The 57,671-nt window shown below is 52.9% G+C and carries 51 protein-coding genes and 1 pseudogene (1 of these 52 only partly in view); 32 read left to right on the top strand and 20 right to left on the bottom strand.

What is annotated here, in order from left to right; translation table 11 throughout:
- The first annotated feature begins 104 nt into the window (after positions 1-104).
- The 6 genes and pseudogenes from AMM48_RS19195 to AMM48_RS19170 all read left to right on the top strand — a co-directional run bounded on the left by AMM48_RS19195 (position 105) and on the right by AMM48_RS19170 (position 6,875).
- Positions 105-716 carry a 2-hydroxychromene-2-carboxylate isomerase gene (locus AMM48_RS19195; protein ID WP_022730297.1) on the top strand — a complete coding sequence of 204 codons (612 nt, stop codon included), beginning with the start codon at positions 105-107 and terminating at the stop codon, positions 714-716.
- 285 nt (positions 717-1,001) lie between these two features.
- The gene (locus tag AMM48_RS19190) at positions 1,002-2,612 is read left to right on the top strand and encodes a carboxyl transferase domain-containing protein (RefSeq protein WP_102785384.1); all 1,611 of its coding nucleotides are present in this window, start codon (positions 1,002-1,004) and stop codon (positions 2,610-2,612) included.
- 7 nt (positions 2,613-2,619) lie between these two features.
- Positions 2,620-3,432, top strand: a complete 813-nt coding sequence (locus AMM48_RS19185) for an enoyl-CoA hydratase/isomerase family protein (RefSeq protein WP_102785383.1) — start codon at positions 2,620-2,622, stop codon at positions 3,430-3,432.
- A gap of 1 nt (position 3,433) precedes the next feature.
- Positions 3,434-5,436 (top strand): annotated as a pseudogene (locus AMM48_RS19180) (acetyl/propionyl/methylcrotonyl-CoA carboxylase subunit alpha).
- Positions 5,436-6,365 (top strand): hydroxymethylglutaryl-CoA lyase, encoded by a 930-nt coding sequence (locus AMM48_RS19175; RefSeq protein ID WP_102785382.1) that lies wholly within the window; start codon positions 5,436-5,438, stop codon positions 6,363-6,365. The pseudogene AMM48_RS19180 and the gene AMM48_RS19175 overlap by 1 nt, the downstream one beginning before the upstream one ends.
- A 3-nt stretch (positions 6,366-6,368) precedes the next feature.
- On the top strand, positions 6,369-6,875 hold the full coding sequence (locus AMM48_RS19170) for a GNAT family N-acetyltransferase (RefSeq protein ID WP_102785381.1): 507 nt from the start codon (positions 6,369-6,371) through the stop codon (positions 6,873-6,875).
- A gap of 11 nt (positions 6,876-6,886) precedes the next feature.
- On the opposite strand, the gene AMM48_RS19165 is transcribed toward AMM48_RS19170, so the two are convergent.
- The 6 genes from AMM48_RS19165 to AMM48_RS19140 form a co-directional block, all read right to left on the bottom strand.
- Complete coding sequence (locus tag AMM48_RS19165) at positions 6,887-8,557, bottom strand: methyl-accepting chemotaxis protein (protein ID WP_102785380.1); 1,671 nt, start codon at positions 8,555-8,557, stop codon at positions 6,887-6,889.
- A gap of 108 nt (positions 8,558-8,665) precedes the next feature.
- The gene (locus AMM48_RS19160) at positions 8,666-10,039 is read right to left on the bottom strand and encodes an MATE family efflux transporter (protein WP_102785379.1); all 1,374 of its coding nucleotides are present in this window, start codon (positions 10,037-10,039) and stop codon (positions 8,666-8,668) included.
- 74 nt (positions 10,040-10,113) lie between these two features.
- A complete protein-coding gene (locus AMM48_RS19155; protein ID WP_102785378.1) occupies positions 10,114-11,466 on the bottom strand; it encodes a hypothetical protein in 1,353 nt (450 codons plus the stop codon).
- 402 nt (positions 11,467-11,868) lie between these two features.
- The gene (locus AMM48_RS19150; RefSeq protein WP_102785377.1) at positions 11,869-12,384 is read right to left on the bottom strand and encodes a DUF934 domain-containing protein; all 516 of its coding nucleotides are present in this window, start codon (positions 12,382-12,384) and stop codon (positions 11,869-11,871) included.
- Positions 12,371-14,026, bottom strand: coding sequence for a nitrite/sulfite reductase (locus AMM48_RS19145; RefSeq protein WP_102785376.1), 1,656 nt, complete (start codon positions 14,024-14,026; stop codon positions 12,371-12,373). The genes AMM48_RS19150 and AMM48_RS19145 overlap by 14 nt, the downstream gene beginning before the upstream one ends.
- A gap of 11 nt (positions 14,027-14,037) precedes the next feature.
- Positions 14,038-14,331, bottom strand: coding sequence for a DUF2849 domain-containing protein (locus tag AMM48_RS19140; protein WP_022730287.1), 294 nt, complete (start codon positions 14,329-14,331; stop codon positions 14,038-14,040).
- 219 nt (positions 14,332-14,550) lie between these two features.
- On the opposite strand from AMM48_RS19140, the gene AMM48_RS19135 reads away from it, so the two are divergent.
- On the top strand, positions 14,551-14,967 hold the full coding sequence (locus tag AMM48_RS19135) for a DUF1489 domain-containing protein (protein ID WP_022730286.1): 417 nt from the start codon (positions 14,551-14,553) through the stop codon (positions 14,965-14,967).
- Positions 14,968-14,987: 20 nt separating this feature from the next.
- Here the strand turns inward: AMM48_RS19135 and gcvA are convergent, their stop codons facing one another.
- Positions 14,988-15,929, bottom strand: coding sequence for a transcriptional regulator GcvA (gene gcvA / locus AMM48_RS19130; protein ID WP_102785375.1), 942 nt, complete (start codon positions 15,927-15,929; stop codon positions 14,988-14,990).
- Positions 15,930-16,068: 139 nt separating this feature from the next.
- Between gcvA and AMM48_RS19125 the strand changes: the two genes are divergently transcribed.
- The 3 genes from AMM48_RS19125 to AMM48_RS19115 all read left to right on the top strand — a co-directional run bounded on the left by AMM48_RS19125 (position 16,069) and on the right by AMM48_RS19115 (position 18,396).
- Positions 16,069-16,326, top strand: a complete 258-nt coding sequence (locus AMM48_RS19125) for a DUF1127 domain-containing protein (protein WP_102785374.1) — start codon at positions 16,069-16,071, stop codon at positions 16,324-16,326.
- Between the two features lie 187 nt (positions 16,327-16,513).
- Positions 16,514-17,392 carry a polyphosphate kinase 2 gene (gene ppk2 / locus AMM48_RS19120; RefSeq protein WP_244271312.1) on the top strand — a complete coding sequence of 293 codons (879 nt, stop codon included), beginning with the start codon at positions 16,514-16,516 and terminating at the stop codon, positions 17,390-17,392.
- Positions 17,393-17,496: 104 nt separating this feature from the next.
- A complete protein-coding gene (locus AMM48_RS19115) occupies positions 17,497-18,396 on the top strand; it encodes an NAD(P)-dependent oxidoreductase (protein WP_279627501.1) in 900 nt (299 codons plus the stop codon).
- 79 nt (positions 18,397-18,475) lie between these two features.
- On the opposite strand, the gene AMM48_RS19110 is transcribed toward AMM48_RS19115, so the two are convergent.
- Positions 18,476-19,984, bottom strand: a complete 1,509-nt coding sequence (locus tag AMM48_RS19110) for a S41 family peptidase (protein ID WP_244271311.1) — start codon at positions 19,982-19,984, stop codon at positions 18,476-18,478.
- A 335-nt stretch (positions 19,985-20,319) separates the two neighbouring features.
- On the opposite strand from AMM48_RS19110, the gene AMM48_RS19105 reads away from it, so the two are divergent.
- From AMM48_RS19105 to rsmA, 7 genes are all read left to right on the top strand, one after another.
- Positions 20,320-22,101, top strand: a complete 1,782-nt coding sequence (locus AMM48_RS19105; protein ID WP_102785372.1) for an acyl-CoA dehydrogenase — start codon at positions 20,320-20,322, stop codon at positions 22,099-22,101.
- A gap of 197 nt (positions 22,102-22,298) precedes the next feature.
- On the top strand, positions 22,299-23,417 hold the full coding sequence (lptF, locus tag AMM48_RS19100) for an LPS export ABC transporter permease LptF (RefSeq protein WP_347876289.1): 1,119 nt from the start codon (positions 22,299-22,301) through the stop codon (positions 23,415-23,417).
- Entirely contained in the window at positions 23,414-24,517 is a 1,104-nt protein-coding gene (gene lptG, locus AMM48_RS19095) for an LPS export ABC transporter permease LptG (protein ID WP_102785370.1), read from the top strand. The genes lptF and lptG overlap by 4 nt, the downstream gene beginning before the upstream one ends.
- A gap of 4 nt (positions 24,518-24,521) precedes the next feature.
- Positions 24,522-26,699, top strand: coding sequence for an LPS assembly protein LptD (gene lptD / locus AMM48_RS19090; RefSeq protein ID WP_102785369.1), 2,178 nt, complete (start codon positions 24,522-24,524; stop codon positions 26,697-26,699).
- Between the two features lie 6 nt (positions 26,700-26,705).
- Positions 26,706-27,986, top strand: a complete 1,281-nt coding sequence (locus AMM48_RS19085) for a peptidylprolyl isomerase (protein ID WP_102785368.1) — start codon at positions 26,706-26,708, stop codon at positions 27,984-27,986.
- A gap of 23 nt (positions 27,987-28,009) precedes the next feature.
- Positions 28,010-29,026 (top strand): 4-hydroxythreonine-4-phosphate dehydrogenase PdxA, encoded by a 1,017-nt coding sequence (gene pdxA / locus AMM48_RS19080; RefSeq protein WP_102785367.1) that lies wholly within the window; start codon positions 28,010-28,012, stop codon positions 29,024-29,026.
- 6 nt (positions 29,027-29,032) lie between these two features.
- Positions 29,033-29,902 carry a 16S rRNA (adenine(1518)-N(6)/adenine(1519)-N(6))-dimethyltransferase RsmA gene (rsmA, locus tag AMM48_RS19075; RefSeq protein ID WP_102785366.1) on the top strand — a complete coding sequence of 290 codons (870 nt, stop codon included), beginning with the start codon at positions 29,033-29,035 and terminating at the stop codon, positions 29,900-29,902.
- A gap of 24 nt (positions 29,903-29,926) precedes the next feature.
- On the opposite strand, the gene gmk is transcribed toward rsmA, so the two are convergent.
- Together gmk and AMM48_RS19065 are read right to left on the bottom strand one after the other, a co-directional pair.
- Positions 29,927-30,559, bottom strand: a complete 633-nt coding sequence (gmk, locus tag AMM48_RS19070) for a guanylate kinase (RefSeq protein ID WP_102785365.1) — start codon at positions 30,557-30,559, stop codon at positions 29,927-29,929.
- 23 nt (positions 30,560-30,582) lie between these two features.
- Positions 30,583-31,467: a YicC/YloC family endoribonuclease gene (locus AMM48_RS19065; RefSeq protein ID WP_102785364.1), complete on the bottom strand. Its 885-nt coding sequence runs from the start codon at positions 31,465-31,467 to the stop codon at positions 30,583-30,585.
- Positions 31,468-31,674: 207 nt separating this feature from the next.
- Here AMM48_RS19065 and AMM48_RS19055 point away from each other — a divergent pair, with 207 nt between their 5' ends.
- Positions 31,675-32,463, top strand: coding sequence for an SDR family NAD(P)-dependent oxidoreductase (locus AMM48_RS19055; protein WP_101304463.1), 789 nt, complete (start codon positions 31,675-31,677; stop codon positions 32,461-32,463).
- A gap of 131 nt (positions 32,464-32,594) precedes the next feature.
- On the opposite strand, the gene mltG is transcribed toward AMM48_RS19055, so the two are convergent.
- From mltG to AMM48_RS19025, 6 genes are all read right to left on the bottom strand, one after another.
- Entirely contained in the window at positions 32,595-33,569 is a 975-nt protein-coding gene (gene mltG / locus AMM48_RS19050) for an endolytic transglycosylase MltG (RefSeq protein ID WP_102785362.1), read from the bottom strand.
- A gap of 33 nt (positions 33,570-33,602) precedes the next feature.
- Complete coding sequence (gene fabF / locus AMM48_RS19045; protein WP_102785361.1) at positions 33,603-34,862, bottom strand: beta-ketoacyl-ACP synthase II; 1,260 nt, start codon at positions 34,860-34,862, stop codon at positions 33,603-33,605.
- An 87-nt stretch (positions 34,863-34,949) separates the two neighbouring features.
- The gene (locus AMM48_RS19040; RefSeq protein WP_022730267.1) at positions 34,950-35,186 is read right to left on the bottom strand and encodes an acyl carrier protein; all 237 of its coding nucleotides are present in this window, start codon (positions 35,184-35,186) and stop codon (positions 34,950-34,952) included.
- A 169-nt stretch (positions 35,187-35,355) separates the two neighbouring features.
- Positions 35,356-36,096: a 3-oxoacyl-[acyl-carrier-protein] reductase gene (gene fabG / locus AMM48_RS19035; RefSeq protein WP_022730266.1), complete on the bottom strand. Its 741-nt coding sequence runs from the start codon at positions 36,094-36,096 to the stop codon at positions 35,356-35,358.
- Between the two features lie 43 nt (positions 36,097-36,139).
- A complete protein-coding gene (fabD, locus tag AMM48_RS19030; protein WP_102785360.1) occupies positions 36,140-37,081 on the bottom strand; it encodes an ACP S-malonyltransferase in 942 nt (313 codons plus the stop codon).
- Between the two features lie 267 nt (positions 37,082-37,348).
- Positions 37,349-39,097 (bottom strand): chloride channel protein, encoded by a 1,749-nt coding sequence (locus tag AMM48_RS19025; protein ID WP_198413563.1) that lies wholly within the window; start codon positions 39,095-39,097, stop codon positions 37,349-37,351.
- 491 nt (positions 39,098-39,588) lie between these two features.
- Between AMM48_RS19025 and rpsF the strand changes: the two genes are divergently transcribed.
- From rpsF to AMM48_RS18965, 12 genes are all read left to right on the top strand, one after another.
- Positions 39,589-39,966, top strand: coding sequence for a 30S ribosomal protein S6 (gene rpsF, locus AMM48_RS19020; RefSeq protein ID WP_022730262.1), 378 nt, complete (start codon positions 39,589-39,591; stop codon positions 39,964-39,966).
- A 22-nt stretch (positions 39,967-39,988) separates the two neighbouring features.
- The gene (gene rpsR / locus AMM48_RS19015) at positions 39,989-40,222 is read left to right on the top strand and encodes a 30S ribosomal protein S18 (RefSeq protein WP_007090355.1); all 234 of its coding nucleotides are present in this window, start codon (positions 39,989-39,991) and stop codon (positions 40,220-40,222) included.
- Positions 40,223-40,269: 47 nt separating this feature from the next.
- Positions 40,270-41,208 carry a DUF2232 domain-containing protein gene (locus AMM48_RS19010; protein WP_102785358.1) on the top strand — a complete coding sequence of 313 codons (939 nt, stop codon included), beginning with the start codon at positions 40,270-40,272 and terminating at the stop codon, positions 41,206-41,208.
- Positions 41,208-41,819: a 50S ribosomal protein L9 gene (gene rplI / locus AMM48_RS19005; protein ID WP_101304456.1), complete on the top strand. Its 612-nt coding sequence runs from the start codon at positions 41,208-41,210 to the stop codon at positions 41,817-41,819. The genes AMM48_RS19010 and rplI overlap by 1 nt, the downstream gene beginning before the upstream one ends.
- Positions 41,820-42,015: 196 nt before the next feature.
- Positions 42,016-43,554, top strand: a complete 1,539-nt coding sequence (locus AMM48_RS19000) for a replicative DNA helicase (RefSeq protein WP_102785357.1) — start codon at positions 42,016-42,018, stop codon at positions 43,552-43,554.
- A gap of 42 nt (positions 43,555-43,596) precedes the next feature.
- A complete protein-coding gene (gene alr / locus AMM48_RS18995) occupies positions 43,597-44,718 on the top strand; it encodes an alanine racemase (RefSeq protein WP_102785356.1) in 1,122 nt (373 codons plus the stop codon).
- 59 nt (positions 44,719-44,777) lie between these two features.
- Positions 44,778-45,551: an ABC transporter permease gene (locus AMM48_RS18990; protein WP_102785355.1), complete on the top strand. Its 774-nt coding sequence runs from the start codon at positions 44,778-44,780 to the stop codon at positions 45,549-45,551.
- A 16-nt stretch (positions 45,552-45,567) separates the two neighbouring features.
- Positions 45,568-46,344: an ATP-binding cassette domain-containing protein gene (locus AMM48_RS18985; RefSeq protein ID WP_102785354.1), complete on the top strand. Its 777-nt coding sequence runs from the start codon at positions 45,568-45,570 to the stop codon at positions 46,342-46,344.
- A gap of 73 nt (positions 46,345-46,417) precedes the next feature.
- Positions 46,418-47,830, top strand: a complete 1,413-nt coding sequence (gene radA, locus AMM48_RS18980) for a DNA repair protein RadA (protein ID WP_102785353.1) — start codon at positions 46,418-46,420, stop codon at positions 47,828-47,830.
- Between the two features lie 68 nt (positions 47,831-47,898).
- Positions 47,899-48,585 (top strand): CvpA family protein, encoded by a 687-nt coding sequence (locus AMM48_RS18975; RefSeq protein ID WP_102785352.1) that lies wholly within the window; start codon positions 47,899-47,901, stop codon positions 48,583-48,585.
- A gap of 64 nt (positions 48,586-48,649) precedes the next feature.
- Positions 48,650-50,110, top strand: coding sequence for an amidophosphoribosyltransferase (gene purF, locus AMM48_RS18970; protein WP_102785351.1), 1,461 nt, complete (start codon positions 48,650-48,652; stop codon positions 50,108-50,110).
- Positions 50,107-50,820, top strand: a complete 714-nt coding sequence (locus AMM48_RS18965; protein WP_102785350.1) for an SDR family NAD(P)-dependent oxidoreductase — start codon at positions 50,107-50,109, stop codon at positions 50,818-50,820. Before purF ends, AMM48_RS18965 begins: the two co-directional genes overlap by 4 nt.
- Before the next feature lie 47 nt (positions 50,821-50,867).
- Here AMM48_RS18965 and AMM48_RS18960 read toward each other — a convergent pair whose 3' ends face one another.
- Entirely contained in the window at positions 50,868-51,773 is a 906-nt protein-coding gene (locus AMM48_RS18960; RefSeq protein ID WP_102785349.1) for a LysR family transcriptional regulator, read from the bottom strand.
- Between the two features lie 105 nt (positions 51,774-51,878).
- Between AMM48_RS18960 and AMM48_RS18955 the strand changes: the two genes are divergently transcribed.
- Positions 51,879-52,916 carry an aldo/keto reductase gene (locus AMM48_RS18955; protein WP_102785348.1) on the top strand — a complete coding sequence of 346 codons (1,038 nt, stop codon included), beginning with the start codon at positions 51,879-51,881 and terminating at the stop codon, positions 52,914-52,916.
- A 141-nt stretch (positions 52,917-53,057) separates the two neighbouring features.
- Complete coding sequence (locus tag AMM48_RS18950) at positions 53,058-53,534, top strand: c-type cytochrome (RefSeq protein WP_244271309.1); 477 nt, start codon at positions 53,058-53,060, stop codon at positions 53,532-53,534.
- Positions 53,535-53,567: 33 nt separating this feature from the next.
- On the opposite strand, the gene AMM48_RS18945 is transcribed toward AMM48_RS18950, so the two are convergent.
- The 3 genes from AMM48_RS18945 to AMM48_RS18935 all read right to left on the bottom strand — a co-directional run.
- The gene (locus tag AMM48_RS18945) at positions 53,568-55,250 is read right to left on the bottom strand and encodes a diguanylate cyclase (protein WP_102785347.1); all 1,683 of its coding nucleotides are present in this window, start codon (positions 55,248-55,250) and stop codon (positions 53,568-53,570) included.
- Between the two features lie 226 nt (positions 55,251-55,476).
- Positions 55,477-57,021 carry a ribosome biogenesis GTPase Der gene (der, locus tag AMM48_RS18940; protein ID WP_102785346.1) on the bottom strand — a complete coding sequence of 515 codons (1,545 nt, stop codon included), beginning with the start codon at positions 57,019-57,021 and terminating at the stop codon, positions 55,477-55,479.
- 107 nt (positions 57,022-57,128) lie between these two features.
- On the bottom strand, positions 57,129-57,671 hold the 3' end of the coding sequence (locus tag AMM48_RS18935) for a PQQ-binding-like beta-propeller repeat protein (protein WP_244271308.1). The gene runs 792 nt beyond the window's last position; the window shows 543 of its 1,335 coding nt (coding positions 793-1,335); the start codon falls outside the window, past its right edge; it ends in the stop codon at positions 57,129-57,131.

Raw genomic sequence — 57,671 nt, 5'->3', positions numbered from 1 at the left:
CACAGGCTCAATGGCGCACAATCAGGTTCGGTCCAAATGGGCACAAGACCTGTACGGCCCGGCTTTTGCCAAATGACAATTAAGAACAATCAGGTGCAGGAAACATGTCGGAAGTCCGGTTTTACTTCGATTTCTCATCACCGTATGGCTACCTCGCTGCCGAGCGTATGGAAGAATTCGAATCGCGTGTCGGGGTAAAAGTCATCTGGCGCCCTTTTATGATTGGTGCTGCCTTTAAACAAACCGGACAAAGCCCGCTTCTTGAGCAACCCATTCGTGGCGACTATTTCCGCCATGACATGGAACGCTGCGCACGGGCACAAAACACCCCGTTCTGCATTCCCCAAAACTTCCCATACTCGGCCTTGATGCCAACACGCGCCTTCTACTGGCTTGAATCGCGATCTCCCGCATTGGCGCGTAAATTTGCCAAGGATATCTATCGCGGCTATTTCGCCGATGGACTGGATATGTCTAACCCGGAAAACGTTCTGGCCGCCGCCACGCGCCACTCGATCAATCCGGGCGAAATGCGTGCTGCTGTCGAAGAACAGCGCTGGAAAAGTCACACCCGCGACATCACAGACGAAGCAATCGAAATGGGCGCGTTCGGATCACCGTTCTTTTTCTATGAAGGCGAGCCGTTCTTTGGCAATGACCGGATAGATCAGCTTGAGCAGTGGATTAAACTGCACAAATCCCGAAACGACAGCTAATCTTCACATGCTTTCTTAATAAGCCTGATTTGGCGGATCAATCGGACCTAACTTCACGACCCTCAGGGCATTGACAACGGTCGTCAAAAGCCAAAACCGTCCCTTGTCGCAACAGTCACAAACAGCTGAAAACCTAGACTTCAAGCCAAAATCATTGCATATAGACAATTCCGGTACTAAAATACCTATTTAATATTGACGCTTACGTAAACTTCCCCCATAACAACACCCAGAACGTCATTCAACTCGGGCGCAAAACCCGCAACAAAATGGTGTAATTGGACAATGACGGTACTGAAATCTGCGGTAAATTCCCGTTCCGAAGAATTCCGCACCAATGCCGAACATATGGAACAACTGGTTGAAGACCTGCGCAATCAAATATCGCAGATCAAACTGGGCGGCGGCGAACGTGCACGCGACCGGCATACGGGACGCGGCAAGCTGCTACCGCGTGAACGCATTCGCCAGTTGCTTGATGTCGGCTCCCCGTTTCTGGAGCTCTCGCAACTGGCTGCACACGGCATGTATGGCGACGAAGATGTGCCTGCTGCTGGCATCATTACCGGCATTGGGCGCGTATCGGGTGTTGAATGCGTGATTGTCGCCAATGATGCGACGGTCAAGGGTGGATCGTACTATCCCATGACCGTAAAGAAGCATCTTCGCGCGCAGGAAATTGCGCTGGAAAACAATCTGCCGTGTATTTATCTGGTCGACAGTGGTGGGGCCAACCTACCCCGTCAGGATGATGTTTTCCCCGACCGCGATCATTTCGGGCGGATTTTCTTTAATCAGGCCACCATGTCATCCAAGGCCATCCCACAAATCGCGGTTGTCATGGGCTCCTGCACCGCGGGCGGTGCTTATGTCCCGGCAATGTCGGATGAAAGCATCATTGTCCGCAAGCAGGGTACGATTTTCTTGGGTGGACCTCCGTTGGTGAAGGCTGCCACAGGCGAAGTTGTCTCGGCTGAAGATCTGGGCGGTGCCGATGTGCATTGTAAAACATCGGGTGTTACCGACCATTACGCACAGGATGACAGCCACGCACTGTCGATTGCCCGCGATATCGTCAAAAACCTGAACTGGTACAAGAACCCCAGCCTGACATTGACCGAACCGCGCGCACCGGCCTATGACCGGCGCGAAATTTACGGTGTTGTCCCAACCGACACCAAGAAACCCTATGACGTGCGCGAAATCATTGCCCGCATCGTTGACGGGTCCGAGTTTGACGAGTTCAAGGCGCAATACGGCACCACGCTGGTCACCGGCTTTGCCCGTATTTTCGGATACCCGGTTGGGATCATTGCCAACAACGGTATTCTGTTTTCTGAAAGCGCGCTCAAAGGTGCGCATTTCATTGAACTGTGCGCACAACGTGGCATTCCATTGGTGTTCTTGCAAAACATCACCGGCTTTATGATTGGCCGCAAGTATGAAGCCGGCGGCATTGCCAAGGATGGGGCCAAACTTGTCACCGCCGTGGCCACCGCCAATGTGCCAAAATTCACCGTTCTGATTGGTGGCTCATTTGGCGCAGGCAACTATGGCATGTGTGGCCGCGCCTACAGCCCGCGTTTCTTGTGGATGTGGCCCAATGCCCGCATTTCGGTCATGGGCGGCGAACAGGCAGCAAATGTTTTGACCCAAATTCGCAGCGATGCAGCGGAAAAACGCGGCGAAACATGGCCCGAGGCCGAACAGGAAGCCTTCAAAGGTCCGATCCGTGATCAATACGAAGCACAGGGGCACCCCTATTACGCATCGGCCCGCCTTTGGGATGATGGCGTGATTGATCCGGCAGACACCCGCATGGTTCTTGGCCTCGGCCTTTCAGCAGCACTCAACAAACCGGTCGAAGATACCCGGTTTGGCGTGTTTAGAATGTGAGCCCACCATGACCAATGTAAACACCAATAACATTGACGATGCCGCCATCTGTGAAATTGCCGACACCGGCGTTGCACGCATCATCCTGAACCGCCCGGATATCCACAATGCGTTTGATGACGCGTTAATAGCCGACCTGACCGCCAAGATCGAAACACTTGACGCCGATCCGGCTGTCCGCGTCGTGATCCTGACCGGTGCTGGCAAAAGCTTTTCAGCCGGGGCCGACCTTAACTGGATGAAGCGCATGGCGGCATACAGCCACGCGGAGAACCTTGACGATTCACGCGCATTGGCAAAGTTGATGAAGGTTTTGAACTTCACCTCAAAACCAACCATCGCACTGGTCAACGGGGCTGCCTTTGGCGGCGGCGTTGGCTTGGCCGCGTGCTGCGATATCGTCATAGCATCGGATCGTGCGAGTTTCTGCCTGTCAGAAGTCAAACTTGGCCTGATCCCGGCGGTGATTTCGCCCTATGTGGTTGAGGTCATCGGGGTTAATCAGGCGCGGCGTTATTTCCTGACGGCCGAACGATTTAATGCCCAAACCGCCAAGGACATCGGACTCGTACACGAAGTGGTGCTAGGTGATGACCTGACGGCACGCGGCGATGAGATGGCGCAGATTCTGCTGGCGAATGGGCCACAGGCGATGCATGCCGCCAAAAACCTGATTTACGCTGTTGCGAACACACCGATTTCCGACGCCGTGATTGATGACACCGCCCATCGCATTGCCGATCAGCGCGCAAGTGCCGAAGGCCGCGAAGGTGTCGCTGCCTTTCTGGAAAAACGTCCCGCGAACTGGAGCAAGAAATAACATGCCGCGCAAAATTTTGATCGCCAATCGCGGTGAGATCGCCTGTCGTGTGATCAAAACCGCCCGTCGCATGGGCATCCAGACCGTTGCCGTTTACTCCGATGCAGATGCCAATGCATTGCACGTTAAATCTGCCGATGAGGCGTATCATATCGGTGCCCCTGCCCCCAAAGACAGTTATCTTCGCACCGACCGCTTGCTTGACGTGATCGCGCAATCAGGCGCCGATGCCGTGCATCCGGGCTATGGTTTTTTATCGGAAAATGCCGGATTTGCCGACGCGCTTGAAAAAGCTGGCTGTGTCTTTGTCGGCCCACCGGCAAGTGCCATCCGTGCGATGGGATCAAAATCCGAAGCCAAGAAAATCATGGGCAAGGCAGGCGTGCCGCTGGTCCCGGGGTATCACGGCGCGGATCAGGAGCCGGATTTCCTTGCGGCCGAGGCCGAAAAGATCGGTTATCCGGTTTTGATCAAGGCATCGGCGGGTGGTGGCGGCAAAGGCATGCGCGCGGTTAAACGGCGTCTGACTTCAAAGACGCACTGATCAGTTGCAAACGCGAAGCGCAAAGCAGCTTTGGCGATGATCATTGCCTGATTGAAAAGCTGATTGTCACCCCGCGCCACGTTGAAATTCAGGTTTTCGCCGATAGCCACGGCAATGCGGTATATCTGTTTGAACGCGACTGCTCGCTGCAACGTCGCCATCAAAAGGTGATTGAAGAAGCCCCTGCACCCAATATGGGCGAAGAATTACGCGCACAAATGGGCAAGGCCGCCGTCGATGCTGCCAAGGCGATTGGCTATCAGGGAGCGGGCACGGTTGAATTCCTGCTTGATGCTTCGGGTGCGTTTTACTTCATGGAAATGAACACCCGCCTTCAGGTCGAACATCCCGTGACCGAAAAAATCACTGGCGAAGACCTTGTGGAATGGCAATTACGCGTTGCCGATGGCGAAACTCTTCCGAAATCGCAGGATGAACTGACCATCAACGGGCATGCATTTGAAGTTCGTATCTATGCCGAAGACCCACAGAACGATTTTCTGCCCGCCACCGGCAAACTGGTCCATATGCGCATGCCGCGTGAAAGCGATCATGTCCGTGTGGATACCGGCGTCTATGAAGGCGGCGAAGTATCGATCCATTATGACCCGATGATCGCCAAGCTGATCACGTGGGATGTGGATCGCACATCGGCCCTGCGCCGCATGGCAGCCGCCCTTAATGACGTGCAGATCGTCGGGGTGACCACCAATACCGGTTTCCTTGGCAACATCGCCCGACATCCGGCGTTTGAGCGTGGTGAAGTCGAAACCGGCTTCATCCCGATGTATCACGACGACCTGATCCCGGCCCCAACGACACCGGATAACGAGGCCCTGGCCTTTGCCGCCCTTGATGTGCTGCGCGCCCGTGATGCTGAGGCGGCCCGTTTTGCGGCCCAAAGTAACGATCCCTATTCCCCGTGGCACAGCACGGCGGGTTTCCGGCTGAACGATGACAATCATCATGATTTGATATTGCGCCATGATGGTGATGATATTGCGGTCAAAGTCCACTACCGTGATCATGGCTATGTCATGGATATGCCCGATGGTAGCGCTATCATCGCCAGCGCCAAACATGATCAGGACGGAGCCATTCATGCCAGCCTGAACAATGTGCGCAAACGCGCCACCGTGCTGCGTGATGGCAATCGTCTGACGATTTTCCGCGATGGTCGCACCGACCGGCTGGAAATATTCGACCCACTGGCCGCCGCTGGTGCAGCCGAAGGGACAGGTGGTGGCTTAACCGCCCCGATGCCCGGCAAGATCATTGCCGTCATGGCAAAGGCCGGACAAGCTGTGACGGCGGGCGACAAGCTTGTGGTCATGGAAGCCATGAAAATGGAACACACCATTTCAGCCCCGGTTACCGGCACGGTCAAAGAGGTCTTCTTTGACGTCGGCGATCAAGTCAAGGACGGTGCGGAACTGATCGCGATTGAGGAGGCCGAATAATGGCCCTTCTTTCTGGTTTACCCACCAACGTTAAAATCGTTGAAGTCGGCCCGCGCGATGGCCTTCAGAACGAAAAGACGATGGTTGCGACCGCCACTAAGGTCGAACTGATAAACCGTTTGAATGATGCGGGACTGTCGGTGGTCGAGGCCACCGCCTTTGTCAGTCCGAAATGGGTTCCGCAAATGGCCGATGCGTCCGAGGTCATGGCAAAGATCACCCGTAAATCCGGCGTGACCTATCCCGTTTTGACCCCAAATACCAAGGGGCTTGAGGCCGCCATTACCGCGGGCGCGACCGAGGTCGCCGTTTTTGGTGCTGCATCGGAAAGTTTCTCGCAGAAGAATATCAATTGTTCGATTGCCGAAAGTCTGGATCGTTTCCGTCCGTTGGTTATTGCCGCCCGCGATGCGGGTCTTTCTGTACGTGGTTATGTATCCTGTGTTCTTGGCTGCCCGTATGAAGGCGACATTGCACCGGAAAAAGTCGCCGAGGTTGCCAAGGCACTTTATGACATGGGATGTTATGAAGTCAGTCTGGGTGACACTATTGGCACGGGCACCCCTGCCAAGGCACAGGCAATGATTTCTGCGGTTACCGAACATATCCCAATTGAAAAAATCGCGGCCCACTTTCATGACACCTATGGTCAGGCGCTTGCCAATCTTCTTGCAGTTCTGGAAATGGGGGTGGCAACGTTTGACAGTTCGGTCGCCGGATTAGGCGGCTGTCCCTATGCCAAAGGTGCTAGTGGCAATGTCGCGACCGAAGACGTTGTTTATATGCTCGGCGGGCTTGGCATCAAAACCGGTATTGATCTTGAAAAGCTTGCCGCGACAGGCAGCTGGATTTGTGATCAAATCGGACGATCAAGCGCATCAAAGGCCAATCTGGCGATTGGGGCAAAGCGCAGCACGAACGAGGGATAGCGCATGAAGGGTCCGTCACCATACAGCTTCCGACGGGCCATCCCCAACGACCTTTCCATGATCCGCCGCTGGCTTTATTTGCCCGAAGTCATCCGCTGGTGGGGCAATCCTGTCGAGCAGATCGAAATTATCACCGAAGACATTGAACTGGCCGAAATGGCAACGCTGATTGTGTCTTACCGCAATCGGCCGTTTGCTTTTGTTCAGCATTACGACGCCCATCAATGGCCACAGGACCATTTCGAAAATCTTCTGGCGGGCACCCGCTGTATGGATAGCTTTATCGGCGTTTCGGCCATGATGGGATGCGGTCACGGGCGCATGTTCTTGAGCCTGCTATCGAACATGCTGATCGAACGCGGTGCCCCGTTAATCGCAATTGATCCAGACCCAACCAACGAGGCGGCAATTCGCTGCTATGAGGCGATTGGTTTTGTCGGGCACCGCGAATACGACACAAGCGAAGGTCCCTGCCTTTTGATGACATTTGATCCCAAAAGGCAGGGATAGGATACTTTTCGTCAGGCTGCCCGCACGTCATTTAGGAACTGGGCAACCTTTTCACGCAGGACTTCTGCCTGCTGCGAAAGCTCCCCGGACGCTGCGAGAACATCCTCTGCCGCGGCTCCGGTTGATCCGGCGGCTTCGTTCACACCCGTGATATTAGAAGAAACTTCGGTTGTCCCCACAGATGCTTCCTGAACATTTCGGGTAATTTCCTGCGTCGCAGCCCCTTGTTCCTCCACCGCACTGGCAATGGTTGCCGCAATCTCGTTGATTTCGGCGATTGTGGTTGAAATTAGACCAATGGCATCAACCGCGCCTTCGGTTTCATGTTGAATACCGGTGATCTGGGCTGTGATATCTTCGGTCGCGCGTGATGTTGCGGTCGCAAGGTTTTTGACCTCGGCGGCAACAACGGCAAACCCCTTGCCAGCATCCCCCGCACGTGCGGCTTCAATCGTTGCATTCAGGGCCAGAAGATTGGTCTGTTCGGCAATGTCGCGGATCAGACCAACAACGTCCCCAATTTTCTGCGCCGCAGCGGCCAGCCCCCGCACCTGTTCATTGGTCCGCTCTGCATCCGATACCGCACGGCTTGCCACTGTTGAAGACTGACTGACCTGATGGGTGATTTCAGCAATAGAAGCACTGAGCTCCTCTGCCGCACTTGCAACCGTTTGTACATTATTTGACGCCTGTTCGGCAGCAGCGGCCACAATGTTGGACTGACGGCTGGTTTCCTCGGCCGTGCTGGTCATGCCAGTTGCGGTTGCCTGCATCTCGGTCGATGCCGATGCCACCGCTTCAAGCACAGTGGAAACTTCGCTGTCGAAGCCCGATGTCAGCTCACTGATTCTCGCAGCCCGCCGTTCACGTACCTTGGCGGCCTCGACCTCTTGGGCGGCAAGTTCTTCGGCCTTGATCATGTTTTCCTTGAAGATCAAAACAGCCTTGGCCATATCGCCAATTTCATCGCGGTGATCCTGACCGGGAATGTCAATGTTCTTATTCCCGCCAGCAAGCGTATTCATTGCATCCGTGATCGCACGGATCGGACGGGAAATACCCGTCCCAATGGTCCAGGCCACAGCAATACCGAGCACAATAGCAATCCCTGCGACAATCTCGGTAGCCATGACAGACTGACTGGCTGCCTTCGTCGCCCGTGGTCCAATTTCGTCCTGTTCTGCCTTAATCTCAAGTTTGAGTTCTTCAAGATCGTGGGCGATGATCGGGCCCAGCCGATCAAGTGTACCCGTCACCAATGTTGCGCGCGCCGGATCATTAGCCGGAAGTGAGACAACCTGATCAAATGCATCAAAGTAGGTTTTCAGTTCTTTATCCGACTTTTGCGCATTTTCCAGACGTTCGGGTTCACGTAGCATGCCAACCAACTCGTCATTCAACGTGATTGCTGTTGCCAGACGGGTTTTGACACTCTCGGCGGAGGTCGGGTTTGCATTCAGAAGATAGTCTTTTACCGAAACGCGTGCTTCCAGAAGGTTGGCCTGAACCCGGGCCGCCTGATTGGATTGCAACGCGATCTGACGGTAACGCATAAAGTCATCGCCGACACTGCTGATCGCCAAGACTGACATCAACGACATGATCGCCAGCAAAACAAGCACAACACCAAAACCGCCAAAGACCTTTGTCGCGATCTTTAAACGCTTAAACACTGAAAACATTGAATTACCCCGCCTTAGAAAAGTGTACTCCTCTAATATGGGAATGGCACTGGCCCTAAGTCGCTACGGGTGTGAACAAATTCACAACCAATAATCGCAAAAATAACATTACATGACCGTATTAGGACTTGATGCCCTGTTGGTGCTCCCGCGATTATTGCTGCCGCGGCAGGCACGTCGGTAACTTACGATGCCTGTGCCAAGGCCAAACAGTACGACTCCCGCGATCTGACCATACAAAACGCCCGACGCGCCAAAATACAAGCTACCCAGCCAAACCAGCGGGATCACCCCCAGCAATTCCTTGGTCAAATCAGCAACCATGGCAAGATTGGGCCGCCCGGTGACGTTAAAGAACGTATGCGATGAATATTGCAGGCCCAGAAACATATAAAGCGGCGCGATCATGGTACAGAACACCGCAAGCAATGCCGATGTTTCCGGCGTCGCATGAAAAAGTGCTGCCAACTGGTCTGACAAAAGATACAAGATCGTGGAAACGATCAGTCCATAGGCAATGATCAGCCCCCAAACCGTGTGCCAAAGGGCGCGAATGCGCGCAGATTTTCCGGCCGCAAAGTTCTGCCCAATGATCGGGCCTATCGCCTGTGGCAGCGCCATATAGCCAACGAAGGCAAACGGGGCGATACGTTCAATAATCGCCATGGCCGCCACGGCGTCCGCCCCAAACTGCGCCATGGAGGCCATGATGAAGCCGCTTGCGATGGGCGGGCCCATTTTGGCAAGACCGACCGGCACTGTGACCTGGGCAATTTCGCCGATATCCTCTCGAAAAAGCGCCCTATCAAACCGGCCCAGCATTGGATGCACGCGATACACCCCATAAAAAGCAATCGCCATGATGGTGATGCGCGACAGGACAGTCGCCCATGCCGCCCCCTCAACACCCCAGCCAAACCCGAAAATAAAAATTGGATCAAGCACGGCGTTCACAGTCGCTCCGGCGATCTTGGCCCACATTGAGAGCTGCCTTGCGCCAATGGCACGCAAAAGTGCGCCCGACGACATGCTAAGAACAAGCACAGGCAGGCACAGCATGACGATCTGTAGATAGCTTGTGCCAAGTTCATGGGCGCGCCCGGTCGCCCCCAAAAGCGACAACATATAGGGGGCCGACAACCAAAGCACGACTGTCATCGCAGCCGAAATACCACCGCCGAAAACCAGAATGTGGGTTGCAAATATCTTTGCACGGTCACGATCCCCGCGTCCCTCAGCGCGGGATACAAGGGCCGTCATCGCCGTTGAGATGCCAAGCGAAACCGCCAGAGTAAAAAATATCAACGGCCAGGCAAAACCAAGTCCTGCGACAACATCAACGTCACCAAGAAAACTTAGAAACAGCAGATCAAGCGCATCAACCAACACCAGTGCCACCAGCGCAAACATGCTGGTGTGTGCCATACTGAAAATATGGCGCAACATCGAACCACTGACGAAATATTGCGGTTGCAAGGCCATCTTACGCCGTCTCGTCCAGTTCAAATGACATGAGAAGAAGAAATGCCCGACAAAACCGTTACCAAAGACATCTGTCAGTCATTTTTAAATGAGCCAGCCAACGTATCCGCACTCGCCGGAAACCGGGGCCAACGCGGCATATCACGGCGGTCCAGTATCATCGCTGTTTTGGTTGCAGGCACTCCGGATGGCTTGGCCACCAGATGCAAGTCCGTACCGGCCTTCCATTTCGCAGCAATGATACTGGGGTTATCGGCACAAAATTCATTCAGCCGAGAAATCACCCTGTGCTGGGTTCTTACAGCTTCCGGGAACGTTTGAGCGGTCCAGAACCGTTTGCGCGGGCGGAAATATCCGACTTCATCAAGAAACGACACACCAAAATAGTGGCACGATTCAAGCGAATTATAAAACTGCCCATCAAAGACGAAGCTACCATCCCGTCGCATGGAATGTTTGAGACACCAGCTGAGCATCTTGTCGAGCTGGCCTGATGCAAAGTCCTGCTCGGACGGTGTCATATGCGGCCATCCGTGGCGAAACAGCTTTGCCACATCATAATTGTTATGGTTGTTAAACTGTCCCCGACTAAGCCAGCCCAGAGGATATTCCGCATCCCGACGGTCAAGGGTTGTACGGATGATATGGGGCCATTGCCGCACATTCCCCTTACGATAGGACACAATGTGAAACGTATAGCTCAAATCATCAAACCGGTGGATATCACCGTCGGATGAATACCACGGGCCCCAATAGCCGGTTTCAGGGTTCTGAATGTCATCCAGAAAATCGGTAAATGCCGCGATGTAAGCATCATCAAGTGCAATGCCCTGAACGTTTTCACGGGCAAAATTGCGTAATCGTGGCTTAAAGCACAGTTGAGCCAAACAGCACAGAACACTGCCCAGTTCATCACGCTGATTGCGACCGGTCGCGGCAACGTCCGAGATCAAAAGGCTTTCAAGATAGGTACGCATTTTAGGAATGGTTGAGACCGGCTCAAGAAAATGAAGCGGATATCGCGGCGCGCGCTTTTCCGAAGCAAGCTCATGCAGGCGCACAATGGTTGCATCAAATTTGTGATGGAATTCGGTATACTGCCAGCCCCACGACCCATCGATTTCCGATTGTCGTGCGACATAGCTTTGATCGGTTTCGTCAAAACTGCTTTCAAGTTTTTCAACAAGATCGTCCAAGCGTGGCCAATATGCCGTATAGCGCGCCAGCCATTTGGCATAGATGTAAAGCTGCTGGGACGCCAGCATGGTTCGGCTGTATTCGCTAAACCGGCGCAGAATTGCTGCCATAACACCAAGATGGTCGTTATATCGCTGTACCTTGTCGTGATAGGCGCGATCATACCGGGTGAAATCCCGTTCAATGACGCATCCATCTACAGTATTTGCCAAATGCAGAACTGACGACATATGTACCCCTGATGTGTTGCCGAGGGTGAAAGCCACTTTTCGTGTCGGTAACACCGATCTGCACGAACCACAGACGGCATTGGTTTAAATTCTCCGACAACCATGACAACTTTATGGTTGTCTTATGTTCAAGTCAAAACAGCTATTAAGTGTATAGCGGTTCTTCGTACCAAAGGCTACTCCTTTGGCGAAAGCCCCAATAAGACATGCTACCTAAGAATAAGATGGTGCGTGACGGGAAACTTAACAAACACCCACGCGATAAACATTATAGATCATATAGTTAGCGATGGTGTCGTGCCGTGTTCAGACAAAAAGAAAGGGCGCCCAATTGGGCGCCCGGCAATTAGATCATAAGAGATATGTCCAACTGTATAGGATGTTAGTACATCAGTATGCTGACTAATCCAGTGCCACACGGCGACGATCGCGTAGCGATGCGGCCGTTGCCCGGCCATCACCGGTTGGCTGGTAATAAACCGACATTTCCTTGAGCGCGGCACGGACCTTTGTCAGGGCTGTTTCATCGTCAACATTAAGGTCATAGGAATCAAAGCCGCAACGGTGCATATAAAGCACCTGATCGCGCAAAACGTCCCCAATGGCACGTAATTCGCCCTTAAAGCCCATGCGTTCGCGCAAAACGCGACCATAGGAATAACCACGCCCATCGGTATAAGCCGGGAAATTCACCGTAATGATCGAAAGGCGATCAAGGTCATCGGCCAGATCTTCGGGGGCGTCACCGGGATTAAGCTGAACCCCTAGTCCACCATTGCGACCGATCAGATCGTCGCGCTGTTCCTTAAATCGTGCCAACGGCACAATCAGGTTTTCATCGCTGGCCGGAAGGTCACCCTCGGCATCCACCGCAATCCATTCCTGTTCGATCACGCTGTCATTCTTAACGATCGCCATAAAGCACCTCCTTGAACGGGTCCGTGCCAACACGACGGTACGTGTCGATGAAGCGTTCGCCTACATCGCGGATATCAATATATTTGGTGACCAGACTTTCAATCGCATCAACCACTTCGGCCTCGGAGAAACCGGCACCAACAATTTTACCAATTGATGCGTTCTCGCTGGCGTCGCCACCAAGGGTAATCTGATAAAACTCTTTGCCACGTTTATCGAGGCCAAGAATACCAATGTGCCCGACATGGTGATGCCCACAGGCATTGATGCAGCCGGAAATCTTGATTTTCAGTTCGCCAATATCGTGCTGACGATCCAGATCACCAAAACGTTCGGAAATACGCTGTGACAGCGGGATCGAGCGCGCCGTTGCCAGCGCACAGTAATCAAGTCCCGGGCAGGCAATAATATCGGTCACATAGCCAAGGTTTGCCGTGCCGAGATTGGCCTTTTCAAGTTCCGTCCACAGTGCGAACAGATCAGCCTTTTTGACATGCGGCAGAACAAGGTTCTGTTCGTGGGTTACGCGCACATCCGAGAAGCTGTATTTTTCCGAAAGATCGGCAACCAATTCCATCTGGACGTCCGTTGCATCCCCCGGAATACCACCAATCGGTTTGAGCGACACACTGGCAATCGCATAACCAGGTTGTTTGTGTTCGATGACGTTCGAACGCACCCAGTTTGAAAAACCACGGCTTTCAGCCTTATGACGTTCAAAGTCGGCATCATCGTCAGACAGCGTCTCAAAGGCAGGTGGCGCGAACTGTTCGATGTACTGCGCAATTTCGTCGTCGCCAATACGAAGCGAACCGTCCTTGATCTGCGCCCATTCTTCTTCGACAAGGCGCTGAATTTCTTCGACACCTTCTTCATGAACAAGGATCTTGATGCGGGCCTTATATTTGTTGTCGCGACGGCCAAAGCGGTTGTAAACACGCAGGATGGCTTCGAGATAGGAGAACAAATCGTTCTTGCCGATGAAGTCACGCACAGTCTTGCCAACGAAAGGTGTGCGGCCAAGCCCCCCACCCACAATAACTTCAAACCCGGTTTCACCCGCATCATTCTGATGCATGCGAAGGCCGATATCATGCACCTTGACCGCCGCGCGGTCATTTGGAGAACCGGTCACGGCAATTTTGAATTTGCGCGGCAGATAGGTGAATTCAGGATGGAATGTCGACCACTGACGGATCAGTTCGCAATAAGGGCGCGGATCTTCGATTTCATCGGCCGCAGCACCAGCATACTGATCGGTCGTTGTATTCCGAATGCAGTTGCCCGATGTCTGGATGGCGTGCATCTCGACATTGGCAAGATCAAGCAGGGCATCGGGAATTTCGTCAAGCTTCGGCCAGTTATACTGAATATTCTGGCGCGTGGTGAAATGGCCATAGCCCTTGTCATATTTACGCGCAATGCCGCCAAGCTCACGCAACTGATCAGCGCGCAGCGTACCGTATGGGACGGCAACACGTAGCATGTAGGCGTGCAGTTGCAGATACACACCATTCATCAGACGCAACGGGCGGAACTGTTCTTCGGTGATGTCACCGGCCAGACGGCGCCTTACCTGTTCACGGAATTGTTCTGTGCGTTCCTCAACAAGTTGGCGGTCGAAATCGTCGTAACGATACATGGGGTCTCTCCTTATACCGCCTGATAACCAAGGTCTTCGCGCACACTTGGACCTTTGGTGCGCAGAACTTCACGGTATTTTGTCGGAACCAGTCCACCGTCGCCCTGTTCAACATCGATCAAATACGGCCCGACAATGACGACGTCGAGTTCAGGTGCGCTTGCCTCTTTAAGAAGAACAGCAGCAGCCTCTTTTCCATCGGCAACGCGGGAATCGTGGATATTTTCGCTCCAACCACCATCAGCAGTCAGAAACACCACCAGCCCGTCATCCAGACGGTTTGCCGTGACAACTTGCAGGGACATTCGGTTCTCTCAGCTTGTAAATCTCTCGGGTTTGGTCCTGCGGGCGGACCATTTCTGCATCAGAATTTGGCTGATTAACCCCTATTGGTCAAGTTTTTTTGTTAAATAGACTTAATAACACAATCTATTGTGTTTAATTAATCCACTCTTGACCGACGAACGTACTGGTTCTAGGTCAGGGCACTGACTGTTTCGCAGCAATAAAAAGCCGTCTTGGAAATGCCCCTTCACATCATCAAACTCAGCGTTGGAACCGAAACGCCAGAAGGTCTGCGCGAATGGCAGACATATTTTCAGGCGACTTACGGGCGGGTCTATCACACCACCCGCATGACACCGAAACGCAAGGCCGAGATTCTTGACGGCGGATCAATATATTGGGTTTTCAAAGGCGCAATACGCTGTCGGCAGGAGGTTCTTGACCTTGAAGAGTTTGTGAATGAAGAAGGCACGAAATATTGCCGGATCGTCCTTGACCCCGAACTGATCGAAACGCGCCCTTACCCCCACCGCGCATTTCAGGGATGGCGTTATCTGAAAGAGGACAAATGCCCGCCTGACGACAAACAGGGCGGCGGCACCGAGACCCTGCCCGATGACATGGCCGATGAATTGCGCGATCTTGGCCTGATCTGACATTTCCACGAAAACGTGGCTCATGCCACCGGGCCTGTTCCGTCCTCGTCAATGTCTTTTAAGGTCGCGGCAACTTCGTTCTTAAGCCAGCTTACAAAGGCCAGAACCCGTGGGCGCTTAAGATGATCTTCGGGATAGACAAGGTAATAGGCGCCATTTGACGCCACACTTTGCACGAAGGGTCGGACAAGGTTTCCAGCCTTAAGATCAAGGGCAGCCAAACTTGTTCTCGCCATGCCAAGCCCCTGCCCGATCAATGCCGCCTGAATGACCATATCACCGGAATTAAACCGCAACCCACGGCTAACATCGACGTCTGTGACGTCAACAGCATCAAGCCAGAATTCCCAGTCCGCGGCATGGGGATGGTCCATCACCACGGTTGCATCGTGCAGCAACTGATGCCCTGCAATGTCGGCTGGGGTATTCAACGGTGGATGCGCCGCCAGATATGCAGGGCTACACACCGGGAACGATTCATCGTGCATCAGCAATTCGCAATGCAGGTTTGGATATTCCCCGTTCCCAAAGCGTACCGCTAGATCAATACTTTCAGTATGTAGATCGACCAACCGATCATCGGCATGAATGCGTACATCAATATCGGGGTAAGCTTCGCGAAAATGCCCCAGACGCGGCACCAGCCATTTGACCGCAAAGCTTTGCAGCACACTGACCGTCACAACGCCTGCGTCCTCCACCGCCTTTAACCGTTCGATTTCATCAGCAATTTTGGAAAACCCAGCATTGGTCGCGCGCGACAGTCTGCCCCCTTCTTCGGTCAGATGAATTTGCCTTGGCAACCGATGAAACAACCGAAACCCAAGGTATTCTTCCAATTGCCTGACCTGCTGACTGATCGCGCCCTGGGTCACGAACAGTTCTTCGGCAGCACGGGTAAAGCTTAGATGGCGCGCCGCCGCATCAAAGGCGCGCAAAGATTGCAGTGGAGGTAAACGCATGAGGCCTTCCTGACAGGATATGAATTAGATTTTCTAATACATAACTGTAGAATTACTCGTTTGTCACGGCGATATTTTAAAGAGAATATGGCCACAACACGAAACAACGCATTAGCGAAATTACATCAAGGAGGTCGCAATGTCTTATACCCCACATCCGACCCAATGCCTGTCAGCATCCTGTGAAGTGTCTTCATCCACACAGCGTCGCGACACACCACATCAGGCAAACTGGTTGAAACAGATCAACAGTTTTGCCAATTTCTTCGCACTTGTGCTGCAACGGCGCGCACAACGCCGTGCTTTGATGCGCCTGAGCGATACAGCACTGGCAGATATTGGCCTTACCCGCACACAAGCAGAAGAAGAATATCGCAATTCTTTCCCCCTGCTGTAGGTGCCTACAAAAGGCGTTCACCCCACCATCCATCGCATTGCCCCTGTAGCATCCCGGCAAGAGTTTTGATGCCCCTTGCGCCATCCGCAATCATCGCGCACTCTTGTTACTGGAATTTATCCTTAAGCTGCAGGGGCATAGCGCGATGGCATCGGATGACAAATCCCAAAAAATAGACGAGACAAAATTGGACGACGGTGCTCCCGGCAAAGATGCTGGAAGCACCCTCCCATCAAGCATTGCTGCCCAGCTTTCAGGACAGCCGGAAACGGTCGACCTTCCACCTGACGTCAGCCTTGACCCGCAAGAACGCGCATCAAGAATGCCATCGAAACAGTATTTGCAACTGATCACGCCGCTGCACATTCAACTGTTGCGGCTTCAAAACTGGATCAAAGAGCAAAACGTCAAATCATTGATCATTTTTGAAGGTCGTGATGCCGCGGGTAAAGGCGGCACAATCAAGCGTTTTACCGAACATCTAAACCCGCGCGGTGCGCGGATTGTCGCATTGGCCAAACCCAACGATAGCGAAGTCACCCAATGGTATTTCCAGCGGTATATCGAACATCTGCCAAGTGGCGGCGAAATCGTTCTTTTTGACCGATCTTGGTATAACCGTGCGATGGTCGAACGGGTCATGGGGTTCTGTGACATGTTCGAAGTTACAGAGTTTCTGCGCTCTGCCCCGGACCTTGAACGCATGCTGATCCGGTCAAACATTCATATGACCAAATTTTACTTCTCGGTCAGTAAGAAAGAACAGGCCAAGCGGTTTAAGCAACGCAAAAATGACCCACTAAAACAATGGAAGCTCAGCCCGGTTGATTTGGCGTCTCAGGATCTTTGGGATGCGTACGCAGAAGCCAAACGCGACATGTTCTATCATACGTCAACCACAGATAGCCCGTGGGTGATTGTGAAATCCGACGACAAGAAACGCGCGCGGATTAACGCCATCAGATATTACCTGTCGGGTTTTGATTATCCGGGGAAGCGCCCCGAACTTTTGACCTATGATCGCCGGATCATCCACAACGTCGCCGAAGAGCTCGAAGAAGGGTGATTTCAGCACAAAACGATGTATTCGGTCAAAATCCTTCCAGATCGTGAAAACATTGTCCCGGTAACATTTGCGCTCATTGACATTACAAGCCTTGCCACCTTTACTTGCACCATCAAATATTTGGGAGGCAAACAATGGCTAAATGTGCATTTATCGGTTTAGGTGTCATGGGATATCCCATGGCCGGTCACCTGCAGAAAGCGGGCCACGACGTTACCGTCTATAACCGTACTGCGGCAAAAGCAGAAAAATGGGTTTCCGAATATGGTGGCGCATCGGCTGCCACCCCGGCAGAAGCAGCCAAAGGGGCCGAGTTCGTCTTTTCCTGTGTCGGCAATGATGATGACCTACGCAGTGTCACCACGGGCAGTGATGGCATTCTATCAACCATGGAAAGTGGTTCGATCCTGATCGATAACACCACCGCATCCGCAGATGTCGCCCGCGAACTTTATGCTGCGGCCAAGGAAAAAGGCGTTTCACTGATCGATGCACCGGTATCAGGTGGTCAGGCGGGTGCTGAAAACGGTGTTTTAACCGTTATGTGCGGGGGCGATCAGGCTGCATTTGACCGCGCAGCCCCGGTCATTGATGCCTTCGCCAAATCATGTAAATTGATGGGCGAAAGCGGTTCGGGTCAATTGACCAAAATGGTCAACCAGATTTGCATTGCGGGGCTTGTTCAGGGACTTTCCGAAGGGATTAATTTCGGCATCAAAGCCGGTCTTGATATGGAAAAAGTTCTTGATGTGATTTCCAAGGGTGCGGCAGGCAGCTGGCAAATGGAAAATCGCGGCAGCACCATGGTCGAGAACAAGTTTGATTTCGGCTTTGCGGTTGACTGGATGCGCAAGGACCTTGGTATTTGTCTTGAGGAATCCAAACACAATGGCGCCCGCCTGCCGGTGACGTCACTGGTCGATCAGTTCTATGCCCAAGTGCAGGAACGTGGCGGCCAGCGTTGGGATACGTCAAGCTTGATTGACCTGCTTTCACGCGGCTAACCGATCCAATCAGGCGCCAAACAAAAAACGCGGCCCTTGGGCCGCGTTTTTCTTTCTCCACAGAACCGTTTGCATGAACCTAAAGCCCGGCACGCAAAAGCGGCTCAACCTGATCCCGGTAATTGGCAAGCGGCCCATTACTGAAATAGCCGACAGCACATTCAAGGACCGAGTCCCTGAAAGCTTCGGCTGGCGTTTCATCGTCTTCATTTTCCGCATCAAGGTTTTCACGGCCAGCCTCTGCACCAAAACGATCAATTTTGATATCTCGTTCACAGGTTTGCGCTTCTATCGACGCCAATGATTGACGTGGATCACGACGACGGGATGGCAAGGCATGGGCAAGATCAACCTCGCGCTCAAATTCCTCAACATCTTTGCGGTGCACTTCGATATCAGGAATAACGCCATGTCCCTGAACAATGTGGTTTTCCGGGGTGGTATAATATCCAGTGGTGATTTTAAGACCACCGCCCGATGTCAGCGGCATAATACGCTGCATCGAGCCCTTGCCAAATGAACGCTCCCCAATGATTACGCCCCGCCCGTTTTCACGCAACGCAGCCGCCATCAATTCAGCCCCCGAAGCCGATCCACGGTCCAGCAAGATCACCATCGGCACACCGTCAAAGAAGTCCGAACGATCTGCTTCGTAGCGGCGTAATTTACGTTCGCCACGGCCTTCTGTCGCGACAATAAGACCCTTGTTCAGGAACTGATCGGCAATGTCGGCAGCACTATCAAGCAACCCACCGGGATTGCGGCGTAGATCAACAATGATCCCACGCGGGGACGCAATTTTATCTTCGAGCTGCGAAAGATAATCCTGCGTTTGTTCAAGCGTTGTCGCATCGAACCGTGAAACCCGGATGTACCCGATATCATTGTCAATTGTTCCAGCGGTCACCGATGGCACCTCGATCCGAGCCCGCTTTACCGTGACATCGAAACTGTCCTTGGTGCGCAAAATCGTTAAGGTCACGGGATCCCCGATCCTGCCACGCATGCGGCGCACGGCCTCAGATATCGGTTCGCCATTCATTTCATAACCGTCAATATGGGTAATACGGTCATCAGGTTGCAGCCCGGCACGCGCAGCCGGCGTGTCATCAATCGGTGAAACGATCCGAATGCGTTTATCGTCATCAAGCGAAATCACAATACCAACACCGGCAAAGCTGCCTTCTGTACTTTCTTGCAAACGGCGGAACATGTCATCGGTCATATAGGCGCTATGCGGATCGAGTTCATGCAAGCTGTCATCAAGGACAGCACCGACGATGCCTGTCGGCGACGTATCATCGACTTCCAGCCCATCAAGTGCGGCAATGCTATTTTGGACAAAGACCGGCGTATCAATGTTTTCGACATAGGTTTCAGAAAGAACCTGCAGCGCTTCGGTATAGAGCTTGTCGGCGCGGGCAAACTGATCTTCGGTGGCATTGACCGTCACATGATCGCGATACGCGTCAAGAAACACGCGCTCTTCATCGCTGGGCCATGCAGGTCCTGCACAGGCGACCAACCTTGTCCCGGCGAACGAAATCAGCACCGCAAACAAAATCGGTAATATTCCTTTGCGCAGCAACAGCCCACTCCTGTCTTTATCATCTGGTTTACGGATCGAAATCCGATTTCATACTTTCCAAGTCTAGCCTGCCTTTTTCAGATTGGCGAGCCCTCGACTTGCTTTATCGTCTGATTAGGGTCTGAGCCTAATATCGGATGCTTTTGCTCTCTTTGCCAGTGGCAACCGTTTTCCTACATTTGCGACCAATGTCTGAGACGCATTTTAATGCTTCTTTGCGAAACAGACTCGCTCTTGTGACTTTGCCCCGTTATGCTGCTTTCTAACAAACAAAGTTGGCGAAAAGCTGACTATTCCGAGCGGGCGGCTCACATCTCAGGGAGACGTCTTTTTTCATGACTGACTTTACGCCACCAATTCAGGATTTTCGTTTTCTAATCCACGACGTGATCGGGCTTGATACGATTGCAAACCTACCCGCTTTCGCGGAGGTCAGCCCCGATCTTGTCGATGCCATCCTTGAAGAAGCATCCAAGCTTGCGTCATCGGTCCTCGCACCTCTGAACCGCATCGGCGATCAGGAAGGTTCGAAACTTCTTGATGACGGCACTGTTCGCACGCCAACCGGATGGAAAGAAGCCTATGCACAGTTTTGTGAAGGTGGCTGGCAAGGTATTTCCGCGCCAAAGACCGAAGGCGGCATGGGCCTGCCAATTCTGCTCGGCGCCGCCGTTGCTGAGATGTGGCATGCTTCGAATATGGCCTTTGCACTGTGTCCGATGCTGACCGCAGGCGCGATTGAAGCCCTAACAATCCATGGTTCAGATCAGCAACGTGCACTTTATCTATCCCGGATGGTTAGCGGCCAATGGACAGGCACGATGAACCTGACAGAACCGCAAGCCGGGTCTGATCTTTCAAAAGTGCGCAGCCTTGCTATACCCAAGAATGACGACACATATGCTGTCACCGGCCAAAAAATCTTTATCACCTACGGCGATCACGAGATGACGGAAAATATAGTTCATCTCGTTTTGGCCAGAACACCTGACGCACCGGATGGTATCAAGGGCATATCGCTGTTTATCGTTCCAAAATTCCTTGTATCGGAAACCGGCGAAATTGGTCCACGCAACGATGTTTCATGCGTCTCGCTTGAACATAAACTCGGTATCCACGCTAGCCCGACAGCCGTTTTATCCTTTGGGGACCAGGGTGGTGCAATCGGATACCTTGTTGGAGAAGAAGGCAAAGGACTTGCCTGCATGTTCACCATGATGAACAACGCACGCTTGGCCGTTGGCCAGCAAGGTGTGGCAATTTCAGAACGCGCGTATCAGCACGCAGCTGATTACAGCCAACAACGCAAGCAAGGCAAAGCCCTCACAATCGACGGCGCCCCAATCATCCTGCATGGCGATGTGCAGCGCATGTTGATGCGTATGCGATCTTCCACCGAGGCGGCACGCGCGCTTTCGCTGTATGCAGCGACTCAACTTGACCTTGCTCATAGTCAGCCTGATGAGAACCAACGCGCGGCGGCACAGGCCCGCGCAGATCTTCTGATCCCGCTGGTCAAGGCATGGTCAACTGACCTTGGTGTCGAGAATGCATCACTTGGGGTGCAAGTTCATGGAGGCATGGGCTTTATCGAAGAAACCGGTGCCGCCCAACATTTACGGGATGCGCGCATTGCCCCGATTTATGAGGGCACCAATGGCATTCAGGCGCTTGACTTTATTGGCAGAAAAGTTTTGCGCGATCAGGCAAACGCATTAAACATCCTGATTACAGAGGCACATGATACCGTCAAAACAGCGCTTTCCGGTGATCAAAACGGCAAAGTACAAACTGCGGCGCGGCAAGTGCAAACCGCACTTGAACAACTTTCAGAAAGCACCAACATTGTTCTTGATCGCTGCAGCAGTGATGCGGCCATGGCCCAGGCTTTGGCATCACCATATTTACGTCAGGCCGCCCTTTGTGTTTCTGGCTGGTTAATGCTTCGCGCGTTGATGATTGCCAGCAGTTCCCCTGAGGTAACTGATTTCCTGTCAGGCAAGGTCAAATCCTGTCAATTCTTCTTTTCCCAACTCTTGCCGGAAGCGGCTTTCATGGCGGCTCAAATCGCTAATTGCAGCGAAAGCGAACTCCATGAACCCCAGCCACTATTTTGACAAACTCATTTCCCAGAATCAGCTACGCCATCGTTATTGCAAGATGACGATGGCGCGTTGGTTTCTACCCTGCCTGTTCATCCCTCTGAACAAACTGTCCGCGTCAATTGCCCGCATTCGGAAATTCCGTACGATTTGAAGGCATTTGTGAACAATTTCCTGTTTCGGTTTCTGATTGCTTGTCTATAATCCGCCCGATGAATCGCTTAACCCGATATATGCTAAAACAGCAGCTAATTTTGATGGTCTTTGTGACACTGGGGCTTCTCTGTGTCATTTGGCTGTCGCAAAGTCTGCGTTTTGTGGAAATGATTGTGAACCGGGGCCTATCCGTCTCGGTATTTTTGCAACTGACGTCTTTGCTACTGCCCAGTTTTCTGGCCATTATCCTGCCGATCTCGTTGTTTTTTGTTGTGGTGTTTACCTACAACAAACTTATTCAGGATCGTGAGCTGATTGTGATGCGCTCTGCGGGCCTAAGCCAATGGGCGCTTGTAAAGCCGACCTTGATGCTTGCGGTTATGACTGCTGGCTTTGGCTACTTCCTAACACTGTTTTATTTGCCTTACAGCTATCAACAGTTCAAGGAACTGCAATTCTCGATCCGCAATGATTTTTCATCGGTCCTGTTACAAGAAGGCAGCTTCACCGACCTTGATGGATTGACTGTCTATGTCCGTGAAGTGGGCCGTGATAACGAGCTTCTTGGCATCCTTGTCCATGACTCCCGCGATCCAGACAAACAAACAACAATGATGGCAAAGCATGGTGCGCTTGTTCGTACCGATGAAGGCCCCCGCATTGTCCTACTTGATGGTAACCGGCAGGAAGTAAACCCGGACGACGGCACCATGTCGATCCTGTATTTCGACCGCTATGCCGTAGATATTGCCCATAGTACAGAAGATCCGGCCTTGCGCTATCGCGAAGCGCGCGAACGCAATGTATTCAATCTTCTGACGGGTGTACCGCCAAACATTTCATTAAACGATATTGGCGCATTCCGTGCCGAAGGTCATGACCGTTTGATTTCGCCGCTTTATGCTATCGGGTTTGCCAGTATTGCGTTGGCTGTTCTCGTTTCGAGTAGTTTTTCGCGACGCGGGCAAAGCGGGCGCCTACTGGGCGCCATCGGGGTTATGGTTCTTAGTCAGGCTGTGGCCATTGCCATGAAAAACTTGGCAGCAAAGAACCCGGCACTTATTCCACTGATGTATGCCAACGCTCTGCTGCCAATTATTTTAGGGCTTTACTGGACATTCCGCGGACCACAAATTCGCGCCAGCCGCGCGGCCAGTGAAGAGGCCAAGGCATGAGAATATCTCCAACGCTGACGTGGTATTTTGGCAAACATGTTCTGCTTTCGATTTTGGCGATACTCGCCCTTCTGATTGGTTTGATCATGATTGGCGACAGCATCGAATTGCTGCGCCGTGCGGGTGGAAAGCCGGATGCAACAGTCAGTATCGTCTTCCAAATGGCAGCAAGCCGCATTCCGTTCATGACGGAAAAGGTTTTGCCGTTTGCGGTTTTATTTGGCTCAATGTTCTCGTTCTGGAAACTTACGGGCAATCAGGAACTTGTCGTCACCCGCGCAGCAGGTGTTTCTGCGTGGCAGTTCCTGCTACCGCCCTTTATGTGCGCACTGATCCTTGGTACGCTGCAGGTTGCAGCACTTAACCCGCTGTCATCGATATTGCTGCAGCGCTACGAGATGCTTGAGGCACGTTACCTTCAGAACAATGTCAACGTAATGAACTTGTCATCAAGTGGGCTTTGGTTGCGCCAAGGCACACAAGACGGCCAAGCCGTAATCTATGCCCGCGAAGTGCGCAGTCAGGAAGAGGACAAAATTGATCTGCGTAATGTGACTGTTTTCCGGTTTGAAAATTCCGATGACTTTACAACCCGCATGGATGCAAAACGTGCGGTGCTGAAACCTGGTACTTGGCATTTTTATGATGTCTGGACCTTTAACCCGGGGCAGGCCAGTACGTTTAGCAGTGAACTGATGCTGCCGACGAACCTTACGGCGCGCAAAATTCAGGATAGTTTTGCGTCACCTGAAACAATGTCGTTTTGGGATTTGAAACCGTTCATCAATTTGCTGGAACGTGCTGGCTTCAATGCCACCCGCCACCGAATTCATTTCCACAGCCTGCTCTCACGCCCCTTACTTTTATGTGCTATGGTCCTGATTGCAGCGGCCTTTTGCCTTAAATTTTCTCGACGGCGGCGTGTGTCTCTTGTTATCGGTGGGGGGGTTGCTACCGGCTTCATTCTGTATTTCTGTACGGATGTCATTTCGGCACTGGGTGTATCAGGCGGCATTCCACCAATTTTATCAGCATGGGCACCTGCGGGTATTTCTTTGTTGCTAGGGGTTTCAACATTGCTACATCTTGAGGATGGCTAGTTAAATGGCCATAACAGGGGGAATGATCAAAAAACTCGCCGCAAGTACCATATTGGGGTGCGGAATGTTTTTTGTTGGGTTCGGCATCAGCACTGCCAAGGCGCAGGTGACATCTTCCCAAGCAGGCGAAGAAGAACCGGCACTTCTGTTTAGTGCTGATGAAGTAGATTACAACCGCGAGCTTCAAACTGTAACCGCACGCGGCAACGTTGAAATATCGCGAGAAGGTCGCATTCTTCTTGCTGATACTGTCAGCTATGATCAATCTCAAGACGTTATGACTGCCTCAGGAAACGTCAGCATCACAGAACCAAACGGCGAAGTTACATTCGCAAGTTATGTTGAGCTGAGCGGCGATTTTAAAAACGGCATCGTCAAAGACATTTACATTCTATTGGATGAAAACACGCGCATTGCTGGCACCGGCGCACGGCGTAGTGGCGGAAACTTTACTGAGATAGCTAAAGCCGTCTATTCACCCTGCAAAGTATGCGAAGACGATAGCGACAGCCCACCTCTTTGGCGTATTCGCGCCGCGCGCGTGATGCACGACGCCGACGCAAAGACAGTTGAATACAAAGACGCCAGATTGGAAGTGGGTGGTATTCCGATACTTTATACCCCGTATTTGCAGCACCCGGACCCGACGGTAAAACGCCAATCTGGTCTCCTAGCGCCATCCTTTGGTAGTACGAGCTATGTTGGCTCTTTCTTTGCGCAGCCCTACTACGTCGCCATAGACAAAAGCAAAGACGTAACTTTAACGCCGATCTATACCACCGATGAAGGCCCTGTCCTGGCGACAGAATACCGTCAACGGTTTGACCGTGGTGAGATGGAATTTGATGGTAGTGTGACCCGCGACAGCGATGACCGTTTTCAAGGCCATATCGACGCCGAGGGCCGGTTTGACATTGATGAGACTTGGCGCTGGGGCTTTGATGCAGAGCAGGCATCTAACAAAACATATCAGTCACGTTACGGATTTGATTCGCCGTCTGTCTTAACTTCCAACCTGTTCACGGAGGGATTCCGGGGTGCCAGTTATAGTCGTATCGACGGATATTATTTCCAAGGACTTAAGGAAGATGATGACCGCGACACAACCCCTATCATCTTGCCCCATATGCAGTTCCACGGCCAGACTGAGCCCGCGAAGTATGGCAGCTACACAACATTGGACCTTGATGGGCTTTCACTGACCCGAGAAGATGGTGCGGATTCGCACCGTGTCTCCGCCAAAGCCGGATGGGCTCTTCCGTATATCGGATCAATGGGCGACGTCACCAAACTTAGCTTATCCGTTCGTAGTGACAATTATATTGTCTCTGACGTCGAACGAGACGGCAAAAGTGACTACAGCGGATATACTGGGCGGCTACTGCCCTTGGCTGCGATTGACTGGAGTATGCCTTTCGTCAGTGATCAGGGCGAATACCACCATATCATCAAGCCAATGGCAATGGCCGCATGGTCGCCCAATGGCGGCAATCCCGACGAAATTTCTAACGAAGATTCCCAATCGTTTGAATTTGACGATATTAACCTGATGGCCCATGACCGTTTCGGTGGACTTGACCGGGCAGAGGATGGTTTCCGTGCGAGCTATGGCTTGGAATGGGGCGTATATGGTCAGTCTGGTGGTTACACCAGTGCCATGTTTGGTCAAAGCTATCGCGCAAATGACAACGATACCTTTGCTCCAGGGTCTGGCCTTGACGAACATATGTCTGACTACGTTGGCCGCGTAACCGTTTCACCGAGCCAATACCTTGACCTCACCTATCGCTATCGTCTCGATAACGATGATTTTTCTGCCAGACGTAATCAGGTATCGGCCACTGTTGGCTCGATGGATACACTGCGTCTCAACACGACCTACGTACACTTCACCGACGATGCCGGCAGTGAAGAATTCAACGAGCGCGAAGAACTGTATTTCAAAGCAGAGCGCCAATTTAGTGAATTCTGGTCCGGCATGGCCTATAGCCGTTATGACATTGATCAGGATGACCCACTTGAGTACGGTGTCGGCTTTGTGTACGAGGATGAATGTTTCATCTTTGATGGTCGGGTACGCCGCACCTTCTATCAGGATCAGGACTTGGGTGAGTCCGACGAATTTTTGTTCCGCCTCGTATTCAAGACCTTGGGCGAATTTGCATCTGCAGCCGGATTGTAAGATAGAATGATTTCAAAATTTTCGACCTTCGCATTCAAGAACGTCCTTTTCATTCTAAGCACAGTCATACTGGTGTCTGCCGGTGGTATTGCACGCGCCCAATCACCAGTTGGCGTTGCTGCCGTCGTTAATGACGAACCGATTTCAATCATCGATCTTGTCGAACGCATTAAATTGATTGCCGTTTCGTCAAACATCGAAATGACGCCACAAAAAAGCAATGAGATGGCGCCGCAAATTCTGCAACAGCTGATCAATGAGAAGCTGCAAATGCAGGAGGCAGAACGTCGCGGCATTGAAGTGACGCAAAGCGATATCGACCTTGCAAAATCAACGATCGAGCAAAATGCCGGATTGGCAAGCGGGATGCTTGATAAATTCCTTGAACAACGTCGCGTCGCAGCAGGCACCATCGAAGATCAAATCAAACCGCAGGTCGCATGGCAAAAACTGCTGGGCACGATGCGCCGTGATGTGCAGATTTCCGATGCTGAAATTGATGAGAACCTTGCTCGCATCGAAAGCAACCAGGGAAAGCCGCGCAACCGGGTACAGGAGATTTTCCTTCCTGTTGATAATCAGCAAGACAGCAGCAAAGTCTATCAAACGGCACAGGAAGTCCTCAAAGCGCTGGATCAAGGAGCTGATTTCGGTGGCCTTGCTCGACAAATATCAGCCAGTACGAGTGCACCAGCCGGTGGTGACCTTGGTTGGCTATATGCAGGTGAAGTCGCCAACGAACTACAACAGGCTATCAACCAGCTTGCCCCCGGTGAGGTAAGTGCACCGATCCAAACCATTCGTGGCTATTACATCATAAAGCTTTTGGATCGTCGCCGCGGCGATGCCGCCGCCATTACAGATACCCGACTTGATCTTTACCAATTGTTTGTTCCGGTTGCAGACGACACACCACAAGACCAATTAAATGCAAAGCTCGCAGTCATGGATAATGCCAAGAAAACTGCTGACAGCTGTCAGGCCTTGGCAAATGTTGCTGTTGATCTTGGTTCTGATCTCAGTGGCGAGATGAAGGGCATTTCACCAAATGACCTTTCCGGTCCGGTAAGTCGCGCTGTTGGTGATCTTGAAAAAGGCCAGATTTCGGATGTGATCCGTGTCGATGGTGGCGCGCTTCTGGTGATGGTTTGCGACAAGATCGAGAAAAGTAATCTTCCGGATCGTAAAAGTGTTGAAAACAGGCTGATGATGGAACGGCTTGATATCTTGGCCCGGCGGAAACTTCGCGAGCTGCGCCGTGAAGCCTTTATCGATATTCGGATATAATCTGGTCTCTGGGATATATTTCAATGAGCAATATCGCGCCGATTGCCTTAACCATCGGCGAGCCCGGTGGTATCGGCCCGGAGCTTGCCCTAAAGGCATGGCAACGCCGAACCGATGATGCCTTGTCGCCATTTTGCGTTTTGGCCTCGGTCAGAATCTTAAAACAGGCGATAGATCAAACAGGGATTGATATCCCGCTTGTTCGCGTTTCCGACATTTCAGAAACGGCCTCTGCGTTTACAAGCGCGCTACCTGTTCTCGATATCGAAGATACAAACGCGTCAATCATTCCCGGGACAGCGTCGCCCGTGACAGCCAATATCGTGATTGACAGCATCACGCGCGCGGTAGAGTTAACAAGATCAGGTGCGGCAAGTGCCGTTGTGACAAACCCGATCCAGAAAAGTGCCCTTTATACGGCCGGGTTCAAACATCCCGGTCACACAGAATTTCTTGCGGAACTCGCAGGTCCGGGCACGGTCCCAGTTATGATGTTGGCGAACGCAAAACTGCGTGTCGTGCCACTGACAATCCACATTGCACTTGCAGAGGTCCCCAAGCAATTGACGGCCGCTTTGATTGGTACCCTTTGTCACATCACGGCAAAGGCGCTACAACGCGATTTCGGGATTATGCACCCACGCCTTGCGATTGCGGGACTAAACCCGCACGCTGGTGAAGACGGCACCATGGGCATTGAAGAACAAACCATCATGGTACCCGCCATCAAAAAACTACGGGACGAAGGCCTTGATGTCATTGGCCCGCTGCCAGCGGATACCATGTTCCATGAGGAAGCCCGTGCGCAATACGACGTGGCACTTTGTCCGTATCATGATCAGGCGCTTATTCCGGTCAAAACCCTTGATTTCCATGGTGGTGTAAATGTCACCTTGGGATTGCCATTTATCAGAACATCGCCCGATCATGGCACCGCCCTTAACATCGCGGGCAAGGGTATTGCACGTCCTGATAGCTTGATCGCGGCCCTTAAAATGGCGTCTGACATGGCGCACAAACGTATTTCAACAGGAGCCTGACCGAACGTGTCAGAAGACAACACACCATCTGGCAAACTTGCCAATGACGGTTTGCCACCGCTGCGTGAGGTCATTGCGACCCATGATCTGTCGGCGCAAAAGAAATTCGGCCAGAACTTCCTGTTTGATCTTAACCTGACGGGCCGGATTGCCCGGGCTGCGGCCCCGCTTGAACATGCGACAGTCATTGAAATCGGACCAGGGCCCGGCGGCTTAACACGGGCCTTGCTGTTCAATGGTGCCAACAACCTGACCGTGATTGAGCGCGATCCACGCTGCCAACCGGTTCTTGAACAGATCAGCAACCATTATCCCGATGCATTGCATGTGATTGACGGCGATGCGTTGGATGTAGATGTCACTACGCTTGGCCCTGCCCCGCGTAAGATCGTCGCCAACCTGCCTTACAACGTCGGCACACAGCTTTTGATTAACTGGCTAATGCAGATTGACCAGTTCACCAGCCTGACCTTGATGTTTCAGAAAGAAGTTGCCGAACGCGTCGTCGCCCGCCCCAAAAGCAAGGCCTATGGGCGCCTTTCGGTACTGTGTCAGTATCTGTGTGATTGTGACATTCTGTTTGATGTCCATCGTAGCGCCTTTACACCACCGCCAAAGGTGACGTCGGCTGTGGTGCAATTGCGCCCCAAAGAAGATCGCGGAACGAAAATCGACCTGACCAGTCTGGCAAAGATCACACAAGCCGCATTTGGCCAACGCCGTAAAATGCTGCGCGCCAGCTTAAAAACGCTCAAAATCAATGTGGGTGAATTGCTGGCAAAGGCCGAAATTACGGAAACATCCCGGGCAGAAGAACTCAGCGTTGCAGATTTCGTGCGCCTAACGCAAATCCATGACGAAATGGCCGCTTCGTAAGGCGGCCATTTTCCAGGTCATAGATCAATCTGTCAGAAGCTTTTTGACAAAGCCCGGCAACCCGGTTTGCCGCGCCCGTTTCACGCGCTCTGCCCCAATGATATGTTCCACATCGGCAAGGCAGCGTTCCAGATCATCATTGATCAGGACGTAGTCGAATTCTTCCCAATGACTGATCTCTGCACCGGCCTTGGCCATGCGCTTCATAATCACATCATCGGCATCCTGTCCGCGATCGCGAAGACGACGTTCGAGTTCGCCTGACGACGGTGGTAGGACAAACACCGAAACAACATCATCACCGCCCTTTTCGCGTAATTGACGGGCACCTTGCCAATCAATATCAAAAAGAACGTCGTGCCCCTCTGACAACGCCTTTTCGACTGGGGCAATCGGCGTGCCATAGTAGTTGCCAAACACTTCGGCCCACTCAAGAAGCTCGTCATCGGCGATCATGTGCTTAAATTCATCAACCGATTTAAAGAAATAATGCGTGCCTTCGTCTTCACCGGGCCGTGATTCACGGGTAGTCGCCGAAACCGACAACGAAATCTTGTGGTCTTTTTCAAGAAGCTGGCGGGTAATAGTTGTTTTCCCGGCCCCGGACGGCGCACAGAAGACCAGCATAAGGCCACGGCGGCTTGCCTGTTCAGTCATATCGCGTTTCCTTCCCTACCCGCTTATTCGACGTTCTGAACCTGCTCGCGGAGCTGATCAATGATCACTTTAAGCTCCATCCCGCAATTGGTCAGTTCGATGTCATTGGCTTTGGAACACAGCGTGTTGGCTTCCCGATTGAATTCCTGACACAGGAAATCAAGTTTACGCCCGATGGCTCCGCCTTTGGTCAACATATCGCGTGCGGCAATGATATGGGCCTTAAGACGGTCAATCTCTTCGCGAATGTCGGCCTTGGTCGCCAGAAGGGCCGCTTCCTGATGGAGGCGTTCAGGATCAAATTTTCCAGCATCCATCAGTTCGTCGATCTGGCGTTTCAGTCGTTCCTTGATCGCATCTCCGCGCGCCGATGCACAGCTTTCCGCACGGGTAACGGTCGCCTCGATATTATCGACATGCCCGCGCAGCATCGCATCGAGTTTGGCACCCTCTTCTGCGCGATGTGCATCCATCTGATCAATCGCATCGCTCAAACTGGCAAGGACCGCACCATCACGGGCATCCCGACTTGCATCATCTTCCTGCGTTTCAACGGTCTCAAGCACGCCGCGCACGTTCATCAAATCCGCAATTGTTCCGGCTGAAAGGCTGCTGGTATTGTCAAATTCTTCGGCAAGGGAAACCAGTTCAGAAAGCAGTTCCCGATTAACCTGATAGGTACTTCCGTCCGACGCGCGTACAACATTGAGGGTAACGCCCATATTGCCGCGTTTGAACCTCTTTGACACCGCATCGCGTACCTTGGCTTCAAGGCGTTCAAAACCGCCATTCAAACGCACACGGACATCAAGGCCCTTGCCATTGACACTGCGCAGTTCCCAGGTCCAGCCAAAGCCGCCCGCAGCACCATCTGTGCGCGCAAATCCGGTCATGCTTGATACGGTCATATTTTCATCCAGTCTGATTTCATGTTTGCGTGTTTATAACGGTTGCCCCCAACCACGCCAAGGCCGAACACGGCCCCGATTGAGATAACATCAAACAGTTCCCGACAATATGGTATGTCTGAGCAGTATTTCATAATGCTGCCCCAATGCTGCAGCATGTTCCGCCAAAATAACACATAGACACATCCGAACTGCATACGAGCAACCATGTCATTTCAATACCATGCCATCCTGATCACCGGTGCCAGTTCCGGTATCGGTGCAGCCCTTGCCCGTCAATTTGCCCGTACGGGTGTCACCCTGTTCATCAGTGGCCGTGATCAAACACGCCTGCGACTGGTTGAAAATGAATGCCGTGCAGCCGGTGCTAACGTCTTCGCAGACGTCCTTGACGTCACTGCGCGCGAAACCATGGCGGCCTATGTGTCGCAATGCGACGAGATCGCGGCACTCAGCCTTGTCATTGCTAATGCAGGCATCTCAGCCGGTACAGGGGGCGACGGCGAAAGCCCCGAACAGGTCCGAGATATCTTTGCTACCAATGTTGCCGGCGTGCTTAACACCATTGATCCGGCGATTGAAAAGATGCGCATCCGTGGGCACGGTCAAATCGCTGTCGTTGCCTCACAGGCATCCTGGCGGGGATTGCCATCCGCCCCGGCATATTGTGCCAGTAAGGCCGCCATTCGCACCTATGGCGAAGGCTTACGCGGTGCACTGGCCCCATCGGGCATCAAGGTAAACGTCATTTGTCCGGGGTTCGTTAAAAGCCGGATTACCGATGCCAATGATTTTCCGATGCCCTTTTTCATGCAGGCAGACAAAGCCGCACGTAAAATCGTTCGCGGGCTGGAAAGAAACAAAGGCATGATCGCATTCCCGTGGCCGATGAATATTCTGATCGGCATGCTTAAAATGGCCCCGCAATGGGTGCTTGATTTGGCAGCGTCACGCATCCCAAAGAAAACGTCAGGCATTAAGCAAATCGGAAACTAAGTCCCGCCCGGCAGACTTATGCAAAAACCATTCGAAAATGACAAAGGCGGTCTTTTTAAGAGACCGCCTTTTTTTAATCGATTTTCAGCATCGAACATAGTTTGACGAAGACTAGACTAGACTAGATTACCTTACTGGCTATCACGCAGGCGCCGCCATTTGGCAACATTGCGATTATGCTCGTCAAGGGTGCGGGCAAAGGCATGACCGCCTGTGCCATCCGCCACGAAATAAATATCTTCTGTTTCCGACGGATGTAAAACCGCATAAATCGCATCACGGCCCGGGTTGGTAATCGGCGATGGCGGCAACCCGGCGGTGACATAAGTGTTATACGGGCTTTCAAAACGAAGATCGTTACGGGTCAAAGCGCGATCAAGACGTTTTTTCGGACTAACCGCATAGGCCACCGTCGGATCAGATTGAAGCCGCATGTTGCGGTTCAGGCGGTTGACAAAAACCCCCGCCACGCGGCCACGTTCGGCCGCTACTCCTGTTTCGCGTTCCACAATCGACGCCAGAACAATCGCTTCGTTAATGGTATCGAATGGAAGCTCCGAATCCCGGCCCGGCCATAGTTCATCGACCAGCGCATCATGCGCAGCTCGCATCCGATCAATGATGCTTTGCTTCGTATCACCGTATGAGAACTGATAGGTTTCGGGCAACAGGGTCCCGTCCTTGGGGATATCGGTGATATCGCCGGTCAGACCATCAACCAGATTGATCCGGTCGATGATTTCTCCTGATCTCAAACCTTCGGGGATGGTGACGAACCGCCGAACGGTCTCACCACTTGCCAAAATCTCCGCGGCCTGACGGGGACTGACCCGGGCGGGAAAATGATATTCGCCCGCACGCAAAGAACGATCCAGCCCGGCAACACGCACCCCGGCCAAAAAGATCAAAGGTTCTTCGACAATCTGTTCACGTTGGAAAATTTCGGCGATACCGCGCACCCCGGCCCCTTGCGGGATGATGATGTCGCTGCCCTGCACAAGTTTGCTTGGCGATGTGTATTGCACATAAACATACACCGCCGCCCCACCAATGGTGAGAGCGGCGGTGATGCATAAAAAGCCAAGAACAAGCAGAAAACGCTTCAAGGGATAGCTCCCGGTAAGGTTGGATCTGCTGTTTTAGACGCTCTTGAACACCAGCGATGCGTTGGTACCGCCAAAGCCGAACGAGTTCGACAGTGCGACATTTACCTTACGCTGCTTGGCTTCAAGCGGAACCAGATCCATACCTTTGCAGGCTTCAGACGGATTTTGCAGGTTCAAGGTCGGTGCAACCACACCTTCGTAGATCGCAAGGATCGAGAACACAGCTTCAATCGCGCCAGCCGCACCCAGCAGGTGACCGGTTGCCGATTTCGTCGATGACATCGAAAGTTTCGATGAGTGATCACCAAACAGACGCTTGACCGCACCCAGTTCAATTTCATCACCCAACGGAGTCGACGTGCCATGAGCATTCACATAGTCGACGTCTTCCGGGTTCACACCGGCATTGCGCAACGCATTGCGCATCGAGCGGAAACCACCATTCCCATCCGCAGCCGGAGCCGTGATGTGATAGGCGTCGCCCGACATGCCGTAACCGCCGACTTCAGCGTAAATTCGTGCACCACGTGCCTTGGCGTGCTCGTATTCTTCAAGCACCACACAACCAGCCCCCTCGCCCATGACGAAACCGTCGCGTCCTTCGTCCCACGGACGCGATGCTTCGGTCGGGGTATCGTTGTAACCGGTTGAAAGTGCACGGGCAGCCGCAAAGCCAGCCATACCAAGACGGCAAACAGCAGCTTCTGCACCACCAGCAACCATCACATCGGCATCACCAAGCATGATCATGCGCGATGCGTCGCCAATGGCGTGTGCACCGGTCGAACATGCTGTAACAACAGCGTGGTTCGGGCCTTTAAGGCCGTGTTTGATCGATACCTGGCCAGAGACCAGATTGATCAGGCAAGACGGAATGAAGAATGGGCTTACGCGGCGGGTTTTGCCGTTATTAACCAATTCGGTGGCTTCAGAGATCCTTGGAAGGCCTCCGATACCTGAACCAATCAGAACACCAGTATTTTCCTGATCTTCGTCGGTTTCAGGTTTCCAACCGGAATCGGCAAGAGCCTGATCGGCCGCAGCAATCCCATAGACGATAAAATCGTCCATTTTCTTCATGTCTTTAACAGAGACATGATCTTCCGCGTTGAAAAGTCCGTCACCCTGACCGCGTGGCACAAGGCCCGCGATCTTTGCAGGGATATCGGACACATCGAAAGTATCGATGTTCTTGATTCCAGATTGGCCAGCCAGCAGTTTCTGCCACGTGTTCTGTGCGCCGCTTGCAAGCGGTGTAACAGCACCAATACCGGTAACAACTACGCGTCTCATCCCGCACTACGCCTTTATTTTATGAATCCAGCAAAGACGAAAAGGGCGCCTGAGGATGCCCTCTGGCGCCCATGTCTCACAGCAAAATTAGCTGTTAGCTTTTTCGATGAAGTCAATCGCGTCTTTGACGGTCAGAATTTTCTCGGCTGCGTCATCAGGAATTTCACAACCAAATTCTTCTTCAAACGCCATAACCAGCTCGACAGTGTCCAGGCTGTCTGCGCCCAGATCGTCGATGAAGCTGGCGTTTTCAGTGACCTTGTCTTCTTCAACACCAAGGTGTTCGACAACGATCTTCTTCACGCGATCTGCGACATCACTCATAGCTCAAATCCTTCAATAGGTTTTCTGTCAGTTATCGTTTGCGTGGTCCCGGTCTGCTCCCCCTATTGAAGGAACTTCCTGGGACCGGAAACCGACAATACCCATTGCCGGTTTCAAGATTTTTTATAGCGGCCTCTTTTAAACAGAAAAGCAAGCAACCCGCAACGGGTTAAATCATCGCCATTCCGCCATTCACATGCAAGGTCTGTCCTGTGACATATGAAGCTTCGTCACTGGCAAGAAACAGAACCGCTGCTGCGATCTCTTTGCTGTCGCCCATGCGACCGGCAGGAATACCTGCCAAAAGTTTCTCTTTCTGTGCATCACCGAGCTCTTCGGTCATTGCCGTGGTGATGAACCCCGGTGCAACACAGTTAATCGTAATACCGCGCGCAGCAACTTCCTGTGCCATCGATTTTGACCAGCCAATCATGCCTGCCTTGGCCGCCGCGTAGTTCGCCTGTCCCGGATTCCCCGTGACGCCAACAATCGACGTAATGTTGATGACACGACCATGACGGCGCTTCATCATGCCACGCAAAGAATTCCGTGCAAGCTTGAATGCAGATGTCAGGTTCACATCAAGAACCGCCTGCCAGTCTTCGTCTTTTAGACGCATCGCAAGCTGATCGCGGGTAATGCCGGCATTATTGACCAGAATATCAAGCTGACCACCAAGGGCTTCTTCAGCCGCCTTGATCAAACCGTCAACCGATTCTGTATCCGAAAGGTTCGCTGGAACAACAACGGCGTTTTCACCGATCTCGGCGGCAACCGCTTCGAGACGTTCCGCACGGGTCCCCGACAGAGCAACCTTCGCACCGGCCTGCGCCAAAACCTTGGCGATTTCGCCACCAATGCCACCCGTGGCACCAGTTACAAGTGCGGTTTTCCCTGCAAGATCAAACATAAACTTTCTTTCCCTTTTTGGGTTCGTCGTGGTCACGACACTTTTACAAAGTGCCGAGGAATGCTTCGATATCAGCCGGTCCATTTACCGAAGTGCCGGTCAGGTCGCGGTCGATACGACGTACCATTCCCGTCAAAACCTTGCCCGCGCCAATCTCGACAAGATCGGTAATACCCTGTGTCTTCATATAAAGAACAGACTCGCGCCAGCGCACGGTCCCGCAAACCTGCTCCACAAGGAGTTTACGAATGGTTTCCGGATTGTCAGTTTTTTCTGCCGTGACATTCGCAACAACCGGCTTACCAGGCGCATTCATCGCCACTTCGGCAAGGGCCTCGGCCATGCGATCAGCCGCTGGCTGCATCAACGAGCAATGGAACGGCGCAGACACCGGCAGAAGAACGGCGCGCTTGGCACCTTTTTCCTTGGCAATTTCAATCGCGCGTTCAACAGCGGCCTTATGACCAGACACGACAACTTGTCCATTGGCATTGTCATTCGCAGCGGTGCAAACTTCGCCCTGTGCAGCTTCTTCAGCCACGGCAACCGCATCGGCAAAGTCCAGCCCCAAAAGGGCTGCCATTGCACCGACACCAACTGGAACTGCGGCCTGCATGGCTTGACCACGAATTTTCAAAAGGCGTGCCGTATCGGCAACCGCAAAAGTACCCGCCGCAGCAAGCGCTGAATACTCACCAAGCGAATGCCCCGCGACCAGATCGCATTTGTCGGTCAGTGTGAAGCCACCTTCGTTTTCCAGAACGCGGGTAACAGCAAGACTGACAGCCATCAGCGCAGGCTGTGCATTTTCCGTCAGGGTCAGTTCATTTTCCGGCCCCTCAAACATCAGCGCGCTTAGTTTCTGTGAAAGCGCGTCATCAATTTCCTGAAAAACTTCGCGGGCAACCGGGAATGCATCCGCCAGTTCCTTGCCCATACCTACCGCTTGCGACCCCTGACCGGGGAAAACGAGTGCGCGTGTCATTATACTTAATATACCTTTGTCAGCTTATGCGAAGGCTGCGCCGAATATCGGCCCCTCAAAATTGAGGCCCTCTTGATACCGTGCCCGCCCCGACTGTCAAGAACAGATACGGCTTTTTGGCTCGTCACATACACACCTTGACACCAAGGTGGCAGGAAATTTCATGATTTCAAGTCAAAAGGCAGCGAACATGTATGACATGCTCGCTGCCTTTCTCGAAGGATTGTCTATCATGCAGCGCACAAATTCGTGCACTTTATGAACTGATTAGCCGATATAGTGCTGCATGCTTGAAACAACGCTGTCAGCGATATGCGACTTTGTAATCACGCCGCGAATATCGTCCTGACGTGGCACCCCGCGGCACGGCCTGACGACGACAGCAGCGCGTGCCTTACGGCGTTCCATGCGCTTGATCACGTCATACATATTCATGTCATCAACCACGACAACGAAGTCTTCCTTGATCACTTCCTTAAGTGCCTTGTGTCCCTGATCGCCTGCAACCGCGTACAGCGCCGTGACGTCAGGAATAACACCTGCAATACGCCCCCCTTCCATCACAACAAGCGGCTTTGCCACAGGTGATGGACCAATCTTCTCAATCACTTCAGAAACACGTAAAGATGCATCTATGTAGATCTGATCGGATGTCATGATTTCACGCACCGGATGGACCATAAACATGTTGCTGTGACGTTCCTTTGGAATGTGACGCCCGCGCAACACAAGTTTGGATGTATAGATCGTCTCAGAGATGATCATACGGCGGAAGCCAAGCGCAATCGCAACCGCGACAACCAGCGGCACAATAATATTATAGTCGCGGGTCATCTCGAAGATCATGATGATCGCGGTCATGGCTGCACCAGTACCCGCCGCGACAACGCCGCCCATACCCACAAGCGCAAATTCAACCGGCGTAATGCCCGCATCCGGGAAGATCAGGTTGCCGACAACACCGACAGCAGCCCCAAGGGTCGCACCGACAAACAACGACGGCGAGAAAACACCACCAGATGCCCCTGAACCAATGCTGACAGATGTCGCATAAAGTTTGGCAAAGAACAGGATCACCAGCAACGGCAAGGACGTCATCGTTCCACGCAGGATTTCCTGAATGACCCCATACCCCACACCGTCGACATAGTAATTGCCGCCCGTCAGCAGCAAAACATACATCAGAATGCCGATCGACAGCATACCAACAGCATGACGGGTATAATCGTTGCCCGGCATCTTTTTAAACAAGGTGCTCGTTACCAGCATCGAACGGATCAACGCCCACGCCGCGATCCCACACAACAGGCCGAGCACCACATAGACAATAAGGGCCTGAAGGTCGACTGCCGACACCTGTGGCACGGCCGCCAGCGGCACCTCGAATGCAGGCGCAAGACCAAACGAGATGCGCCCGATATAGGTCGCAGCCCCCGTGGCAATCACGACCGGCAGGAAGGTGCGCGTTGACACTTCTGGCATCATCAGTTCAATGGCAAACAGCACCGCACCAAGTGGCGTATTAAATGTTGCCGCAATTCCGGCCCCGGCCCCGGCGGCAAGCAATGTGATGCGTTGCCCGGTTTGTAAGTTGAACATTTGCGCAATGCTTGAGCCCAACGAAGAACCGATCTGAATGATCGGGCCTTCACGCCCGACCGATGCCCCGGTCCCGATGGAAAGCGAAGATGCAACCGACTTGACCAACGCCACCATCGGGCGAATACGGCCCTGTTCGAAATAAATGGCGTTCATCACCTCGGGCACCCCATGGCCTTTGGCTTCTGGCGCGAACGTATTAACAAGAAAAACAACAAACAAACCACCGATGACCGGCACCAGAATGACCAAAGGGCCCCAGGTGCTGGGCGCTGTCAGCAGGTTTGCATCATAATTAATGGAAAAGACGCCGTAAAAGGCGACGTTATGAATAAGCGCGACAAGCGCACGGAAAACAACCGCGCCGTAACCTGTAACCACGCCGACCACAAGTGCCAGCATACAAAGACTTAGCATAGATGCCCTGCGTGAGGACGCAGCATCAATTGAGGGTTCTACCATTACAAAACCAAGGGTAATAAAAGACAATGCTTTGGTTCGGCATTAACACACAAAACACCCGCCCCGTTTTGGTATAATGGCCCCCGTGATTTCAACGGGAACAACCAACAGGAAGCGGGAATTACCGGACCAGCGAATGCTAACAGGCGTACTCTCTTGAACTTTTTGTTTCAAGTGTGAACCACTTCACGCATAACCGACCTTAGGAAAGTGCAACTCTTACAAAGACGTGCATAGAAGGCTGAAACATACGCAAAAGCATGCGTTGCGTCCAAATTGCGATCCTGACACCTACTTGTGGAAAAGGTGTATTTGGCGTTGCACTAATGGGCGAAAAGTGTATATTCCGCCGTCTCACGGCTCCTTGCCGGGATTGCCCGGCTATGCCTGCATGACATGAGGTCATGTTGGGAAGAGATAAGCCACAAGGAGTGATTAGGAGTATTATGAGCAAGTACGAAAGCGTGTTCATCGCACGTCAGGACTTCTCGACCGCACAGGTCGAAAGCCTGAACGAAAAGCTGGTCCAGACCGTTGAAGGTCTCGGCGGCAAGATTGCTAAAACCGAATATTGGGGTCTGCGTTCCCTGACATACCGTGTCAAGAAGAACCGCAAAGGCCACTATACTCTCTTCCAGATTGAAGCCGACCACGCAACGATCGCGGAATATGAGCGTCAGATGCGCCTGAACGAAGACGTTCTGCGTCAGATGACTGTCAAAGTTGACGAGTTCGAAGAAGAACAGTCAGCAATTCTGCGTAACCGCGACGAGCGCGGCGGTCGAGGCGGTAATCGTCGCGGCGGTCCCCGTCAGCACGGCTAACAGATAGCGAGGAGAATATATTATGGCTGGACGTCGTCTGTTTTTCCGTCGTCGCAAAACCTGCCCGTTCTCGGGTGCGGATGCGCCGAAGATTGACTACAAAGATGTCAAACTGCTGCAGCGTTTCGTTTCCGAACGCGGCAAAATCGTTCCGAGCCGTATCACTGCGGTTTCGGCCAAGAAGCAGCGCGAACTGGCAAAAGCCATTAAACGTGCACGCTTCCTGGCGCTGCTGCCTTATTCCGATCAGGTTTAAGTCAGTCGGCAAGAGACCCGTTTATGGTCTCGGGTCGGGAGTAAATAATGCAACGTGACACCCTTATAGCTATTGGCTCGGGACTTGGCAGTGCCGTCCTGTTTCTTCTGGTTCTCTCGGGTAATCCGGTTGCGCTATTACTTTCATATTTCGGGCATCTGCCGCTTTTCCTTACGGGATTGTGGCAAGGGCCCAAACGCCTGCTGGTTGCGGCATTTGCCGCATGTAGTGCCCTTGTTCTTTTGGGGGGATTACTGCCTTTCACGGTCTTTATGGTCGTGTTTGCCGGACCAGCGATGTTGTTGACCCGCATGGCGCTGGTCGTTCGGAAGGATCAAAACGGCAATCTTGCCTTTATTCCTTCCGGAGTTGTCGTAAGTGCCATGGCCGTCATGGTCGCGACGGTGATGATTATCATTACCGGAACACTGACGGCGGAAGGTTTGGACATTCAGGAATTCGTTTCACAATTCCTGAGCCAGATATACTCGGAAATGGGCGTCCCTATGACGTCTGATGTTCAGGGTCTGATTGGTATGTTCAAGATTTACTTCCCGGCGATTGCTGCGGTGAGCTGGCTTCTTATGCTGTTTGCCAATGCAACAATCGCACAGGCAATTTTGGTACGTGCAGGCAAAAACCTGCGTCCGACACCAAAAATGGCAAGTTTTGCCCTGCCTGGATGGTCGCTATTTGCGTTTGCCGTGGCTGGTTTTACAGTCGGCTTTGCCGATGGTTCACTGGCCTATGTGGCGCGAAACGTCGCGGTGGTACTGGCAGTGCCGTTCCTGTTTCAGGGATTGGCGCTGGTACACGGGCAGGCAGCCCGATGGCCGCAAAAACGTATGATTCTGACGGTGTTCTACATCGTCGCGGTTCTGTCTAGTTGGTCGTTTGTTGCGATCACTGGACTTGGAATTGTTGAGCATTTAATCAGGCTGCGGGGGAAAGAACCGATGACCCGTAGCAATGAGGAGGATCGGTGATGGAAGTTATTCTGCTCCAGCGGGTAGAAAAACTCGGTCAGATGGGTGACGTAGTCACTGTCAAGCCGGGCCACGCCCGCAACCGCTTGCTGCCGCAGGGCATGGCCCTTCGTGCAACCAAAGCAAACCTTTCCGTGTTTGAAGCACAGAAAGTACAGCTCGAAGCTGACAACCTTGACCGCCGCAAAGAAGCCGAAGCGGTTGCCGAGAACATGGGTGAACTTGCTGTTACCCTCGTTCGTCAGGCATCCGATGTTGGCCAGCTTTACGGTTCGGTAACTGCACGTGATATCTCGACCGCAGTAACCGATGCAGGTTTCACTGTTGCCCGTACCCAGGTTGTTCTTGATCAGCCGATCAAAAACCTTGGTCTGCACCAGGTCAAAATCAATCTGCACCCGGAAGTCGCTGTCGAAGTGACCGCCAACGTTGCACGTTCCGAAGAAGATGCCGCTGAACAGCTCCGTAAAGGTGCTGCTGTTCTTGGCACGATCGAGGAAATGGAAGCGGAAGAAGAAGAAGCTCTCGAAGCTGCTGAAGAACTCTTCGAAGAAGAAGTTCCTGAAGGAGCTTCTGCAGATGCTCCTAACGAAGAAGACACCAAAGCTTAATCGCTGGTCTTTTTCGACGCATTTTGGAAAACGGCATATCCACCCGGATATGCCGTTTTCTTTTTGCCCAATTTGGAAAATCACCCGAATTCAATAATTTATTTGAATCGCGACCTCTGCGCTTATGGAATACCCGCTATGATGTATACCGATTAACTCTTTGCCGCCAACCAGATGACTGATACCTTTTCCGCCCATGACAGATCCCAACTTAGACTCCCTATTTGCTCCTCTTGATGTAGACCACAGTGACGGCGCCGATATGGTGCTCGAACGCATGGCTCCGCATAACTTCGAGGCAGAAGCAGCCTTGCTCGGCGCGGTGCTCAATAACAACGCCGCCTATGAGCGTGTGTCTGATATCTTGCGCCCGGAACATTTCGCCGATGGTCGCCACGGCAGTATTTTTGAAGCCTGCGGCAAACTGATCGAACGCGGACAACTGGCCAACCCGGTCACGCTGAAAGCCTTTTTCAAGCAGGATGAACATCTGGCCGAAATCGGCGGTGCGCAATATCTGGCCGAACTGTCAAACAATCTTGTCTCAGTAATCAACGCCGGTGACTACGGTAAGCTGGTCTATGACCTGTATCTGCGCCGCGAGCTGATCGAGCTTGGCGAAGATGTGGTCAATGACGCCTATCAGTACGAACTTGATACCGACGCCACCAACCAGATCGAAAAAGCCGAACAAAAACTGTTCTCGCTTGCCACCGCGGGATCAGCTGAATCGGGCTTTGTCGCCTTTGGCCCCGCATTGGCCAAGGCCTATGAGAATATCGATCACGCCTATAAGAATGCCGGGCGTGTGGTCGGTGTCACAACGGGTTTGCGCGACATTGACCGCAAACTTGGTGGTTTGCATCCATCTGATTTGCTCATCCTTGCCGGGCGTCCGTCGATGGGTAAAACAGCCCTTGCGATGAACATCGCCTTTAATGCTGCCATCGCATCCAATCAAAACCGCGCACAAGGCGAAGACACCCGCGATGAAATCCGTACGGGTGCAATTGCCGTCTTCTCGCTTGAGATGGCCGCCGAACAGCTTGCCGCGCGTTTGCTGTCGCAAGCCGCCGAGGTTTCTGGCGACAACATGCGCCGTGGTGACCTTAACGAGCAGGATTTTGAACGCCTGCTGTTGGCAACCCAAGAACTCAACACAGTTCCGCTGTATATCGATGATACACCGGCCCTTCCGGTATCGACGTTGCGCACACGTTGTCGCCGCCTGAAGCGTCAGCATGGCCTTGCCATGATCGTCGTCGATTACCTCCAACTTCTGGCACCACCGACCAACTTCCGCGGCGATGGCCGTGTACAGGAAGTTTCGGAAATCACCCGTATGCTCAAGGCAATTGCCAAGGAGCTTGAAGTCCCCGTTTTGGCCCTGTCACAGCTATCGCGTGCGGTAGAACAGCGCGACGATAAACGTCCGCAGCTTTCTGACCTTCGTGAATCCGGCTCGATCGAGCAGGACGCCGACGTTGTGATGTTCATTTACCGTGAACAATATTATCTCGAACGTTCCGAACCGGTCCAACGCCCGGAAGAAGCCACCGATAAATTCGGTGAACGCTATTCACATTGGCAGGACCGTTTGAACCACGTCTACAACACCGCAGAGGTTATCGTCGCCAAGCAACGTCACGGCCCGGTGGGCAACGTGCGTTTGTTCTTTGACGGGAACTACACCAAATTTGGCGACCTTGATCACACCGAAGAAGAACATGAATAGGGATCGTTTCCATCCCTAAACGGACTCCACGGGGTAATTCGAATGACTGTTTTTCCCGCCGTCGGCCGTGCTGCCGAGTGTGCGGAACTGCAAATCAATATGAAAGCAGTTGCCGACAACTATAAGACTTTGGCCAAGCGTTATACCGGGCGCACCTGTGGTGCTGTGGTAAAGGCAGATGCCTATGGTCTTGGTGCGGATATGATTGTGCCGGTCCTCAAAAAGCAGGGCTGCCGACTGTTCTTTGTCGCCCAGGCCAACGAAGCCGCCGAGCTTTTTCCGCTTCTGCGGGGTGGCGGGCGTATTGCTGTTCTCAATGGCGTATTACCCGGTGACGAGGAATTCTTTATCGAGAATGATGTCATCCCGGTTTTGAACGACCTTGAACAGATCGAACGCTGGTCAAACCTGTGCCGCGAACACGAACGCCCGGCACCGGCCTTTATCCATCTTGATACCGGCATGAGCCGCCTTGGCCTGTCGCCACAAGACGTAAGTGATCTGGTTGATCGGTACTCATCGCTGCTCTATGGCTTTGAAAAGGCGGGTTACATGACCCACCCGGTCGCCGCAGACGAACACGAAAATCCGATCACCAAGCGACAGTTTGATCTGTTTATGAAATGGTATCGCCGTCTTCCACCTGCACCACGTGGTTTTTGCAATTCATCTGCCATCTTTCGTAACGACGATTACCATTTGGAATTCTGCCGTCCGGGCTTTGCACTTTGGGGCGGGAATCCAACCCCCGAAGCCGAAAATCCGATGCGGTCGGTTGTGACCCTCAATGCCAAGATTTTGCAAATCCGCGAAATTCCAGCCGAACAAACTGTCGGATATGGCGCATCGTGGAAAGCCACGCGCAAGTCGCGCATCGCCACCATTGCCGTTGGTTATGCCGATGGCTGGCTTCGGTCGCTGTCCAATGCCGGAAAACTTAAGATCAAGGGGCATGAAGTGCCCTATGTCGGGCGGGTATCGATGGATGCCATCACGGTTGATATTACCGATCTTCCGGGTAAGCCGCTTAAGAGTGGCGACATGGTATCGTTGCTTGATGAGAACATGACGGTTGACGACGTTGCATCTGCTGCTGGTACAATAGGTTATGAAATTCTAACTTCTCTTGGACATCGCTATCGTCGGGTCTATACAGAAAGCTGAATGATAAAAAACGGTCAGCCAGAATGAGTTGACCAATAACAGGGGTAATCAAGGTTCCGATGCCGATCTTTGCGCCGGTTGGCCGTATGTTTCTTTCGTTTTTGGCTCTTGTCGGGCGTGTCACGGTTTTTGCCGGGCGTACCATTGGCCATATGATTGCCCCGCCGATCTATTTCCGGCTTATTTTCAAACAAATGCGTGAAATCGGCTATTTCTCCTTGCCGGTTGTCGCGATGACAACGCTGTTTGCCGGGATGGTTTTAGCCCTGCAGTCCTATTCAGGGTTTTCGCGGTTCTCTGCCGAAAGTGCGGTCGCGACGGTTGTGGTCATTTCCATGACCCGCGAACTCGGCCCTGTTTTGGCCGGACTGATGGTTGCCGGGCGCGTTGGGGCGGCGATTGCGGCTGAAATCGGCACCATGCGTGTCACCGAACAGATCGACGCGCTGGTCACCCTTTCGACCAATCCGTTTAAATATCTGGTGGTGCCGCGCGTGATTGCCGGGTTGATCACCTTGCCAATTCTGGTCCTGATCGGCGATATCATCGGCGTTATGGGTGGATATCTGGTCGGTGTGAACAAGCTTGGCTTTAACGAAGCATCCTACATCCGCAGCACGTTCCAGTATCTTGAACAGCTTGATGTTGTATCGGGTCTGGTCAAGGCGGCTGTGTTTGGCTTTATCATCACCCTGATGGGCTGTTACCACGGCTATAATTCACGGGGTGGCGCGCAGGGCGTTGGTCAGGCCACCACCAATGCGGTCGTATCAAGTTCAATCCTGATCCTGATTTCGAACTATGTCGTCACCGAACTGTTCTTCACCCGCTAAGGACAGCAAACAGATCATGAGCACCCCAGCCAAAATATCCCTGCGCAATGTTCACAAGGCCTTTGGAACCAAGAAGGTGCTGCAAGGGGTTGATCTTGATGTCGCAGCCGGTTCCTCGGTTGCGATCATTGGCGGCTCGGGCACGGGGAAATCCGTCACCCTGAAATGCATTTTAGGCCTTCTGACCCCCGATCAGGGATCCATTGTCATTGACGGTCTGGATATGACGACCGCCAGCCGGTCCGACCATGAAGCCATGCTGGCCAAGACTGGCATGCTGTTTCAAGGGGCCGCCCTGTTTGATTCGCTTTCTGTATGGGAAAATGTTGCCTTTGGCCTGATCGAAGGCAAAGGCATGAAGCCCAAGCTTGCCCGTGATCTCGCGATTGCGCGATTGGCAGATGTCGGACTTGACGCCGATGTTGCCAATCTGTCGCCAGCATCCCTGTCGGGTGGCATGCAAAAACGCGTTGGCCTTGCACGCGCCATTGCGACAGAACCGGAAATCCTGTTTTTTGACGAGCCGACCACCGGCATCGATCCAATCATGGGCGATGTTATTAATGACCTGATTGTCAAATGTACCCGTGAACTCGGCGCAAGTGCTGTTACCATCACCCACGACATGGCCAGCGCGCGTAAGATCGCGGACCGGGTTGCCATGCTGTATCAGGGTAAGATCATCTGGGATGGGCCGGTGTCGGAAATAGATCAGACCGATAACCCGTATTTGCAACAGTTCGTTGCTGGTGATATCGAAGGACCACTTGATCTTGATCTCAAGCATCTTTGATCTAACCTGACATACCTGCCCTTCATCCCATTCTACGTTTTTCAACGTTTTCTTATGATCTGCGGAGCATTCAGTGGCCAAAACCCAAAGCCGTTTCATCTGCCAGAACTGCGGTGCCGAATATCGCAAATGGACCGGGCGATGCGAAGGCTGCGGCGAATGGAACAGCATCGAAGAAGAACGGGTTGAAAAAGGTCCCAAGGCCGCAGGCGGCATTGCCGGTGGCGCCAAAGGCAAGACCATCGATTTCGTCGCCCTTGAAGGTCAAAGTGCCAGCCCGCCACGCATGATCAGTGGCATTGCCGAACTTGACCGTGCGTGTGGTGGTGGCTTGGTGCCGGGATCTGCCCTTTTGGTTGGCGGTGATCCGGGGATTGGTAAATCAACCATCCTGCTACAAGCCGTCGGTGCGATGGCCGCAAAACACAAGTGCGCCTATATCTCGGGCGAGGAAGCCATAGATCAGGTCCGCATGCGCGCCGCCCGTTTGGGGCTTAGCAAAACCAAGGTCGATTTTGCCGCCGCGACCAGCCTGCGCGACATCATCACGACCTTAGAGGCCAGCTCACACGAAGTCGTGGTCATTGACTCGATCCAGACCATGTATGCCGACACGCTTGATAGTGCGCCGGGCACCGTATCGCAGGTACGCGCCTGTGCACTGGAACTGATCCGTCTGGCCAAACGCCGTGGCTTTGCCATCCTTTTGGTTGGCCACGTGACAAAGGAAGGCCAGATTGCCGGGCCGCGTGTTTTGGAACATATGGTTGATACGGTTCTGTATTTCGAAGGCGAACGTGGCCACCAGTTCCGTATCTTGCGCGCGGTTAAAAACCGTTTCGGTGCCACCGATGAAATCGGTGTGTTTGAAATGGGTGATGCCGGTCTGGTCGAAGTTCCCAATCCATCCGCCCTGTTTTTGGCCGACCGCGACAGCCCCGTAAGCGGCACCGCCGTCTTTGCCGGACTTGAAGGCACCCGCCCGATGCTTGTCGAAATTCAGGCATTGGTCGCACAATCGGCACTGGCAACCCCGCGTCGTGCGGTTGTCGGTTGGGATTCTGCCCGTATGAACATGATTTTGGCCGTCCTTGATGCCCGGTGTGGCTTGGCATTGGGTCAGTTTGACGTGTATCTGAACGTGGCCGGTGGCTTGCGCGTGGGTGAACCGGCGGCTGACATGGCCGTGGCGGCAGCCCTGATTTCGGCCGTGGCTGATAAACCTGTTCCCAATGAAACCGTGATTGTCGGTGAAATTGGCCTTTCGGGCGAAGTCCGTCCGGTCGGGCAGCTCGAATCGCGGTTAAAAGAAGCCACCAAACTTGGCTTTGGTAACGCCTACACCCCGAAAAACGGTATGCAGGCCAAGAAAAAGATATCGATCAAGGGCCTCAATCAGACTGAAATCGGCCATCTTCAGGATTTGGTAAACCTCTTCGGCGACGATGTCCGCGACAAGGTGCGTCCACGCGAAGGCATGTATTAACCCTGCCCTTTGCCTTAAACACGCCTAAGCCCCTGACATGCAGACAGACTGACAAGGTTTACCGATACATGGATTTCTCCGCCCTCCCCGATCTTGGTGCACGCGATGTGTTTGACCTTGTCATTGTCGGCATTGTGCTGGTGTCGGGTATCTTTGCCTTTTTCCGCGGATTTATTCACGAAACCCTGTCGATGATGGGGTGGCTGGGGGCCGGGCTTTGCGCGCTGTATGGTTATCCGGTTGCGCGGCCCTATGTCCGTGATTTGATCCCGTCTGAACTGATTGCTGACCTTGCGACTGGCATTGGCCTGTTTTTAATCTCGTTCCTGATTTTCTCGTTCATCAGTGGGCGTATCGGGCGGGCGGTGCAAAATTCCGGCCTCGACAGCCTCGATAGTACGCTTGGCTTTGTTTTTGGTCTGCTGCGCGGCGGATTGATTGTCTGCATCGCGTTTCTCGGGTTGTCGTGGTTACTACCTGCCACCTCTCAGCCAGATTGGGTGCGCGATGCCCGTACGCGTCCGGTTCTTGAGGAAGGTGCGTTCCTCATTATGCGCATGGCTCCTAACGAAATTTTCGATACCACAGCCGAAGAATTGGCGCGCGCCCAGCGTGACGCCGATGCAAACGAGCAAACCTACCGCCAACTTCTCGGCCCGGAACCAAAAGGGACTGGACCAGCGCCCCTAAACGGGTATACAAGGCCCTCGCGCGATGATCTGGATCGCCTGATTGAGGCGACCACTAACGAGTGAGGCGTGTGGGTATCGCAAAGAGTGCGGCATCCCTGCGCCACCGGCGAGAGAGCGGAACCCACTCATGCTGACCACCAATCCATTTGATGACGACAAGCTGCGTGAAGAATGCGGCGTTTTCGGTGTTTTCGGATCCCCAGATGCCACGGCATTGACGGCCCTTGGCCTTCATGCCTTGCAGCATCGCGGACAGGAAGCAGCAGGCATTGTATCCTACGACGGCGAAGATTTCCCCGCACACCGGGCCTCCGGTCAGGTCGGCGATATCTTTGGATCAGAAGACGTAATCAAAAGCCTGCCCGGCCACCGTGCTGTTGGCCACGTGCGGTACTCCACCGCCGGCGGCAAGGGCCTTCGCAATGTTCAGCCGCTGTTTGCGGATTTTGAATTTGGCGGACTTGCCATTGCCCACAACGGCAATCTGACCAACTCACTTGCCGTACGAGAACGTTTGGTCAAACGCGGCTCCATCTTCCAGTCGACCTCGGACACCGAAACCTTCATCCACCTGATCGCCACCAGCCTGTATGAAAAGATCGTTGATCGCCTGATCGATGCGGTCCGTCAGGTTGAAGGGGCTTATTCACTGGTGGTGATGACGCAAAAGAAACTGATCGGTGTGCGTGATCCGTTGGGCGTGCGTCCGCTGGTTCTGGGCAAGCTTAATGATGCCTATATCCTGTCATCGGAAACGGTTGGCCTTGATATCGTTGGCGCGGAATTCATCCGCGACGTCGAACCGGGTGAAATCGTTGAAATCACCGATCATGGCCTGCGGTCGATCAAACCTTTCAAACCGCAAAAATCGCGTTTCTGCATTTTCGAACATGTCTATTTCGCCCGCCCCGACAGCATCGTCGAAGGCACAAGCGTTTATGACGTGCGCAAAAACATTGGCCGCGAACTGGCCCGTGAGTCGGCCGTTGACGCCGATGTTGTCGTGCCAATCCCCGATTCCGGCGTGCCGTCTGCCCTTGGATACGCAGAAGAAAGCGGCATTCCCTTTGAGCTTGGCATTATCCGTAACCATTATGTCGGTCGTACCTTTATCGAGCCAACCGATCAGATCCGCCATCTTGGCGTGAAACTGAAACATAACGCCAACCCCGGCAAGCTTAAGGGCAAGCGCGTTATTCTGGTTGATGACTCGATCGTGCGCGGCACGACCTCGACCAAAATCGTCGATCTGGTGCGCAACGCCGGTGCGGCAGAGGTGCATATGCGCATCACCAGCCCGCCGACCATGAACCCGTGCTTCTATGGCGTTGATACCCCGTCCAAAGACAAACTGATGGCGGCCAATCACAACATTGAAAGCATGGCAAAGCTTATTGGCGTCGACAGTTTGGCCTTTGTCACGATTGATGGCCTGTATCGTGCGACCGGTCTTACCGGCCGTGACAACGACAGCCCAGAATTCTGTGATGCCTGCTTCACGGGTGACTACCCGATCAAGCTCACCGACCACACTGCCGAAAACAAGGGCCGCAAGCTCAGCCAGCTGGTCGAAAGGCAATCTGCATGACGGATGTCAAACGTCTTGAAGGACGCGTTGCACTGGTTACCGGTGCATCGCACGGGATTGGTCGTGAAATTGCCAAGCGGTTCGCCGCCGAGGGCGCACAGGTTGTTGCTGTGGGCCGTAACGTTGGCGCACTTGAAGAACTTGATGACGAAGTCCGGGAAGCCGGTGGCAAATTGACCTTGCTGCCGCTTGATCTGACAATGTTTGAAAAGATCGATATTCTCGGGCCATCACTTTATGAAAAATTTGGCAAGCTCGACATCGTTGTCGGCAATGCTGCCCTTCTGGGGGAACTAGCCCCGGTCGGTCATATTGACAGTCAGATATTCCAGAATACTTTTGCCACCAACGTCACGGCAAACTTCCACCTGATCCGCACAACGGACAAGCTTCTGCAGCTGTCTGACGCGGGGCGGGCAATTTTCGTGACCTCGAACGCCTCGGCAAAGGGACGTGCCTTCTGGGGGCTTTATGCGTCCACCAAGGCGGCATTGGAAAGCCTCGTGCTGTCCTATGCTCAGGAAATGGAAGAAACATCTGTACGGGTCAATCTGGTCAACCCGGGCCGTATCCGCACCAAGATGCGCGCAGAAGCCTATCCGGGCGAAGACCCACAGACGTTGCCAAGTGCTGACAGCATCATGGATGTCTTTGTCGATCTGGCCGCAAGCGATTGCACCAAACACGGCGAAGTCGTCGACGCGTACTAAGCACGAACCAAACACCGCATTTAAAGGCCGGGCACTCCCGGCCTTTTTTATGTCAGATCGACGCGTTCAATACAGAAATCAAGAAATGCGCGGACACGGGCGGGCATGTTGCCGCCCTGCCCGATATAGACCGCATGGATTTCAACACCGATCCCGGTATTAAACTGATCAACCAGAACCTTTAGCGCGCCCGCATTGACATCCTCACGGACATGAAACGCCGCCAGCCGCACAATCCCACCGCCCGCCAAAGCCACCTTGCGGGCACTTTCGGCATCCCCAACACAAATTTTTCCGCCGGGCATCACTGTCTTGATGGCGCCGTTAACGGTAAATGACCATTCGCTGATCGCACGTGGAAAATTGTAGCCGATCAGCACATGCTCACTCAGGTCTTCAATCGATTGCGGCACCCCGTGGCGTTCCAGATACGCCGGTGCAGCTGCAATCACCATTCTGCAATCGCCGAGCTTGCGTGCAATCAGACTAGATGATTGCAACGGGCCACTGCGAATGGCGATATCGGCCCGTTCCTCATAAAGATCGACGACCTTGTCGCTCACCGTGATGTCCAGATCAACGTCGGGGTAGAGCGTTTGGAATTCAGGGACCAGTGGCAATATACGATGCAGCCCCACAGGCATATTGACACTGACACGCAGCTTTCCTTTAGGCTGCACGACACTGGCGGCTTCTTCTTCTGCCTCGGTCATATCGGCGAGAATACGTACCGACCGGTCGTAATAGCGCTGTCCCTCGACCGTTAAACGCAATCTGCGCGTCGAGCGATTAAACAATCTGACCGATAAACGGTCTTCGAGCCGCCCGATAAGCTTACTGACGGCTGACGGCGTCATGTTGAAGTCTTTTGCAGCGGTTGAAAAACCACCCCGTTCGACAACACGAACGAAAACTTCCATTTCCCCCGACCGGTTGCTATCCAGACGTGCCATGTTGAATTGAACTCACAAATAATATTCCCAAGATACCTCTAGTTGAAAATAAGCCACCTGTCCATATTCGGCCCCATTGGATATTTTACAAAAATGGAGATCGACATGGAATACAGACAGCTTGGCCGATCCGGATTGCGCGTTCCGGCATTGTCCCTTGGTGCCGGGACCTTTGGCGGCACCGGGCCACTTTTTTCCAACTGGGGAACGGTTGACGCCAAGGGGGCAACCAGAATGATTGATATCAGTCTGGAACACGGCATGAACCTGTTTGACAGTGCGGACATCTATTCAGACGGCGCATCGGAAACCGTCCTTGGGGCGGCCATCAAGGGGCGCCGGGACAAAGTTCTGATATCGACCAAACTTGGACTTCCGATGGGTGATGGCCCCAACGACTATGGGACATCACGGGATCGGTTGATCAAAGCAACCGATGCCGCGTTGATGCGTCTTGGCACCGACCATATCGATATCCTGCAACTTCATGCGTTTGATGCCACAACCCCGATTGAGGAAGTTATGGCAACGCTTGATGACCTGATCCGGGTTGGCAAACTGCGTTACGTCGGTGCGTCCAACTTTGCGGGTTGGCAAATCATGAAATCGCTTTCTATTGCCGAGCGTCACGGATATTCGCGCTATGTCGCCCATCAAGTTTACTATTCACTAGTAGGGCGTGATTACGAATGGGACCTGATGCCTCTGGCCGAAGATCAGGGACTAGGCGCCTTGGTCTGGAGCCCGCTTGGCTGGGGCCGCCTTACTGGAAAGGTTCGCCGCGAAATGCCGCTTCCAAGTGACAGTCGGTTAAAAGAAACCGCCCAGTTTGGGCCACCTGTTGATGACGAAATGCTCTATGACATTGTCGATGTGCTTGACGACATCGCCGGGGAAATTGGTAAAACGGTTGCGCAAGTGGCGATCAACTGGCTGCTGCAACGCCCTAGCGTCTCTTCGGTTATTCTTGGTGCAAGAACAGAAGATCAGCTCATCGCCAATCTCGGCGCGGTTGGTTGGTCCCTTAACGATGATCAGATCGCACGCCTTGATCAGGTAAGCAAACGCACCCCACCCTATCCCCATTACCCCTATTACATTCAGGAAGGCTTTGCGCGGCTTAACCCGCCACACTTTTCGTGACATCACGCGGCAAGGAACATGTGTTTCTTGCCGCTACCATTTGAATTTAAATTCTGTTAGCAACATCAATTGATTGCTTTTCCCGCCGTCGGATCGTTAGCATGACCTACCCGCATCAACACTCCGTCAAAGGGACGTCATATGAAATCGGCCATCCATCGCAAACAGCTCCTGTCACTTGCAGCCTTTTGCACGATTTGTTTTGCGACCCTGACAGCCAGTGTGACACCATCCCACGCAGCACAGGATGATCCGAAGATGTCATGGCCCCAAATGAGCGCAGAACGCGGTAAGGACCTATTCGCCGAACGCGGCTGCGTTGTGTGTCATGCGGTGAATAATGTCGGGGGTGACATTGCGACCAGTCTTGATGCATCCAACATGGATCAGTCGCGCAATCCGTTTGAATTTTTCGCCCGTATGTGGCGCGGTGCGGATGCAATGCTGCACCTGCAGCAGGCCGATCTGGGGTATCAGATTGATTTTTCCGGGCAGGATCTGGCAGACATCTTTGCCTTCACGCAGGACGCCGACATGCAGGAACGCCTGACGCAAAGCGACCTGCCCGATCACATCCGCGACATTATCGATAACGGGCCGTCGATCCCGGCGGAATAAGGCAAAGGCCCGATATCCCGGCCTACTCGCGGCTTAACCGGCGTTGTCTTTGCTGGTTTCTGACAAAAGGTCTTTTGGCATGTCATTGTAAACGACAATCTTGTTTCGTCCGGTTTCCTTGGCATGATAAAGCGCCTTATCAGCGCACTCCATCAGCAGCATTGTGCTATCAATTTCCTCGGCCAAAAAGACAACCCCGAAGCTGCAGGTCACTTTGAGTTGCTTGCCGTCAAAATTAAACGGCAAGGCCTCGATCGCGGACCTAATGCGTTCGATCAAAAGCATTGTGCCTTCTTTGTCGGCCTCGGGAATGACAATGCAGAATTCTTCGCCACCGATACGGCCAAACAAGTCAGACGTCCGCAGAGTATGTTCCACACAAAACGCAAGACCGATCAAAACCTCATCCCCGGTGGCGTGCCCAAGGGTATCATTGACCTGCTTAAAGTGATCAATATCGAGAATGGCCACAGCCAACTGACCATTATAGCGCCGCGCTCTCGATGCCTCCTGTTCCAGCCGTTCCATGACATAGCGGCGATTATGGACACCGGTCAACGGATCGCGCACGGAAATCTCCGTTAGGCGTTGATTGGCCTCATCAAGGTCACGTGTACGTTCTTCGACTTTATGTTGCAGGTTTTCCTGCAAATCGTGAATGGATTCGGCCATATCGGTGAAAGATGCTGCAAGGTCCTTTGCCTCGCGCCAACCGGCCTCAACCGGCTGCACATCAAAATCGCCAGAAGCCAGCTTCTGTGTTGCTTTGCGAAGTTGCTCGACCGGCTTCGCAATCAGGCTGGCGATCAGGACACCGACAACAACGGCAATCAGCACAAGTGCAATGCCCAGCATGACAAGGTATTTATTGGCCTCATCTATGATCGCGGTTACTTCGCTTTCGTTGATCTTGGCGACCAAGCCAATATCCATGTTTTTGATGTACCGCGTAGAAGCCATGACAGGCCGTTCCTGATAATCAGGTGCATTCGCCATAATGATTTCTTGGCCACGAAGTGCCTGCGTAATTGGTACGTCCAGACGATCCTTGGCAACCCGGCGGACAAAGGCGGCTCTTGCATCATATTTCAACGGCACCGCAAACAACGCATCGCCGTTTTCATCACGTACAGCAAACAGCCATTCGCCTGTTTCTCCCAGCCCCGTGTGATCATTCACAAGATCAAGAATAAACTGGCCAGAAAAATCAACGACCATGTAGCCGACGGTACGGCCCTTCAGATCAATCTCGACAATACTACGGACAATAAGTTCCTGAGAATGGCGCAAGAAGATAATCCGATCGCGCCCCTTGAGCATGGAACGGTCGAACGAGGTCGCCGTCCGATTAATTGAGGCAATAAACTGACCGTTGGGCGCAAACACACCGATATCGACAATCTGTTCCATACCCTGCTTGGCTTCGTGCAGGCTGTTTTCAATCGTATCGTAAAGTGCATATTCGCGCGTTTGCGCATACTCCCCCATTTGTTGCCGAAGCAGGGTTCGGTTCGCAAGCAACGTCGTATTGTCTTCGATACGCGCAATCGCCGCCGTCAAACGTTGTTTTGCCAATTGCGAAACAGCATTCAACTTGTCTCCGATCTGGTTGCGGTATTGCGTGGCAGAATAGGATTGAAGCATCCCGAAACTCACGAACAACGGCAGCACCGAGAGCACCAGAAAACAAATCACCAGCACATGCTTCAAACGCATTTAAATTATCCCACTCATTCCCTTATCGATAACGCCGCACACCACAGTCAACTTGTCCGCGCCCAATTAGATATGGGGACTGAATGAGAAATTCGAACAGTTAGTCCGTTTGAGAAACAGAAAAATCGGCGTCCCGAACCAAAGTATAAAGTTTTGAGTCCCAAAAAGAAAACCGCCCCCGTTTCCAGGGGCAGTTTTACAATGAGTTGGATCAAGATCAAAACGCTCAGCGCTTCTTTTTCTTTTTCGCAAACGGGTTGTCACTGCTGCGCAAATTAACGCGGATCGGAACTCCCGGCATATCGAAATCCTCGCGCAGACCATTGATCAGGTAACGCGTATAGCTTTCGGGCAGTTCGGCCGCCTTGGAGCAGTTGATAAAGAAGCTTGGCGGACGCGCTTTGGCTTGCGTCATATAGCGCAGACGAATGCGGCGCCCGGAAATAACCGGCGGCAAGTGACGTTCACTGACAACTTCAAGCCAGCGGTTCAGCTTGGACGTCGAAATACGACGGCTCCAGATATCGTGGATATCAAGAACGGTCGGCATCAGACGTTCGGTCCCACGCCCGGTCAAGGCCGAGAAGGTCAAAACCGGAATGCCCTTGGCCTGCGCAAAGGACGTATCAAGCTTATCGCGCAACGCCTGCATCACACCGGACTTATCGATGATGGTGTCCCACTTGTTCACGGCAATGATCAATGCGCGGCCTTCTTCAAGCACCATACGCGCAATCGTCAGGTCCTGCTTATCAAGCGTGTTGGTCGCATCAAGCATCAGGACAACGACCTGTGCATAACGGATCACGCGCAGCGTATCGGACACCGAAAGTCTTTCGACACGGTCGTCGATTTTCTTTTTACGGCGCATGCCCGCCGTATCGACAAGGCGGAACGGACGTCCTTCATAGGACCAGTCCACCGCAATCGAGTCACGGGTCAAACCGGCCTGCGGACCCGTCATCACACGATTTTCGCCCAAAAGCTGGTTCAGAAGGGTTGATTTTCCCGCATTCGGGCGACCAACAATCGCCAACTGGATTTTCGAATTGTCACGTGGACCTTCGTCAATCAGTTCGCCGTCTTCATCTTCGTCGTCTTCGTCAAACTCGATCTCAAAGGACGGAAAGTTTTCACCGTCGTCATCGGGGAAATCGTCCTCGCTATCGAGGTCGTCAACCCCGTCATCTTCACCAGCGGCATTTTCGTCCGCTGCGTCAAGTTCGGCTGCGGCCTGCTGGGCTTTTTTCTTTTCGTCGCGAACGCCGTCTTTCCATTCTTTCCAATGCGGTTCAAGAATGTCATAGAGCAGTTCAATGCCAAGGCCATGCTCGGCAGAAATCGGCGCAACATCGCCCAGGCCAAGACCATAGGCCTCATACAGCCCCGGGTCCTGATTAATGCCTTCATGCTTGTTGGCAATGACATAGACCGGCTTTTGGCGTTTGCGCAGCCAATCGGCAAAATGGTTATCAAGTGGCGTCAAACCCGCACGGGCATCAATCAGGAACAGCGCAACGTCGCATTCCTCAAACGCCATCTCACTTTGCTGGCGCATCATGCCTTCGATCGAGTTATCGAACACTTCTTCAAGACCGGCGGTATCAATGATATCGAACGACATATGGCCCAGACGGCCCTTGCCATAGCGACGATCACGGGTCACACCAGGTTGGTCGTCAACCAGGGCCAGCTTTTTACCGACCAGACGGTTAAACAGGGTCGACTTCCCGACATTGGGGCGACCGATAATGGCAACTTTTAGCGACATCTGACTTTCAGACTCTCGTTATAAACGGCGATATGCGCCGGAGGCAAAAGCCCACGGCGCACCGCAAATCTTGCAAGGAAACCTTGCGGAAACTTTTTCTTACCTGATCAGCGATATGCGATTAGATCGGCATCCGCAGTCAGGAAGTAAAGGCTGTCACCAGCAACAGATGGCGGCAAGGTAATCGGGCCGGACACTTCGTCCTTGCCGATGATTTCACCGCTATAAGGGGAAACAGTCATTACTTCGCCCTGCTCGTTACCAACGATCAACCTGTCACCGACCAGGACCGGACCGGTCCACACAATCGGTTCATCCTGATCTTCGGGATCGACAAAACGTGGCAGAACGGTCACCCATTTAACCTGTCCGGTCTTCCGACGCAAGGCAATCAGATCATTTGTGTTGGTAAGGACGTATATATAATCGCCCGCAACCCATGGCGACTGAATGCCACCGGCCTCAAGTTCCCAGACGCGATACCCGGTCCGAAGGTCAATTCCGACCGTCAAACCCGAGTTACTGGTCGCAAACACAAGATCATTATCAATCACCGGCAAACCGCGAATATCGGCAATCGCTGACACAGCATCTGTACGCCCGGCAGACGCCAACGCATCCGACCAGATCACCTGACCATTTTCAACCCG

Origin of the sequence: Thalassospira sp. GB04J01, from assembly GCF_000751115.1 — a bacterium.
GTDB lineage: Bacteria > Pseudomonadota > Alphaproteobacteria > Rhodospirillales > Thalassospiraceae > Thalassospira > Thalassospira lucentensis.
Note: the sequence above shows the minus strand (reverse complement) of the source record. Positions and strands in the feature narration are given on the sequence as shown.

Coding starts and splice junctions, on each gene's coding strand:
- AMM48_RS19195 (WP_022730297.1), top strand. CDS start 105: ATGTCGGAAGTCCGGTTTTACTTCGATTTCTCATCACCGTATGGCTAC.
- AMM48_RS19190 (WP_102785384.1), top strand. CDS start 1,002: ATGACGGTACTGAAATCTGCGGTAAATTCCCGTTCCGAAGAATTCCGC.
- AMM48_RS19185 (WP_102785383.1), top strand. CDS start 2,620: ATGACCAATGTAAACACCAATAACATTGACGATGCCGCCATCTGTGAA.
- AMM48_RS19175 (WP_102785382.1), top strand. CDS start 5,436: ATGGCCCTTCTTTCTGGTTTACCCACCAACGTTAAAATCGTTGAAGTC.
- AMM48_RS19170 (WP_102785381.1), top strand. CDS start 6,369: ATGAAGGGTCCGTCACCATACAGCTTCCGACGGGCCATCCCCAACGAC.
- AMM48_RS19165 (WP_102785380.1), bottom strand. CDS start 8,557: ATGTTTTCAGTGTTTAAGCGTTTAAAGATCGCGACAAAGGTCTTTGGC.
- AMM48_RS19160 (WP_102785379.1), bottom strand. CDS start 10,039: ATGGCCTTGCAACCGCAATATTTCGTCAGTGGTTCGATGTTGCGCCAT.
- AMM48_RS19155 (WP_102785378.1), bottom strand. CDS start 11,466: ATGTCGTCAGTTCTGCATTTGGCAAATACTGTAGATGGATGCGTCATT.
- AMM48_RS19150 (WP_102785377.1), bottom strand. CDS start 12,384: ATGGCGATCGTTAAGAATGACAGCGTGATCGAACAGGAATGGATTGCG.
- AMM48_RS19145 (WP_102785376.1), bottom strand. CDS start 14,026: ATGTATCGTTACGACGATTTCGACCGCCAACTTGTTGAGGAACGCACA.
- AMM48_RS19140 (WP_022730287.1), bottom strand. CDS start 14,331: ATGTCCCTGCAAGTTGTCACGGCAAACCGTCTGGATGACGGGCTGGTG.
- AMM48_RS19135 (WP_022730286.1), top strand. CDS start 14,551: ATGCCCCTTCACATCATCAAACTCAGCGTTGGAACCGAAACGCCAGAA.
- gcvA (WP_102785375.1), bottom strand. CDS start 15,929: ATGCGTTTACCTCCACTGCAATCTTTGCGCGCCTTTGATGCGGCGGCG.
- AMM48_RS19125 (WP_102785374.1), top strand. CDS start 16,069: ATGTCTTATACCCCACATCCGACCCAATGCCTGTCAGCATCCTGTGAA.
- AMM48_RS19105 (WP_102785372.1), top strand. CDS start 20,320: ATGACTGACTTTACGCCACCAATTCAGGATTTTCGTTTTCTAATCCAC.
- lptF (WP_347876289.1), top strand. CDS start 22,299: ATGAATCGCTTAACCCGATATATGCTAAAACAGCAGCTAATTTTGATG.
- lptG (WP_102785370.1), top strand. CDS start 23,414: ATGAGAATATCTCCAACGCTGACGTGGTATTTTGGCAAACATGTTCTG.
- lptD (WP_102785369.1), top strand. CDS start 24,522: ATGGCCATAACAGGGGGAATGATCAAAAAACTCGCCGCAAGTACCATA.
- AMM48_RS19085 (WP_102785368.1), top strand. CDS start 26,706: ATGATTTCAAAATTTTCGACCTTCGCATTCAAGAACGTCCTTTTCATT.
- pdxA (WP_102785367.1), top strand. CDS start 28,010: ATGAGCAATATCGCGCCGATTGCCTTAACCATCGGCGAGCCCGGTGGT.
- gmk (WP_102785365.1), bottom strand. CDS start 30,559: ATGACTGAACAGGCAAGCCGCCGTGGCCTTATGCTGGTCTTCTGTGCG.
- AMM48_RS19065 (WP_102785364.1), bottom strand. CDS start 31,467: ATGACCGTATCAAGCATGACCGGATTTGCGCGCACAGATGGTGCTGCG.
- AMM48_RS19055 (WP_101304463.1), top strand. CDS start 31,675: ATGTCATTTCAATACCATGCCATCCTGATCACCGGTGCCAGTTCCGGT.
- fabF (WP_102785361.1), bottom strand. CDS start 34,862: ATGAGACGCGTAGTTGTTACCGGTATTGGTGCTGTTACACCGCTTGCA.
- AMM48_RS19040 (WP_022730267.1), bottom strand. CDS start 35,186: ATGAGTGATGTCGCAGATCGCGTGAAGAAGATCGTTGTCGAACACCTT.
- fabG (WP_022730266.1), bottom strand. CDS start 36,096: ATGTTTGATCTTGCAGGGAAAACCGCACTTGTAACTGGTGCCACGGGT.
- fabD (WP_102785360.1), bottom strand. CDS start 37,081: ATGACACGCGCACTCGTTTTCCCCGGTCAGGGGTCGCAAGCGGTAGGT.
- AMM48_RS19025 (WP_198413563.1), bottom strand. CDS start 39,097: ATGCTAAGTCTTTGTATGCTGGCACTTGTGGTCGGCGTGGTTACAGGT.
- rpsF (WP_022730262.1), top strand. CDS start 39,589: ATGAGCAAGTACGAAAGCGTGTTCATCGCACGTCAGGACTTCTCGACC.
- rpsR (WP_007090355.1), top strand. CDS start 39,989: ATGGCTGGACGTCGTCTGTTTTTCCGTCGTCGCAAAACCTGCCCGTTC.
- AMM48_RS19010 (WP_102785358.1), top strand. CDS start 40,270: ATGCAACGTGACACCCTTATAGCTATTGGCTCGGGACTTGGCAGTGCC.
- rplI (WP_101304456.1), top strand. CDS start 41,208: ATGGAAGTTATTCTGCTCCAGCGGGTAGAAAAACTCGGTCAGATGGGT.
- AMM48_RS19000 (WP_102785357.1), top strand. CDS start 42,016: ATGACAGATCCCAACTTAGACTCCCTATTTGCTCCTCTTGATGTAGAC.
- alr (WP_102785356.1), top strand. CDS start 43,597: ATGACTGTTTTTCCCGCCGTCGGCCGTGCTGCCGAGTGTGCGGAACTG.
- AMM48_RS18990 (WP_102785355.1), top strand. CDS start 44,778: ATGCCGATCTTTGCGCCGGTTGGCCGTATGTTTCTTTCGTTTTTGGCT.
- AMM48_RS18985 (WP_102785354.1), top strand. CDS start 45,568: ATGAGCACCCCAGCCAAAATATCCCTGCGCAATGTTCACAAGGCCTTT.
- AMM48_RS18975 (WP_102785352.1), top strand. CDS start 47,899: ATGGATTTCTCCGCCCTCCCCGATCTTGGTGCACGCGATGTGTTTGAC.
- purF (WP_102785351.1), top strand. CDS start 48,650: ATGCTGACCACCAATCCATTTGATGACGACAAGCTGCGTGAAGAATGC.
- AMM48_RS18965 (WP_102785350.1), top strand. CDS start 50,107: ATGACGGATGTCAAACGTCTTGAAGGACGCGTTGCACTGGTTACCGGT.
- AMM48_RS18960 (WP_102785349.1), bottom strand. CDS start 51,773: ATGGCACGTCTGGATAGCAACCGGTCGGGGGAAATGGAAGTTTTCGTT.
- AMM48_RS18955 (WP_102785348.1), top strand. CDS start 51,879: ATGGAATACAGACAGCTTGGCCGATCCGGATTGCGCGTTCCGGCATTG.
- AMM48_RS18950 (WP_244271309.1), top strand. CDS start 53,058: ATGAAATCGGCCATCCATCGCAAACAGCTCCTGTCACTTGCAGCCTTT.
- AMM48_RS18945 (WP_102785347.1), bottom strand. CDS start 55,250: ATGCGTTTGAAGCATGTGCTGGTGATTTGTTTTCTGGTGCTCTCGGTG.
- der (WP_102785346.1), bottom strand. CDS start 57,021: ATGTCGCTAAAAGTTGCCATTATCGGTCGCCCCAATGTCGGGAAGTCG.